This is a genomic window from Caulobacter sp. UC70_42, from assembly GCF_044056025.1.
GTDB lineage: Bacteria > Pseudomonadota > Alphaproteobacteria > Caulobacterales > Caulobacteraceae > Caulobacter.
The window spans coordinates 844,125-898,819 of the sequence record NZ_CP171994.1 but is presented as its reverse complement, the minus strand read 5'-3'; the positions used below and the strand labels follow the sequence as shown (position 1 = coordinate 898,819).

Below are 54,695 nucleotides of genomic sequence, written 5' to 3'. Positions count from 1 at the left end.
GCTTGACCTGCTTGGACCACGACTGGAAGTCCGACAGCTCGGCCTTCGGCTTCTGGGTGAACAGGTTGTAGCTGATCCGCAGGGTCAGCTGGTCGTCGGCGTGCAGCTTCTCGATGATCTCGTAGTCGTCGGGGTAGTTCTGGAAGCCGCCGCCGGCGTCGATCACCCCGGTCACGCCCAGGCGGTTCATCTCGCGCATGAAGTGGCGGGTCGAGTTCAGCTGGTAGTCGGGCGGCAGCTCGGGGCCCTTGGCCAGGGTGGCGTAGAGGATCGTGGCGTTGGGCTGGGCCAGCAGCAGGCCGGTGGGCTCGCCCGAGGCGTCGCGCTGGATCTCGCCGCCCGGCGGGTTGGGCGTGTCCTTGGTGTAGCCGACGGCGCGCAGGGCGGCGCGGTTCAAGAGGGCGCGGTCGTAGAGGTGGAGGATGAACACCGGCGTCTCGGGCGCGGCGGCGTTGATCTCGTCCAGGGTCGGCAGGCGCTTCTCGACGAACTGGTGCTCGGTGAAGCCGCCGACCACGCGCACCCACTGGGGCGGCGGGGTGTTGGCGGCCTGCTTCTTCAGCATGGCCATGGCGTCGGCCAGGGTGGGCACGCCGTCCCAGCGCAGCTCCATATTGTAGTTCAGCCCGCCGCGGATGATGTGCATGTGGCTGTCGATCAGGCCCGGGATCACGCGGCGGCCCGCAAGATCGATGATCGTCGGGTTCGGGCCGGCGGCGGCGCGAACCTCGCCCTCCTCGCCGACGGCGGCGAACCTGCCGTCGCGGACCAGCGCCGCGTCGGCGCGCGGGTTGCTCCGATCCAGGGTGGTGAACTTGCCGTTGATCAGCAGCAGGTCGCTTGCGGCCATAGGGGCGCTCCAAGTCGGGGTTGCAAAGGCGGAAACCAGGGCCGCGGCCATGACCGAGCGGCGCGAGGGCGTCATGTCTGCGACCTCTCGTGCGCGCTCTTGATGGCGGCGGCCTTGGCCTGGGCGAGCGTCGCGCCATCCGGCAGCTTGCCGAACACGTGATGGGTCGCGCCGATGTGGAGGTAGGCGGCCAGCGATCGGCCGGCGATGGCCTCGCGCGCCAGCGGCGCCAGCTGTTCGCCGACCAGCATGCCCAGCAGCCCGACCAGAGCCACGACCGGCGGAGCCGGCGAGCGCACATGCAGCAATCCGTAGATCGCGCCCACCAGCAGGCCGACGCCCAGGGCGACAACATACATCTTCATCGGAACTCTCCCGCGCGGATGGAATGGGAACACGCGCGCGGCCAGCAGGCCGCGCGCCATCGCGGTCAGTGGGCTTCGGAGGCGTTGAACATGGTCCTGGCGTAGATGATGCCCAGGCCGTAACCGCCGCCGTACTTCTTGGCGATGCCGGTGGTCAGGTCGTAGGTCTCGCTGCGGGCCCAGTCCCGCTGAAGCTCCAGCATGTACCTGCAGCGCGGTCATCGGCCGGGCGCCAGCCTGGATCATGCGCTGGACGGCGCGCTCGTGCGCCTCGGCGGAGACGTCGCCGCAGGCGTCGGAGATGAAATAGACTTCATAGCCTTGGGCCAGCGCCGAGAGGGCGGGGCCGACGATGCAGACGCCGGTCCACAGGCCCGCCAGCACGATCCGGTCCTTGCCGATGGCGTTGATCCGGTCGATGACGGCGGCGTCCTCCCAGGTGTTCATCGAGGTGCGGTCCAGCAGCTTCTCGCCTGGGAACGGATCGGTGACTTCCGAGAACATCGGGCCGGAGAAGCTCTTCTCGGCCACGGTGGTCAAAATCGTTGAAACGCCGAAGCCGGCGGCGGCGCTGGCCACCAGGGCGGCGTTGTTGCGCAGGCTGACAGGATCGATCGAGTTGGTCGCAAACGCCATCTGCGACTGGAAATCGATCATGATCAGCGTGTGATCCTTGGGCGAGATCAGTTGAGCGCCCGGCGTGGGGGTGGCCTTGATCGGCATCGGCGGTTCCTTGCTGCGGAAAGAATGGTCCGTCGATACTGTCGCCGAGGCGTTGGGGGGTCTTGTTCCAGTCCACGGCGATTTGGTCTGACTTGATCCGACCGTGACCGTGAACCGCCCGGCTACAGAGGGCCGAGGAATGTTTCCAAGGCTTCCTGGATGGCCTCGGGCGCGCAGGGCTTTTCAAGCACGCGACGCGTAACGCCGGCTTGCTCGTGCACACCCGCATCGGGGAAGGCCGTGATCAGGATGATCGGCAGGCTGGGATGGCTCTCGAACAGCCGGCGGGCCAGGTCCAGGCCCGACATTTGCGGCATGTGGACGTCGGAGATCAGACAGTCCCACTGCGAGGGGTCAAGCTCGAGGAAGGCGATGGCCGAATCGAACGCGCGAACCGACAGCCCGAACGATCGCAACAAGCTCGTCATGCTCGAACGCACCAAGGCGTCGTCGTCGATGAGCGCGATGGCGCGCCGCTGGGTCATGAGCGATCTCGGTATGCGCTCGCCGTGAGCGCAAGAGCTTCACGCCTTAGACCCTGTCGAAACCGGTTCAAACCCCTACACAAGTTTAGGGTGAACTGTGATTTTTTATGCAAACTCCCGGCTCGGCGGGCGTTGGCCGCCGGCTCCAGGGCAGCGCCTCGGCGCCGCAAAGGGCCGCTCGCCGGCAGCCTTCAGGGGCGCGCGCAAACCGTTGTGGAGCCCGCCGGAGGCGGTCGTATCGCGTTTGCGCGCGCCGACAAGACTTCCTGATACTCGCCGCGCCCTCGGCCAGCCTGCAAAATATTGCAATTGGACAATCAGGCCAAATCCGTCCGACGGCGCGCCGCTATGCGAACACCCCCAGAAGCACGGTCACGGTCGCGATCGAGACGATGGTCGAAAGCAGAACCCCGTTGGCGACGATCGCGCCATCCCGCTGATAGAGGTCTGCGACCATGTAGGGACCTGTTCCCGTGGGAAGGGCCGCCAGGATGACCGCGATCGCCAGGTCGCCGGGCGGGAGCGGCAGGAGGTAGCGTCCTAGAAGCCAGGTCGCCGCCGGCTGCCCGATCAGCTTGGCCGCCACGAGCGGCGTGACCACCGGCCAGGCGATCTTGCCGGGCGAACCGGCCAGGAACAGGCCCAGGGAGACCAGCGCGGCGGGGCTGGCGGCCGAGGCCAGCAAGGTCAGGAACCGATCGATCCCGGCCGGAAGCGTCCAGCCCGAAGCCAACATCAGGCCGCCGGCGATCGGCGCGATGACGATGGGATTCTTGCCCAGGGCAAGCGTGACCTTGGCCGTAATGCTCAAAGCGCTGCCCTTGGCGGCGGAACCTGCCTCAACCACGACCAGGGCGACAGCGAAGAGCAGGCAGACGGTGATGATCGAGGCGATGCTGGCCGGCACCATGCTGGTCGGGCCGAACGCCGCTCCAAGAAGCGGGAAGCCGATGAAGCCGACATTGGCGTAGCCGGCCGTAAGTCCGTCGACCGAGGCATCCGCTGCGGCGGCGCCGCTCGCCATCCTGAACGCGGTGGTCGCGCAGAAGACCAAAAGACAGCCCAGGCCGAAGACCGCGATGAACCCGGGTCGGTAGAGCTCACTCCACTGGGCCTTGGCGATGATGTCGAACATCAAGGCCGGCAGAGCGAGCCAGACGACGAAGCGGTTGAGCTCGCGCGCGGCGGTCGGTCCCAACCAGTTCAGGCGGCGCGCACCCCAGCCCGCGACGATCAGCGCGAAGATCGGCAGGACGATGGTCGCCAGGGCGGTCACGCGGTCGCGCCAAGTTCGGTGGCGATGTCGAATCCCGACTTGAGCGCCAGGGTCACGGGCGTGCGTTCGACGATATCGCGCAAGCGCGACAGCGCCGGCTCGTCGAGCGCGCCGACGACCACGACCTTGCGATCGATCAAGGGTCGTTCGCCGCGCAGGTCCAAGGCCAGTTCGACGCGGATTTCGACCGGCGCCCACCCCTTGTGCTCGGCGTACATGCGCAAGGTCGTGCCGGTGCAAGCCACCAGGCCCGCCAAGACCAAGCCAAAGGGGGAAGGCCCCGCGTCGGTTCCGCCCAGGGCGTGGGGCTCATCGGCGACAAGCCTGTGGCCGCCGACGTCGATCATCACCTGGAAGGGCGTGGGGGAGGTCGAGCCTTGGGCGCGAGAGGCCATGATTATTCTCCTTCTCCCCCGCCGTCTTGCGCCCGCGCCGTCGGCGCGTCGTGTCGGCTTTGGCGGTGATTTGGCTGGAATTGGCGCGATGTTCTCGCCTGTCCGCGGGGCCCCATACCAAGGTTGGGGGCTTCACCCCGAAGATTAGGGCCCTGGATTGCCTCGCCTTCTTCCGGCGCCGCGGTCTCTGGCCTGCGGCGGCGCACGCCAAGCCTAGACCCTTGGTATGGATGTCGAGCCAAGGTTCGTCTGGCTAGCCTTGCGGTGTGATCGTCATCGTGGAGAAGCCCGTGACCGAGGCCGAGAACACGTCCTCGCCAGCGCCCGACGCGCCGGCGCTCGAGCCATCCTGGCCCGCGTCGCAGCCGAGCAGGCCCACGCGTCGCGCGGTCCTTGCCGCCGGTGTTGGACCCCTCGCGGTCGGAGGCATGGCCGGCATGGTCAGCGGGTGCGCGCCTTCGGCGGCGCCGCAGCTCGATGACCGAGAGCCACAGTTTTTCACGCGCGCGGAATGGCGTTTCGTCAATGCGTGGGTCGACCGCCTTATTCCGCCTGACGCGACCGGACCCGGCGCGATCGAGGCAGGTGTTCCGGGCTTCATCGACCTGCAACTGGCCGGTCCTTACGGCGCGGGCGCTTACTGGTACATGAGCGGCCCCTTCCACCCGGACGCGCCGGCCACGCTCGGCTATCAGCATCCCCATACGCCGCGCGCGCTGTATCGCCAGGCGATCGCGGGCCTGGACGCTGATGTCCGCCGGCGTCACGGCAAAGCCTTCGCCGCGCTCTCCCCGGATGCGCGCGACGCCTACCTGAAACTCGTCGAAGCCGACGGCGTGGGTCTCGAGGGCGTCTCGGCCTCCGCATTCTTCGACCTGGCCTGGCGCAACACCCGGGAAGGGTACTTTTCCGACCCGATCCACGGCGGCAATCGCGGCATGGCCGCCTGGCGCATGGTCGGGTTTCCGGGCGCGCGGGCCGACTTTACCGACTGGATGGACAAGCCCGGCGCGCCCTATCCGCTGGGCCCGGTCTCGATCGGCGGGCGCAAGTTCGGATGAGCCCACGTCCCAAACCCGTCGACGCGGTGATCATCGGCTATGGCTGGACCGGCGCGATCATGGCCAAGACCCTGACCGATGCGGGTCTTTCCGTCGTGGCCCTCGAGCGCGGACCCATGCGCGACACAAGCCCCGACTTTTCCTATCCCCAGGTGGCTGACGAACTTCGACACGGGATCCGGGGCGAGTACTGGCAACCGCTGGCCCGGGAGACCGTGACCATCCGCCATCGCCTCGATCAGGAGGCCGTTCCCTATCGCCAATACGGCAGCTTCGTGCTCGGCAACGGGGTCGGCGGAGCGGGGACGCATTGGAACGGCCAGCAATGGCGCGCTTCGCCCGAGGATCTGCGATTTCGCAGCCACGTTCTGGAGCGCTACGGCGCCCAGGCCATCGGGCCGGACATGACCATCCAGGACTATCCCGTCACGTTCGAGGAGCTGGAGCCGCACTTCGACCACTTCGAGAAGGTGGCGGGCGTCTCGGGGCGCGCGGGCAATCTGCGCGGAACCCTGATGCCGGGCGGCAACCCCTTCGAGGGTCCGCGCAGCGATGCGTTTCCAAATCCGCCTGTCGCCGACATCGAAAGCTCGATCCGCTTCGCAAGGGCGGCGCGAGAGCTTGGCTACAACGCCTTTCCGATGCCCGCGGCCAACGCCTCGCGCGCCTATACCAATCCCTATGGGGTGCGCATGGGGCCCTGTAACCTCTGCGGCTTTTGTGAACGGTTCGGCTGCTTCCTCTATTCCAAGGCCTCGCCGCAGACGACCATCCTGCCGATCCTGAAGCACCGCACGAACCTGGAGGTGCGCCCCAACGCCCAGGTCACCCGCATCCTGCTGGACAGCGACGGCAAGCGCGCCGTCGGCGCGGCCTATGTCGACGAGAAGGGCGATCTGATCGAGCAGCGCGCCGATCTGGTGATCCTCTCGGCCTTCCAGATGCACAACGTGCGTCTCCTGCTGCTGTCGGGGATCGGCGAGCCCTATGATCCGGCCACCGGCAAGGGCGTGGTGGGCAAGAACTACGCCTACCAGATGGTCTCGTCGGTCTCGGCCTATTTCGACAAGGACGTCCACCTGAACCCCTTTATCGGGGCTGGAGCTGGCGGCCAGCAGGTGATCGACGACTTCAATTCCGACCACTTCGATCACACCGGCCTCGGCTTCATCGGCGGCTCGTTGATCTTCGCCGGCGCCACGGGCGCGCGACCTATCGAGCAGATGAACCTGCCGCCGGATGCGCCCCGCTGGGGGGCTGGCTGGAAGGCGGCCGCGGCCGCACACTATGGCCACAGCATGAGCGTGGCGACGATGGGCGCGGTGATGTCCTACCGCGACGCCTATCTCGACCTGGATCCCACCTATCGCGACGCACTCGGCCAGCCGCTGCTGCGCATGACCTTCAACTGGCATGAAAACGAGTACCGGCTGGCGGCCCACGCCAACGCCAAGGCCAGGTCCATCGTCGAGGCCATGAAGCCCAAGTCGATCGGCGTCAACTTGATCAAGCCCGGCGAGAACTACGACGTGCGCCGCTATCAGTCGACCCACACCACGGGCGGCGCGATCATGGGCGCCGATCCCGCGACCAGCGTCATCAATCGCTACTCCCAGTCCTGGGACGTGCCAAACCTCTTCGTGATGGGCGCCAGCGCCTTCCCGCAGAACCTCGGCTACAATCCGACCGGCCTCTTGGCGGGTCTGGCCTATTTCTCGGCCGCCGAGATCCGCGATCGCTATCTGAAGGCCCCCGGTCCGCTGGTGGACGCATGACGCCGATCGCCAAAAAGGCTTGGCTGGTCGGCGGGGCCGCCGCCGTGCTGGGGGGAGCGGTGTTGACCGCGACGGCGCTGTCGGATCGAGCGGCGGGCGACCGCCGCGAGACGCTGTCGCAGCCGGTCACCCCGGCTTTGGTGGCCCGCGGCGCCTATGTCGCCCGGCTCGCCGATTGCGCGGCTTGCCACAGCGTCCCGGACCGTCCCGACTATTCCGGGGGGCTGGCCATGGCGCTGCCCATCGGCAAGGTCATGACCAGCAACATCACCCCCGACAAGACCTACGGCATCGGCGGGTGGAGCTTCGGCGACTTCGATCGCGCCGTCCGCTATGGCGTCAATCGGCGCGATCAGTCGCTTTACCCGGCCATGCCCTACGTCGCTTACGCGCGCATGAGCCGCGCCGACACCGAGGCGCTCTACGCCTATTTCTCCGCCGGCGTGGCGCCCGCCGCCACGCCGGCGCCCAGGAACGAGATCCTCTTTCCGCTCTCGATGCGCTTCCCGCTCACCCTGTGGCGCTGGCTGTTCGCCAAGGCCCCGGAAGCCATCGCCCCGCCGAGCGCTGCCGACCCGGCCGTCGCGCGGGCGCCTACATCGTCGAAGGGCCCGGCCATTGTGGCGATTGCCACACCCCGAGGGGGGCGCCCTGCAGGTCAAGGCGCGCTCGGCCGCCGAAGGACCCGCCTTCCTCGCCGGCGCCAGCATCGATGGCTGGTCCGCGCCGAGCCTGCGGGCAGGCGGGCAAGGCGGCCTTGGCGACTGGACGTCACAGGACATCGCCGACTTCCTGCGTCACGGCGGCAACGCTCGCGGCGCCGCCTTCGGGGCGATGGCGCCGGCCATCGAGCATGGGACAGCCCGCCTGACGCCGGGCGACGCCGAGGCGATCGGTCGCTTCCTGAAATCCCTGCCCAAGCCCCCTGGTCGCGCCTTCGCTTACGATGCGGCCGAGGCGCGCCGCTTGAAGGTCGGTGAGCTGTCCTCGCCGGGAGCGCAGGCCTATCTCGACAATTGCGCGGCCTGCCACCGATCGGACGGCCGCGGCTATAGCGGAGTCTTTCCGCCGCTGGCCGGCAATCCCGCCGTGGTCGACGAGCGCGCCGAGTCGATCGTGCGCATCGCGCTGTTCGGGGGCCAGACACCCTTGACGCCCAGCTCGCCCGCCCAGTTCTCGATGCCGGGGTTTGCCGATCGCCTGGACGATCGCGAAATGGCCCAGCTCCTGACCTATGTTCGCACGAGTTGGGGCAACCAGGCGCGCCCCGTCAGCCGCGGCGAGGTGGCCAGGGTCCGGCGCGCCTCGGCCGGCCGGTAGGCCTTAGCCGCCCTGGACGATCGGGTTGCGCAGGACGCCCACCCGCTCGATCTCGACGGTGCAGATATCGCCCGGCTGCATCCAAAGCGGCGGCTTGCGGGCAAAGCCCACGCCGGCGGGGCTAGCGCCCGACGTTGGAGACCGGCGACCAGATGAAGGTCTTGCCGACCTGGCTGACGCGGCCGACGCCGGGGAAGGCGATATGCGAGGCGGCGACCAGCGCATGATTCCCGCCGGCCTGTTCGTAGAGCGCCTTGCGGGTGGCCGCGGCCTGGGTCGGATCGGTGTCGAAATGGATGGTCACCGCCGGATCGGGGAACTGAACTGCCGCGACGTGAACGATGTCGCCCCAGAAGACGATCGTCTGGCCCTTGCTGACCAGGCGATAGGAGGCGTGCCCGGGAGTGTGACCGGGTGTCGACAGCGCCGTCAGGCCGGGGGACAGGGCTTGGCCGGGCTCGAAAGGCTTGAACCTTCCCGCTGCGATATAGGGGCGAGCGAGGCGGCTGCGCCGTCGAACGCGCCCTTGACGCTTGCATCGGCGCTGGCCTGATGCGCCTTGTCGAGCCAGTAGTCGGCGTCTGCCTTGGCTACGCGCACGGTCGCATTGGGAAAGACGGCTCCGCCGTCGGCCGTCAGTCCGCCGACGTGGTCGGGGTGAAGATGCGTGATCAAGATCTCGTCGATCTGGTCGGGAGCGTAGCCCGCAGCCTTGAGGGAGGCGGCGAGACCCCCCAGGCTTGGACCCAGCAGCGCGCCGGAACCGGTGTCGACGAGAATGCGGCGTCCGCCGACCTCGATGAGGAAAGCGTTGACCGTGGTCTCCGGCGCCGCCGGAAGACCCGCCTTTTGGAGCAACGGCTCGACCACTCCGGGGCGGTCCGCGATCAGAAGTTGGTCGGCGGGGAGAGGAAAGACGCCGTCGCTGAGCGCGACGATGCTGGCCTCGCCGACCTTCAGGCGGAACGTGGCGACCGTGGGCGACGGCTCGGCGGCGGCGCAGAGCGCCGGGACGGCCATCGGCGCCAGGAAGGCGGCGGCGCCGATCAAGAGCGGCAAAATGCGCATGGCGGAAACCTCCATAGGGAAATGCTGAAGCTAATTGGTCTCACGCGGGCGCCCGGCTGGCTTGCTTGTATGAGCGGAGGTTTGGTCCCGCGTGCTGAAAAGCAGCGAGGCGCGGCGGGGAGCGACGGTCTCACGGCCGTCACTTACCGCGCTCGGCGGGCGGCCTGGCCGCCACAGAGGCGGTCCCGGACGCATGTTCACTTCTCTTTGAAAGCGCAACTTCCGCTTCGACCGCCGACGGCCGGACGCGGACCTAGGGCAGCGCCCGACCTTGAGCGTCGAAGCGTGTGATCGCGACCGTTCCGGCGGCATCGAGCGTGATGTTCAGTCGGCGGACGCCCTGGCTGTCGATCAGCACCACGCCCGAAGCCCCCTCGTTGTTCAGAAAGAGGTAGCTCGACGCCCCGCCCTCACGGTCGAACTTCACGTGGGCCCCCTTGTCGTCGACCTCCAGCGCCGCCTTCGGGCCGGTCGCCAGGGGGTTGGCCAGGCTTATGCTGGCGCGCCCGGCGCCATCGAGCGTGATGGCCAGGCCGTCATGGCCGTCGGGACGCATCATCTTGATCTGGGGCGCGCCTCCAGCAGCTGACATAACGATACGGTCGTGGCCCTCCGGATCGATGATTCTGAGCTCCTGTGTGACCACAGGCGGCGGCGCGGCTTGCATGGGGCGTCCTCGTTCGAAGGTCCGTCCGGCAATCCTCGATCGAGGGCCGGCGCCGTACACTGGGGAATTGCCGCAGGGCTGGCTTGTACCAATATCGCGCGAAATGGGGGGCTCGCGGCGTTCAGGAACCATGCGGGGCGCGGACGCCCTCGGCGATCGGGTCGCTGATCGACGGCGGAAAGCCGTCGGGCAGGGCGCTCAGCATCCCGTCCAGAGCCGGCGGGCCGGTCTCTCCCGCCGGCGTTCGGACCGGGAGAGGGATGAGCGCTACATCTTCTTCTTCAGCGGCAGCAGGTCCGGATAGACCGGGTCCCGCTTCTGCGCCTTGGCCGTGAAGGCCTCGGCCATGTGGGGACCAGAGAACATCCCCGTCTGCCAGGTGGCGATGTAGTCCAGGCTGTCGGCGATCGAGTGATCGCGGGCGTAGTTGATCATCACCTTGCTGCCGGCCACGGCGAGCGGCGACTTGCCGGCGATTTCCCGAGCCGTGGCCAGGGCGTGAGCGACGACCTCCTCGTGGGTGTCGAGCACCTCGTTGACGAGGCCGATGTCGCGGGCGCGCTGGGCGGGCAGGCGGCGGCCGGTATAGGCCAGCTCCCGCACCCAGCCCTCGGGAATCAGCTTGCACAGACGCGGGAAGGTGCCGACGTCGGCGGTCATGCCGATGTTGATTTCCTGGATCTGGAAGAAGGCGTCGGCGCTGGCGTAGCGGATGTCGCAGGCGCTGACGAAATCGACCGCCCCGCCGATGCAGCCGCCCTGGATGGCGATGATCACCGGCATCCGGGCCTTGTCCAGGCAGCTGAAGCTGTCCTGCAGCACGTGGACGAAGCGCCGGAAGCTCTCGGCGGCCACCCAGCGGTCGGCGTCCTGGCGGGCGGTGACGCCCTCGTCGTCCGTGAACACCGAAAGGTCCATGCCGGCGCTGAAGTGCTTGCCCGTCGAGGAGATGACGATGCAGCGGGCGCGCGCGTTGTCATCAATATCTTTTACAATCGCGGGAAGCTCGTTCCAGAAGGGCCGTGTCATGGTGTTCATGGCTTCGGGACGCTTCAACTGGATGTGCGCGACGCCGGCCTCGATCTCGACCTTGAAACAGCTATACTCGTTCTGATCGTGGCCACTCATGCCTGGCTCTCCCCCATGGATAGGTTTGATGATCGTTGATCACGGACTATCAACCGGGGCGAGGGCGACCACAACACTGACCTGACGGAAGAGGAACGCCGCCATGACCACCCGCAAGATTTCCGCCGCCCTGGCGATCGCCGTGACGGCCTCCAGCCTGGCCGCCGCACCCGTTCCGGCCCTGGCCCAATCGCGCGGCCTTAGCGGCCTGTTCGCCTGCGAAGGCTCGGGCGGCAAGCAGGAAGGCGGCGCCCTGATCGGCGCGGCGGCCGGCGCCCTGCTGGGCAACAAGATCGGCGGCAAGAACAAGACCCTGGGCACGCTGGTCGGCGCCGCCGCCGGCGCGGCCGCGGGCGGCTATATCGGCTGCCGCATGCAGTCGACCGACGCGGCCCTGGCCGAGCAGGCCACCAAGAAGGCGCTGGAGACCGGCGTCGCCCAGACCTGGTCCAACAGTCGCACGGGCAATTCGGGCCGCATCGCGGTGGTCTCGTCCAGCTACGGCCCGCCGATCGACGGCCGCGACCTGCGCTATTCGGCCGGCGTTCAGAGCCTGCCCAGCTTTGAAGCCGCCGGCGGCGCCTATGTCGCCAGTTCCACGGCCAACCTGCGCGCGGGCCCGTCGACCAAGGCCAAGGTGGTCGGCAAGATCGCGGCGGGCGAGAGCTTCGACGCCCTGGGCGTGGTCCCGACGGGCGGCTGGGTGCTGGTCGGTCGCGGCGGCTACGGCGTCGGCTACGCCGCCGCATCGCTGGTGCGCCCGTACGGCCAGCAGGTCGCCAGCTGCCGCGTGATCGACGCCTCGGTGTCAGGCGGCGGTCAGCGCGCCACCAGCCAGCGCTACAGCGCCTGCAAGGACGCGCGCGGCGAGTGGCAGGTGACCCAGGCCTAAGGGGCGTTCAGAGGTCGATGACCTCGCATTTCAGCGTCTGACGGATCCGGTCGGCGACGATCTGCCGGTGGCAGCAGTTCGGATCGTCCTCGTAGCAGAGCAGGGCGATCCGCCTGGTCTTGGCCAGGTCGGTCGCCTGGGCCAGGGCCAACTGGGCCTCGGGCTCTTCGAGATGGGCGTTGAAGATGGCGCGCATCTCGTCGGTGCGCCCGGCCCGCGCCGCATCCCGGCCCGCCTTCGGCGTGCCCAGCGGCCGCAGGTGCAGATAGTCGACGCCCTGGTCCTTGAGGCTGTTTCCCAGCAGGGTCTTTGAGAAGCCGGCCTTGCGCGAACTGGCCACGGCGCGGACGTCGACGACCAGCTCGACCTCGGCCGCCTTCAGCCGCGCGATCATGCCGCCCTGCGTGTCGGTTTCGTAGCCGATGGTGGCGAGCTTATTCATATCGCGAGGCTCCATGGACGCGGGGTCTCCGCCAGCCTACCTTAACGCCCATCAGTCCCAAGGGAGCCAAGTCGATGGACGCGGCCGTCTTTCGCGAACCTCGCAAGCGCTCCGTGGCCGTGCCCGGCGGCGAGATCGCGGCCCTGGAGTTCGGCCCCCAGGACCGGCCGATCGACGTGGTCTTCGTCCACGCCAACGGTTTCAACGCCCAGACCTATCGCGTGCTGCTGTCGCCGCTGGGCGCGGGCCTGCGGATCCTGGCCATCGACCAGCGCGGCCATGGCGACACCACCCTGCCCGCCAATCCCGAGGGCCGCCGGTCCTGGCGCGACCTGCGCGACGACCTGACCGGACTGCTCGACGTCCTGGACGGCCCGCCGTTGGTGCTGGCCGGCCACTCGATGGGCGGCACGGTCAGCCTGCTGGCCGCCGCCGAGCGTCCGGACCGGGTCAAGGGCCTGGTCCTGCTGGACCCGGTGATCATGCCGTGGCTGGCCACCCTCTACGCCAAGGCGCCGTGGACCTCGGGCCGTCTCTGGAAGCACATGCCCCTGGTCCAGTCGGCCCTCCGCCGCCGGGCCGTGTTCGACGACCGCGAGCAGGTGTTCGCCGGCTACAAGGGTCGCGGGGCCTTCAAGACCTGGCCGGAGACCATGCTGGCCGACTATGTCGCCGGCGGCTTCGTCGCCCGCGACGACGGCAAGGTCGAGCTGGCCTGCGCGCCGGCGTGGGAGGCCTCGAACTACGCGGCCCAGGCGCATGATCCCTGGCGGGCGGTGAAGCGGGTCAAGGCGCCCGTGCGCATCCTCAAGGCCGAGAAGCACTCGACCTGCATGGCCGGCGACGGTTTCGCGCGGCGGGGCCGGGACGTGAAGATCGAGACGATCGCGGGAACCAGCCACTTCCTGCCCATGGAACGGCCGGACGTGGTGCGCGACGCGCTGTTCGACATGGCGACACAATAGGAACTGTCATCCCGGCCAAGCGCGTAGCGCGCCGAGCCGGGACCCAGGGGCCAATGGCCGGGCGGTGACTCCTGGGTCCCGGACAGCCTCTGCGAGGCTTTCGGGATGACAAGAATGGGGCTTAGAGGCTGAGCCCCTCCACCTCATGCGCCGCAAGGGCCGCTCGCGCCGCGTCCGTCACCGGCACCACCTTGCGCGCATCGAGGTCGAAGGTGATCGCTACGGCTTCCGAGGTTCCCCACGGCTGCCCCGTCGCCGGGTCCAGCATCCAGTGGGCCATGCGCATGGTGCGGGCGTCCGTGCCGATCAGGCCGGAGCGGAGCTCGACGCGGTCGCCGGGCCGGGGCCATGCCAGGTAGACGATCCGGTACTCCAGGACCGCGCCCCCGTACCGCGAGGGCCTGGAGTCCGCGTGGTCGACCACGACGTCGCGGAACGGGTGGATGAACGCGCCGATGCCGTCCGAGACCCGGCCGATGAACTGCTCGGCGCGCATCCTTCCGTACACGTCGCAATCGGATGGCAGCAGGCCGCCCAGGCCGATCCGGGTGAGGCTCAGGGCGTCGGCGCGCTCCAGGCTGGCGGTCGGGGCGAACGGCGACAGGTCGATGCTGCGCGCGCGGGCCTTCTCGGGGATCGTGACCTTCAGCGCCTCGGCGCGCTGATGGGCGATCCTGGGCCAGGGGAACGGCTGGCCTTCGCGCGGGGTGGCGTGGACCACGGTGGTCTGGAAGGTCGCGGCCAGTTCGCCCGAGGCCGGGTGGATCAGCAGCTGGAGGAGCCTGGCCTCGGTCTCGCCCATCTCGATCACCCCGCCCAGCATGGTCAGCGGCGCGCCGGCGTGAGCTTCGCGCAGGAAGCGGATGTGGTGTTCCTTGACCAGCAGCGTGGCGTTGGCGTGGGGCGAGAAGGCCTGGGGCATGCCCAGTTCGGCGGCCAGGCCGATCAGGCCCTCCTGGGCGCGGACCACGTAGTGGCGCACGTTCATGTGCCCCATCTCGTCGCAGTCCCAGGTGTTGACGCCTCCCCGCCAGATCTCGACGCCGGGGAGGGTCTCAGCGGTCGTCATGGCGTCTCTCGCACGGTGTTGAACAGCCGTTCGAGCCTAGCGGTGTTCGACGAAGCTTGGCTAGCTTAACGCTTGCCCGAGTTCTTGAAGGTGTCGCCGACTTCCTTGGCGTCGCCGCCGTCGGGCCCGGCGCGCTTGCGCGATTCCTCGCCGGTCTTCTCGACCGCCTTCTTGCCGCCGAGCGCGGTGAAGTCGCCCAGCGGTTCGGCCTCGTTGGCCTCGCGGCCATCGGTATTGGGTTGGTCGGCCATGACGATCTCCTCGCGGTTCGAGGAGACAACCGGGCTGGGCGTGACCTAGTTCCGGCAGTCCGCGCAGAGGCCGTGGGCCTCGATGGTCACGGCGGTCAGGGCGTAGCCGGCCGCGGCGCCGGCGGCGATGATCTCGGCGCTGGCCTTGGGCTCGATCTCGCGGGTCGCGCCGCAGCAGTCGCAGATCAGGAACGCGGCGGCGTGACCGTCGGCCTCCTTGCGGCAGGCGACATAGGCGTTGAGGCTCTCGATCCTGTGAGCGAACCCCTGCTTCTCCAGGAAGTCGAGGGCGCGGTAGACGGTCGGCGGCTTGGCCGGCGGGCCGTCGCCCCCGAAGGTCGAGATCAGGTCATAGGCCTTCACCGGCTGGCCGGCTTCCAGCAGCAGCTCCAGCACCCGGCGACGCGGGGCCGTCAGGCGTTGTTCGGCGGCCGCGCACCGGGCCTCGGCCGCCTCGAGCTCGGCCGCGAGGCTCGCGCCGGCGACGCCGTGATTATGGTGATCGTGTCCGCAAGGAGAGCCGTGGGCCATGGCCAACAGGTAGAGGCCACGGCTCTCCAGCGCAACCTTCGCCTAGTACGGGGACTTGGCCACCAGCGCGCTCTCGGCGTCGCACTGGGCTGGGGCGGTCGCGGCCTTGCGGGCTTCCGCGATCTCCTCGCGCACGCCGTCGACGTCGTCGCGGAAGGCCTTGGAGCCGTGCAGGGCCGCGACCAGCGCCGCGCCGTTGGTGCGGCCAGCCTCGACCGCGCTGTTGTTGTGCACGCCGCAGACAAGGCGGCTTTCCCCGAAGGCGCGGGCCCGGGCCAGGATCGGCGTGGCGTGGGCCGGATCGGCCTCGGCCAGGATCAGGCCGACAGTCCAGCCCCAGGTGGTGTGCCCCGACGGATAGTCCGGACTCTGGGCCAGGCCGTCCGTCTTGTCGACGCAGATCGGGCCCTCGTCGATCAGGTAGGGGCGCTTGCGCTGGTAGAGGTCCTTGGGCTTGTTGACCGCGTCGATCACGTCGAAGCGCAGCTTCATCAGCAGGGCGGTGGTCTTTGGCAGCTTTTGCGGGTCGGGCGTGAAGCCCAGGGCGCAGGCGAAGTCGCCGATGATCTTGCGCTCGTCGACATCGTTCTGGGCCAGGGTCCAGCGCGGGGTGTCCTTCAGGCCCCGCGTGGCCAGGAAGATCTTGCGGTCGTTCTCGTAGCGCGCCTCGCCTTCCTTGGGCGCCGGCGGCAGGATCTTGGAGGTGTCCAGCGCGCCCGGCGGCAGGTAGCCCTTCTGCGCGGGGGTCTCCTGGCGGGCGAAGGCCATGCCCGAGACCGCGAGGCCCGAGGCGGCGATGGCTAGGGCGGCGCCGGCGGCGAGAGCGAGCTTGAAGCGCATGAAGACAGGTCCCGAACAATGATGCGGCGGACCCTGACTCCCAAGCGTGACACTCGCAAGGCCGCGACTAGAGCAGCGGCGCGCTCAGCAGGTTGGCCTCGGCGGTGCAGCGGGCCGGATCGGGCGGCGAGGCCTGGGCGCGGGTGGCGTCCAGCTCGGCCCGCACGCCGGCCAGGTCGTTCTTGAAGGCCTCCGAGCCCCACAAGGCGGCGAACAGGGTCTCGGCGTTCTTGCGGCCGGCCTCGACCGAGCTGGCGTTATGAACGCCGCAGATCACCCGGCTCTCGCCGAAGGCCCGGGCGCGGGCCAGGATGACCTCGGAGCGGTCCGGCGCGACCTCGGCCAGCAGCAGGCCCACGGTCCAGCCCCAGGTGGCGTGGCCTGATGGGTAGTCCGGCGACAGCGAGAAGCCGAGGCCGGGCTTGATGCACAACGGCCCGCCCTGCGACCGGAAGGGGCGGGCGCGAAGGTACTTCATCTTCGGGCCCGACACTGCCGGGCGCACGTCGCGGCTCATCCGCAGCAGCATGGCGGCCAGCTTGGGGTTCTTCTCGCGGGTCGGCGTGTAGCCCAGCGCGCAGGTGAAGGCGGCGAGGACGTTCTCCTCCTCGTCGTCGGCCTTTGCGATCGTCCAGCGCGGCGTGCCTTCCAGCTTGCGGGTGGCCAGGAAGATCTGGCGGTCCTTCTCGGCCTCCGGCGAGCCCTTGGCCGGCGGCGGGGCCAGATGATCGCGCGCGTCGAACTGGGCCTTGGTCAGGTAGCGGCCCGCCGGGGCGGTGTCGCCGCCGAGCGTGGCGCAGCCCGTGAGGGCGACAAGGGCGGCCAAGGCCAGAATACGCATATGAAAAAGGGCCCCCGGAGCAATTCCGGGGACCCTGCATTTTCACTGGAGTCGGATCAAGCTTACTTGCCGAACAGCTTGTTCCAGCGCGGCTTCTCGCGGCCCTTCCAGGCTTCGCGGTGATAGGCGTCGCTGGCGATCAGCGGCACCACCGTGGTGGCTTCGGCGAAGACCATCTGTTCGTAGGTGGTCGAGACCTTGCCCCACGAGGCGGCTTCCTTCAGCGTCGACGACGAGCAGGCGCCGTCGCGGACGTCGGCCACAGTGATCTGGACGGCGTACTTGTGCATGTCGGCCTCGACGCCGAGGATCTCGGCGCAGACGACGGTGTCCTGGGCGAAGTTCTTCGGCACGCCGCCGCCGACCATGAACAGGCCCGTGGTGCCGGCCGCGATCTTGATGTCGGTCAGTTCGCGGAAGTCCGCGACCGCGTCGATCATCAGATAGGGCTGCTTGGCGGCGATCTTTTCCTTCTGGTGCTTGACCAGGCCGAAGCCGGCCGAGCTGTCGACGAAGGCCGGGCAGAAGATCGGCACGCCTTCTTCATAGGCGGTCTGGATCAGCGAGCCGGGCTTCTTGGCGTTGCCTTCGCTCAGCCACTTGCCCATTTCCCAGATGAACTCGCGCGAGGAATAGGCGCGCGGCTCCAGGCGGTTGCAGATCTCCAGGATCGTGTGATCGCAGTTCTGCAGCTCTTCTTCGTCGATATAGGTGTCGTAGATGCGGTCGATGTAGTTGTCGCGCAGCACGTTGTCGTCGACCGGGCCGGCGGCCTGATAGTGCTTGAAGCCCAGGGCTTCGAAGAAGTCCATGTCGACGATCGAGGCGCCGGTGGCGACCACGGCGTCGATCATGCCGTTCTTCACCATGTCGCGGTAGACGTGCATGCAGCCGCCGGCCGAGGTCGAACCGGCCAGGATCAGCCAGGGCGAGCAGCCCTTGTCGGCCAGGGCCATGTTGAAGATGTCGGCGGCGCGCGCGGTGTCGCGGCTCGAGAACGACATCTTGCGCATGGAGTCGATGATCGGACGGGCGTCGAACGACGTGATGTCGATGTGCTCGACGACGGTCTGCAGCAGTTCGGCCTTGGTGTTGTTCGGAACGGGAGCGTTCATGACAGAGGATCCTCTGAAGGTGAGCGCCCGTCGTGTCCCGCGAGCACGCCGGGACGGAGCGACCGGCGAGGGGATTGGTTGCAAGGGCGCGCTATATAGAAGGTTTGCGACGATTATCGAGTCCCAATCGCGGTTTCCGTCTTTTCCCGCCGCGCGCGTCGCCGACGCGTCACGGCCGGCGCGGCCAGCAGGGCGGCGACGACCAGCAGCGCGGCCAGGGTCACGGCGTTGCTGGCGCGCTCCACCGGCGTCGCGGCCTGGCGGATGCGGTAGACGTGACGGCCGGCCTGGGCCTGGAACGACACGAAGCGCGTCGCGCCGATCGGCTGGGCCTGGAGCGGCGTCTTCTGGCGGCCGTCGACGCGCTCGGCGCGCCAGCTGGGGAAGTAGAAGCGCTTGACCGTCACCGTGGTCGGGGCCGGCAGGTCGAGATCCATGGCCACGCTGCCGTCCGGGAAGCCGCTGGCGGCCAGCACCTTGCCGCCGGCCTCGCCCAGCGCCACCAGCGGCTGGCCGGGGAAGGCGTTCAGCAGGTCGTGGTCGTCGAAGGCGGGATAGACGGGATAGCCGGCGGGCAGGTGCTCGTTCGGCGCGCGGCCGGCGGCGATCAGGGCCTCGCCGCCCGGGTCGACGGGGATGGTGGTTACCGCGCGCAGGCCGGGCCAGGCCAGGACCAGCAGCCAGCCCGCGAGCACCGCCGGGACCACCATCAGCGCCGCCAGGCGACGGGGGGCGGCCGGACACGGCGGCCAGACAGACGGCGGCCACGGCGGCGGCCTCGCTGACCACGATGATGCGATAGGCGAACTGCACCTGCGACAGCGGCTGGACCTTCCACACCCAGGGCAGGGCGTGCAGGACGGTGGCCAGCACCGCCACCGCGCCGAACAGCATCGCTGGAACGGCCGTGCGGCGCCGCGGGGCGTCGATCGCGGCCAGCAGGGCGGCCAGGCCGGCCGCGCCGGCGCACCAGCTGGACAGGGCGATCTTGGTCATGAAACCGCCGGCCGGCCAGCGGCTGAAGGCCAGCAGGCTCCAGCCGTCGGTGTCGCCGCCCCACAGCCAGACCAGTTGGGCGTCCTTCTGCATCAGCAGGGCCGGACCCAGATAGACGGCCGCCAGGGCCAGGCCCAGCACGCCGCCGGCCAGGCAGCGCGCGGCGACGGCGATCCGGTCGGCCGGGGCGGCGGTCCACACCCGCCAGCCGACGACCGCCGGAATGATGATCAGCGTGACCAGCAGGGCGCTGGGCAGGTGCGACAGGATCAGGGCCGCGTAGCTCAGGGCCAGGAGCGCGATCCCCCCGGCTCTGCGAGGCGGCGCGCTCCAGCCCCAGCAGCAACCAGGGCAGGACGGCGTAGGCGGTGACCTCGGCGAAGGCGCCCCGGAAGTAGAAGTCGATCGTGTGATAGGGCGCCAGCATGTAGGCGACCGCGCCGATCAGGGCCCAGCGGTCGCCGGCGCGGCCGCGCAGCCAGGCGAACATGCCGCCGCCCGAGGCCAGCAGCAGCAGGAAGTTCGCCCAGGCCGTCACCTGCAGGGCGTTCAGCTTGTGCAGGGTGACGAAGTCGACCACGGCGGCCACGTAGAAGGCCATCGGCGGGTAGTAGTAGAACGACGGCGCGCCCAGGCCCTGGAAGGCTCCGGGCAGCCAGCGCGGCGGCAGCTCGCCCCGGCGCAGGGCCTCGATGAACTCGTGAACCCAGACGGTGTTGTAGACCACGCTGTCGCTGGGACCCGCGCCCCGGACCAGGGTCGAGCCCACCAGCAGCAGAGCGGTCAGCAGCAGGGTGGCCAGGACGATGACCGGACGCGGCTGGCGGCCCGATGGAGCGTCGGTCGCGTGCTCGGATTCCGAGATCGTGGTCATGCCTGCTCCGCCGGATTCGAGCGGTTCGTGTGTCGGACGCGCGTGGAAAAGTCCAGCCGCAATCTCAGGCTGAAAAGTCGGGCCGAAACGAAAGAGGCCAGGGACAGGCCCTGGCCTCCGGATCGTTGCGGCGTCCGCGTCTAGCGGCGCCGCTTGCGCTTGCCGGCCGCGCCCTTGGGTCGCGAGAAGCGGACGATCTTGCGCTCCTCGTTCTCCTGGCGGACCGCCGGGATCGAGCGCTTGGCCAGGCCGTACATCGAGGCCATCGGCGCGTCCTGCACCTCGGCGGTCTCGTTGTCGCCGAAGCCGTTGAAGCGGGTCGACATGGCCACGCCATAGGCGCCCAGCATGCCGATCTCGATATAGTCGCCCTCGTCGACGCTTTCCGGCAGGTAGAACGGGCCGGGCATGTGATCGACGCTGTCGCAGGTCGGGCCGTAGAAGCGGAAGGGCTTGAGACCCTCTTCGACCACTTCTCCGTTCTTGCGGTACAGCTTGACCGGGAAGGGCCACTTCATGTGCGCGGCGTCGAACAGCGAGCCGTACGACCCGTCGTTCAGATACAGCGCGTCGCCCTTCTTCAGCTCGACCTTGACCAGCAGCGACGAGGCCTCGGCCACCAGGGCGCGGCCCGGCTCGCACCACAGTTCGGTGGTCTCGTGGACCATCATCTCGGCGAAGCCGCGGTCGATGGCCGCCAGGTACTCGGAGAGATCCGGCGGGACCATGCCCGGATAGATCGACGGGAAGCCGCCGCCGACATCGACGACATCGGCCAGCACGCCGGCGCGAACCAGGGCGCGCGAGGCCTGGGCCATCGCGGCCTGATAGGCCGTCGGGCGCATGCACTGGCTGCCGACGTGGAAGCTGAGCCCCATCAGGTCCTGGGTGGCGCGGCGCGCGGCCAGCAGCAGGCCCGGGGCGTTGTGCGGCTCGACGCCGAACTTGCCCGACAGGCTGTAGGCCGCGCCCTCGGCCTGCACGCCCATGCGGACGATCAGGTTGAGGTCCTTGGCCTGGCCGGTGGCGTCCAGGATCTTGGCCAGCTCTTCGTGGGTGTCGAACGAGAAGGTCTTCACGCCGTGGTCGAAATAGGCGGCCGAGATGGCCACCCGGCTCTTGACCGGATGCATGAAGGCCATGCGCGAGCCCGGGGCCTCGTTGGCCACGAGTTCGATCTCGTTCAGCGACGCGACGTCGAACGACCGCACGCCGGCCTGCGCCAGCTCGCGGATCACCCACGGCGAAGGATTGGCCTTCACCGCGTAGAAGACGTCGCCTTTAAATTCGGACTGGAACCAGCGCGCCGCTACCGACACCGCGTCCGGTCGCACGAGTGCGACAGGACGTTCCGGTGACCGCTCACGGACCAGGTCCAGGGGAGTATGGTACGTGTGCAATTCACGTAGACCCCTGCAGAAGTTAAACCCAGGCCGGCGTTAGCAGCGCTTATGAGGACTTCGGGTCCGCCGGAGCGAGCGAGATAGGGGCAATGGTCGGGGATGTAAAGTCCCTTTTGCGGCCCCGTTTGAGACCAAACGATCCAGGGGCGCGCGTCAGGCGAAAGTATGGGCGGTTTCGCCGCGGAACGCGCTCCAGACAAGAAAAACGGGGCCCATTGTCCGTCCCGGATGGCTTGATCCGAACCCGATAAGAGGCTCGGGCCGTCACAAATCCATTGCTTACCTGGCCCAAACCGGAGAACGCATTTCCCAAGCACCGAAACCACGTTAAGGATTCGCCCCGACCATGACGTCGGACCCTGTTCTCTCGATCCGCGCCGCCTCCAAGACCTTCGGGTCTCGCCGTGCGCTGGACACCGTCTCCCTCGACGTCAATCGAGGCGAGATGATCGCGCTCATCGGGCCTTCGGGCTCGGGGAAATCCACGCTCCTTCGCTCCATCGACGGCCTGCAGACCATCGATGCCCCAAGAGAAGGCGAAGAGGGCGGCCACATCGAGGCCTTCGGCGGTCCGGTGCAGGCCAAGGGCCGGGTGTCGGGCGAGGTGCGCAAGGCGCGCATCCGCATCGGCTTCATCGCCCAGCAGTTCAACCTGGTCGGCCGCCTGTCGCTGTTCAGCAACGTGGCCCTGGGCTCACTGGGCCGGATCCCGTTCGTCCGGGGCCTGTTCGGCCAGTGGCCGAAGGAAACGCGGGAAGCGGCCATGGCGGCCCTGGCTCGGGTCGGCGTCGCCGACTATGCCGGCCAGCGCGCCAACACCCTGTCGGGCGGCCAGCAGCAGCGCGGCGCCATCGCCCGGGCCCTGGTCCAGAAGGCCAAGATCATCCTCGCCGACGAGCCGGTCGCCTCGCTCGACCCCGTCTCGGCGCGCAAGGTCATGGAGATCCTGCGTGATCTCAATCAAAGCGACGGCCTGACCGTTGTCGTCACCCTGCACCAGGTGGACTACGCCCTGCGCTACTGCGACCGGGTCGTGGCCCTGAAGGCCGGCAAGAAGGTCTATGACGGCCCGGCCTCCGGCCTGAAGCGTGAAAAACTCATCGATATCTACGGCCCGGAATTCGAAGACGTGTTCTGGGAAGGAGCTCCCCAATGATCAGCCGCCGCTCGGCCCTCGTATTCGCCGCCGGCCTGTCGGCCCTGGCCCTGGCCTCGTGCGGCCAGAAGTCCGACGCCCCGGCCGCCAAGGACACGGTCACCTTCTCGATCCTGTCGACCGAGTCCGCCCAGAACATGGAAGGTTACTGGAAGCCGATCCTGGCCGACATGGAGAAGCAGACCGGCCTGAAGGTGAAGCCGTTCTTCTCGTCCAACTACTCGTCGCTGATCGTGGCCATGGGCGCCAAGCAGACGGATTTGGGCTGGTTCTCGAACCAATCGGGCCTGGAAGCCGTGCGCCGCTCGAACGGCGAGGTCTTCGCCCGCACGTTCGATCCGTCGGGCACCGACGGCTACAAGTCGGTGATCATCGTCCCGGCCGCCAGCAAGGTCCAGACGATCCAGGACCTGCTGAAGTGCGACAAGTCGCTGAACTTCGGCATCGGCGACAAGAAGTCGACCTCGGGCACCCTGGCCCCGATGACCTATGTGTTCATCCCGGCCAACAAGAAACCCGAAGAGTGCTTCAAGACCGTGATCAGCGCCAACCACCAGGCCAACCTGTTCGCGGTGGCCAACGGCAAGCTGGACGCGGCGACCAACAACTCGACCGCCATCAATCTCTCCAGGGCGCGCGGCGAGGGCGTCACCGACCGTATCCGGGTGATCTGGGAGTCGCCGACCCTGCCGGAGGACCCGATCGTCTGGCGCAAGGATCTCGACCCGGTGGTGAAGGAAAAGCTGCGCCAGTTCTTCCTGACCTACGCCCAGGGCGACACGCCGGCGGCGCAGCAGCAGCGCGGCTATCTGAAGAAGCTGTCGATCGGCGGCTTCAAGCCGGCGGATGACACCCACCTGCTGGTGGTGCGCGAAATGGAAGCCACCGAGCAGCTGGGCCTGGCTCGCGAGTCCGGCGACCAGGCCAAGATCGCCGCGGCCCAGAAGACGCTGGAGGGCGTCAAGGCCGAACGCGTCGCCGCCGAGGGCAAGGCGGGCGTCGCCGCGACGCCGGCCAACTGAGGTCCTCGATGAGCGACGCCGCCAAAAGTGATGGGGCCATCCCGGCGCCGCCCAAGCGCTCGGCCTCGGCCCTGGCCTTCGACGTCCTGCTCTGGGGCGGGGTGATCCTGCTGCTGATCGTCAGCTTCAGGCCGGCCGAGATCGACAAGTTCCCGCAGCTGTTCACCGACACCGAGCGGACCAGCGGCTTCGCCAAGCTGTTCTTCAAGCCGTTCACCGATCCCAAGCTCTTCATGTCGATGGAGTGGGGCCTGTTCATCGGCAAGATGTGGCAGACCATCCAGATGGCGTTGTGGGGCACGGCGCTGGCGATCATCGCGGCCATCCCGCTGGGTCTGCTGGGCGCGCGCAACATCGCGCCGGTGTGGATTCAGCAGCCGGTTCGCCGCCTGCTGGACCTGATCCGCTCGATCCCCGACCTGGTCGTGGCCCTGATCTTCATCACCGCCGTGGGCCTGGGGCCGTTCGCCGGGGTGATGTCGATCATGTTCAACACCGGCGGCGTGCTGGCCAAGCTGTTCGCCGAGGCCGTCGAGTCGATCGACAAGGCCCCGGTCGAAGGCGTGCGCGCCACGGGCGCGGTGAAGCTGCAGGAGATCGTCTGGGGCGTGATCCCGCAGGTGGCGCCACTGTGGACCAGCTACGCGCTCTACCGCTTCGAATCGAGCGCCCGCGCCGCCACCGTGCTGGGCATCATTGGCGCGGGCGGCATCGGCCAGATCCTGTTCGACTCGATCAACGCCTTCCAGTTCGACCAGACCGGCTGCATCGTGCTGGTCATCGTCGTGGCGGTGTCGATCATCGACCTGCTGTCGCAAGTGATCCGTACGCGGCTGCTCTAGCCGCCGATCCTTCGTTCCGGCCCGATCAAAAAACCCGGGCGCGCCAGCCAAACGCTGGCGCGCCCGTCGCGTTTCCGACGTTCCGCGCGGAGCCGGAGCGTGGCGCCTTTTGGGCTTCGATCCTCAGTATTGGGTGGAATATTCATCGAGATCATACAGCTGTTTCATGTATCGAAATGAAACAGATAACGCCGATATCTCATTTCTGAAACTTGTCCAGATCAAGACGTTTTGTTTCTGTGTCGTAACGTTTTGTGTCTGGGTTCGCGCGGCGGGCGAATGCGTTCGGATATTCTGAGTTGAGCCGGCGTGGCGCAAAATTATCACGTCTTAAAACATACACGGTGGCGTCACTGAACCATCACTGCATGCGGACTATCCCCCCGGCCAACCAAACAGGGGTACCTCCAAATGCGTAACTATTTCGGTGGGGCGGCGCTCGTCGCTCTGATGGTCGCCACGGCTTCGACCGCCTACGCCGCCGATCCCGCGCCCGATGCGGATGGCACGGCGCTGGAGCAGGTCGTCATCACGGCCACCAAGCGTGAAACCAACCTGCAAACCACGCCGATCGCGGTGTCGGTGCTGAGCGCCACGGCCATGGCCGACCGCCACGCCGAGAGCCTGATCAGCCTGATGGACGGCGCCATCCCCTCGCTGCGCGTCGCCACCTTCGAAGCCCGCCAGTCGGCCCTGACTGTCGGCATCCGCGGCATCGTCCCGTTCGACGCCAACCAGACCGCCCGCGACCAGGGCGTCGGCGTCTATATCGACGGCGTCTATCTGGGCCGTCAGCAAGGCCTGAACGTCGCCCTGCTGGACCTGGAGCGCGTCGAAGTGCTGCGCGGCCCGCAAGGCACGCTGTTCGGCCGTAACACCGAAGGCGGCGCTGTCAGCATCGTCTCGAAGGGGCCGTCGGGCGTGGCCGGCGGCCGCATCGTCGCCGGCGTCGGCAACTACGGCGCCTACACCGCCGAGCTGCACCAGGACTTCCAGGAGTTCAACGGCCTGTCGATCAAGGTCGACGGCCTGCTGCAACACCAGGATCCGACCGTGAAGAACCCGATGTCGGGTCAAGCCGGCTGGAACCAGTACGACCGCAAGGGCGGCCGCATCCAGGCCCTGTATCGCCCGAACGACAAGTTCAGCGCCCTGGTCGCCGTCGACTACGCGAAGGACGAGAACACCCCGTTCTTCAGCCAGCTGATCAACTACAACCCCTATGGCAAGCGCGTCCGCACCCTGGCTGAAGTCCAGGCCACGGCCAGCGCTCCGGCCGGCACGATCAACCCGCTGGCCTCGCTGGTGAAGGTCCACACCGACCGCCAGAAGGTCTCGGACATCGGCACCGTCCAGCAGCCCAGCGTCGACGAGACCGGCGGCGCGATGATGACGCTGAAGTACAACGTCTCGCCGAACCTGCAGCTGCGCTCGATCACGGCGGCCCGCGCCGTCGCGACGAACCAGTGGGACAACTCGGGCATCGAAGCCCGCAACGTCTTCGCCCCGAACGCCAACTTCGGCCGCTACAGCCTCTCGGACCTGTATCAGAACCAGTACAGCCAGGAATTCCAGGCGGTCGGCGACTTCGGTGACACCTTCCAGTACGTCGCCGGCCTGTACTACTTCAAGGAACACGCCAAGGAATCGGCCGCCACGCCGTTCACCAACCAGTGGAACGCCGACGGCACCGCCTACACCATCCGCTCGTCGGCGGGCACGTCGAAGGCCGCGGCCGGCACCGCCGGCTGGGAGCGCGGCACGCGCTTCCTGACCCGCGCCTCGGAAGCCGACGCCGAGAGCTACGCCATCTACGGCCAGGGCACCTACACCCCGGCCACGATGGAGAAGCTGCACCTGACGGTCGGCGGTCGCTACACCAAGGACAAGCGCGACGGCACGCTCTACATCGTCAACGGCAAGGCCACGAACTTCACGTTCACCTACGACAAGGGTCGCTTCGACCCGCTGGTCAACCTGGCCTACGACGCGGCTGAAGGCGTGAACCTGTACGCCAAGTTCTCGACCGGCTATCGCGCCGGCGGCGCCAACGACCGTTCGCAGACCTTCCAGGCGTTCGACGCCGAAAAGGTCAAGGCGTACGAGATCGGCGCCAAGATGGACTTCCTCGACAACCGCGTCCGTCTGAACCTGGCCGCCTACGCCATGAACCGCGACGGCACCCAGATCGACTTCGACAACGTCGACACCACCCCCGGCAGCCCGACGCAAGGCGCGCACACCGAGGAGACCCGCAATGCGCCGGGCACCTCGAAGATCCGCGGCTTCGAAGCTGACCTGACCGCCCAGGTCACCAGCCAGATCCAGGTCGGCGTCTCGTACGCCTACACGGACGTCAAGGTGCCGGCCGCGCCGTTCCCGTTCACCGGCAACGCCGACGTCCCGCAGGGCACGCCGTTCCCGGTCAACGTGGTCTACACGCCGCCGAACGCCGCCTCGGCCTATATCGACTTCAAGCAGCCGGTGGGTTCGATGACGTTCAAGGCGCACCTGGACGCCAACTACGCCGACGCCCAGTACTCGTTCCAGACCGAGTTCGCCGACGTTTCGCCGACCGGCAAGCTGGTCCAGAACGTCGCCGTGAAGGGCGACAGCAGCTTCATCGTCAACGGCAACCTGACCCTGGCCGACATCACGATGGGCGACGCCGGTTCGGCCAGCCTGTCGCTGTGGTCGCGCAACCTGCTGAACGAGTCGCACATCTACCGCATCTCGGCCGCCAACCGCGGCACGATCGGCGACTACGCCAACTTCAACCCGCCGCGCACCTACGGCATTGAACTGCGCGTGAAATACTAGGCCCGACGTGACGAAGGGCGGCTCGGCGACGGGCCGCCCTTCCGACATCCGGGAGGGGGAGGGATACGGGTTTCCGGTCTCTATCCCCCGCCCCGGAGACCGGATCTTCTGCTTTATTCCCGTGATTTTCCCATGTTGCCGCCGTGACACAGTTTAGCCGGCGAACAACAGTTGTTGCGCGGCTGTCACAAATCATTGGCGGAACCGTCATGGCCCCCCGGTAAGCCCGCGACTGTCCTGATCCCGTCCTTCATCGGGCGAGAGAGGCAGGGGCACTTCAAGGGGAAACTTCACAATGAGCATCAAGACCTCGCTGGTCGCCGGTTCGGCGCTGGGCGTCGCGTTTGCTCTGAGCCTGGGCGTCGCGGCCCAAGCCCAGGACATGGCCTACAAGTGGAGCGGCGCGCCGCAGTTCTCGAACGACGACACGATGTTCAAGTTTCGGGGTCGTATCCTGGTCGACTACGTCAATCAGGACGTGAGCCGGGATGGCCCCGGCGGCGACTACAAGACCAGCAACTGGCGCGGTCGCCAGGTGTTCCTGGGCGTCGAAGGCAAGCTGAACAACTACTTCGCCTACAAGGCCGAAGGCGGCTGGGTGAACGGCGGCTCGGCCTCGTGGGACGACGTCGTCATCGAGTACAAGCCGAACGAACAAGTTTCGCTGCTGTTCGGGAACATCAAGGCCGCCGGCCTTGAGAACCTGACCTCGACCCGCTTCACCACCTTCATGGACCGTGGTCCCTACGGTGACTTCGGCGTCGACAGCTACCTGCTCAGCGCGGTCGCCAAGTACCAGGGCTTCAACTACTCGGCCACGTTCGCCGTCCAAGGCAACAGCATCAACTCCGCCGACGTCGCCAACGCCGGCGCCGACAGCAAGGAGCGCTTCGGCCTGACGGCGCGCGGTCACTTCGCCCCGATCAACACCGATACCGACAAGCTGCACGTCGCCCTGTCGTATCGCTACCGCAACCGCGGCGACGAGAACGCCTTCGCCTATACCGGCCGCACGACGACCGCCTACAGCAACGGCACCACGTTCTACACCACGGGCGGCATCGGCAACCGGGACAAGACCCTGGCCGTCGAAGGCGCCTATGTCCACGGCCCGTTCTCGATCCAGGGCGAGTACTCGAACATCGACGTCACCCGCCAGAACCCGGCCGTCGTCGGCGACGATCCGAAGGTGAAGGTCGGCTACGCGTTCGTGTCGTTCTGGCCGACCGGCGAGATGCGCAACTACGACGCCGCCGCCGGTGAGTTCAAGCGTCCGAAGATCCTGAACCCGGTCACGGCCGGCGGCATGGGCGGCCTGGAACTGGCGGTTCGCTACGACTACGCCGACCTGAGCGACGCCTACGACACCCTGAAGGTCAAGCCGGCCACCTCGCAAGCCGGCAAGTACACGGGCTGGACCCTGGGCGTGAACTACTACCCGACCTCGTACGTCCGCTTCCAGGCCAACTACACCGACGGCAAGTCGGACAATGTCGGCCTGAACCAGGACTACGACATCAAGCAGTTCCAGCTGCGCGCTCAGCTGGACTTCTAAGACACCCAGTTTTCGGGCGGACCCTCGGGTCCGTCCGACCTCCTTTGCTTCATTCCCTTAGGAAATGACCATGAAGAAGCTCCTGTCCTGCGCGGCCGCCGCCGTCGCCCTGTCGGGCCTGGCCGCCGCTCCCGCCCACGCCGCCCGCGACTATGTGTGGGCCGCCGGTTCGTCGACCGTGTTCCCGTTCGCCACCCGCACGGCCGAGAACTTCGCCAAGAAGTCGGGCAAGAAGGCTCCGAAGATCGAAAGCCTCGGCACCGGCGGCGGCATCAAGCTGTTCTGCTCGGGTAACGGCGAAGGCTTCCCGGACATCGCCAACGCCTCGCGTCCGATGAAGAAGTCCGAGTTCGACGCCTGCGCCGCCAAGGGCGTCAAGGACATCATCGCGATCAAGATCGGCTTCGACGGCATCGTCGTCGCCACCGACAAGGACGGCGCCGACTACAACTTCAAGACCGAGAACCTCTACATGGGTCTCTCGAAGCTCGTGTATAAGAACGGCCAGTTCATCCCGAACCCGAACAAGAACTGGGACGACGTGGCCGGCGGCCTGCCGGGCAACCGCATCCAGGTCTACGGCCCGCCGCCGACCTCGGGCACCCGCGACGCCTTCGTCGAGCTGGCCATCGAGGCCGGCGCCCGCAAGTATCCGACGCTGGACGCCATCCGCTCGGACAACGAAAAGAAGTTCAAGGCCCAGGTCGACCCGCTGCGGAGCGACGGCTGGATCGACGCCGGCGAAAACGACAACGCCATCGTCGGCACCCTGACCAAGACCCCGGGTTCGCTGGGCGTCTTCGGCTGGTCGTACCTCGAAGAGAACATGGACAAGATCAAGGGCGCCTCGGTCAACGGCGTGCGTCCCTCGGCCCAGACCATCTCGGACGGCTCGTACCCGCTGTCGCGCACCCTCTTCATCTACGTGAAGAAGGCCAACATCGGCGTCACCCCGGGCCTGGAAGAGTTCCTGAAGGAGTTCACCTCGGACGCCGCGACGGGCCGTGGCGGCTACCTGCAAGGCCGTGGTCTGATCCCGCTGCCTCCGGGCCAGCACGAAGCCCAGAAGGCGGCCGTGGCCAACAAGACCACGATGGCGCGTCCGGCTTCCTAAGCCGGCGCCGGTCGGGTTAGACCAAGACAGACGCCGTGGTCCTATGGGCCGCGGCGTTTTTCTTTGTATAGTGGGCCGCGCCGGGTCTCCCCATGCCCGCGCCGCGGTCGCCGTCCGGGCCCGCGTCCTTGACCCTGCAGGGCCATGATCCTCGTCGCGCTCGCCGTCGTCTTTCTCCTCGTTCTGTTGAACGGGGTCTTTTCCATGTCCGAACTGGCCGTCGTCTCGGCCCGCAAGGCCCGTCTGCAAGGCTTCGCCGAGCGGGGGGATCGAGGCGCGAAGCTGGCCCTCGACATGGCCGAGCACCCGACGCGGTTCCTGTCGGCCGTCCAGGTCGGCATCACCCTGATCGGCATCTTCGCCGGCGCCTACGGCCAGGCCACCATCGCCAGCGCGCTGGACACATGGGTGGAGACCACCCTCCCGGCCCTGGCCAAATATTCCGAGGCCATCGCCACCACGATCGTGGTCATCGGCCTGACCTATGTCTCGGTGATCCTGGGCGAACTGGTGCCCAAGCGCCTGGCGCTGATGTTCCCCGACGTGATCGCCCGCCGCATGTCGCCGTTCCTGGCGATCGTGGCCACGGTGCTGCGCCCGTTCGTGACCCTGCTGACCGTCTCCACCGCCGCCGTGCTGAAGCTGATGGGCGTGCGCGACGAGCGCAATAGCGGCATCACCTCCGAGGAGGTCGAGACCGTCCTGGCCGAGGGCGCCGACGCCGGCCTGATCGAGCCCGAGGAGCGGGCGATGATCAACGAGGTGCTGCGCCTGGGCGACCGTCCCGTCCGCGTGGCCATGACCCCGCGCCGCGACCTCTTCTGGGTGTCCCTGGCCGACAGCCCCGAGCAGGTGCTGACCGAGATCCGCGCCAGCGCCCACTCGCGCATCCTGGTCGCCACCGACGACGATCTGGACGGCGGGGTCGGCGTGGTGCTGAAGAAGGACCTGCTGGACGCCTGCCTGTCGAACGAGCCCCTGGACCTGAAGGCCCACGTCCAGCAGCCGATCGCCATCCCCGAGACCATGTCGCTGCTCAAGGCCCTGGGGGTGTTCAAGCAGACCAGCCTGCACATGGCCCTGGTCGTCGACGAGTTCGGTTCGCTGCAGGGCGCGATCACGCCCCTGGACCTGCTGGAAATGATCGCCGGCGACTTCCCGGAGGATCACGAGGACGACGAGAAGCGCTTCATCCGTCGCGAGGACGGCAGCTGGCTGATCGACGCCCGCCTCGACATCCAGGAACTGAACGATCACCTGGGCGAGAACTTCGAGGCCGATGGCGGCTATCACACCGTCGCCGGTCTGATCCTGGACCGCCTGGGCCGCATACCCGAGGAGGGGGAGCACGTCGCCATCGGCGCCTTCGACATCGAGATCGTCGACATGGACGGTTCGCGGATCGACAAGGTCATCCTCAAGCCCGGCAAGCCCAGGAAGGGCCCCCTGGAGGGGTAGGGCCATTCCAGCGTCGCGATCTTGAGGCGCCCAGGACCGGTTCTGGATCTCAAGGCGCGTCGCCGCCCTTGCCCAACCGGCTGATCGACCGTTCCTGGAGCACCCGATGCTTTTCCGTCATGTCATGGCTCTGGCCGCCTTGGTCGCTTTCGCCTTTTCAGCGCCGGCCGGCGCCGGCGACTACGGCTTCAAGGACCTCTTGCGCGAGCCTGGCGCGCCGCGCGGGGGGGCGGCGGACGCGGACGTCGTGATCGTGATGTACGCCGACTACAACTGCGGCTACTGCAAACGCATGGAGCCGGTGCTGGCCAACGCGCTGAAGGCGGACCGCCGCCTGGCCGTGGTCCACAAGGAGTGGCCGATCTTCGGCGACGTGTCCGAGTACGCGGCGCGGGTGGCCCTGGCGGCGACCTATCAAGGCCGGTACGACGCGGTGCATCGGGCCTTCATGCTCTCGCCCACGCGGCTGAGCGACAAGGACATGGTCGAGACCGTCGCCAGGCAGGCCGGCGTCGACGGGGCCAGGCTGGCGAGGGACCTGAAGGCCCACGGCCGCGACATCGACGCCATCCTGGCGCGCAACGCCCGCGAGGCCGGCCTCCTGGCGCTGCAAGGCACGCCGGGCCTGGTGATCAACGGCTATCTGATCCGCGGCGCGCTTTCGGAGGACCAGTTGAAGGACCTGATCCCGAAGATCCGCGCGGCGCCGCCGCCGGCCGCCTAGGTGAAGGGGAGTGGGCGCTGCTGAGCCGGGCGTCCGCAAGCGGCCCCGAATCCTCGTCGTCATCCCGCGCTTCATGCGCGGGGCTCATGGTTCAACTTCAACGTAAGAGCCTTCTTCCGCTCCGCACCCGCGGCGGACAGATGGGCCCCGCGCATAAGCGGGGGATGACGGGCTTGTGGCCGGGGGCTGATTTCCCCCTCCCGACCATAGCGACTTTAGAACCCCTCTCTCATAGAGAGAGGAGGGGCCCGCCGCGAAGCGGTGGGAGGGTGAGAGGTTACATCCTGTCCGAACGAAGCACCGCGAGAATGTCATCCGCCGTCCCGCCAGGATCTGTAAGGACCCGCTCATTGCGGACCCTCAGGACGACATAGCCGTATAGCTCCAGCGTCTGAGTGCGGCGCTCGTCATAGTCTTCGCGGCCTTCATGCGAGGCGCCGTCCAATTCGACGATAATCTTCGCCGCCTCGCAGACGAAGTCCGCGAAGTAGCGATCGATCGTGACCTGTCGCAGGAACCGGAACCCACCCAGGCGGCGATTGCGAACGAGGCCCCAGAGCACCTTTTCGGCCAGCGTCTGGTCCCGGCGAAGGCGGCGGGCATTGGAGAGCTTGTCCATAACAAGAGCATGGGCTCAGCCCTCGCGGCCGCTCAACGGAAGGAATCGGGATTTTCCGGTGGGCGATGAAACCTCTCACCCTCCCACCGCCTCCGGCGGCGGGCCCCTCCCTCTCTCTATGAGAGAGGGGTTTGTTTGGGGGGCGATTCCACCCTTGTCCGCCCCTTCAGGCGTCTGCTTGTGGTTAGGATGACCTAGTCGGCCACCACGACGGATGGGTGCAAGTCGAGGACATGAAGACCCGCCTTCCTCACCAGATCAGCGACGGCGACGGTGTTGCTTCTCTCCCGGAAAATGAACCAGTGCGTGAGATCCCAGCCAAAGAGGAGGCGCGCTTCGTACTGATGAAAGTACAGCTCATCCGAGGATTTGTAGCGCAGCCCCCTGCGAACGATATTTCGCCATTTGGAAGAGGTCTCGCTCACCCGCTGAAGCCCATCCGGAAAGCGGATCAAGGAGACTCCGCCCTTCGCCATGCCATCGAGAAGTGTCAGGAACCGGTCTTCCGTCTCAAGGTAGTCGGCGGCGAAACCCTTCTCCCTGGCCTCGCCGTATGAAAGAAACGGGGTCGTGTTGATAAATTCGTCTTCCGTGAGCCAATGGTCGAATACCGACACAGGCATGCCGATCAATCGAAGGGCTTTGGCTTCGTCTGGAATACTGTCTTCGAACTGGTGAAACGTGACCATTCGCGGATGATGCTCGGTCGCGTGAAGTCCGACAACCACCCGTTGCGGAGCCCGGTCGCCCGGTGCGATATCGGAGCGATCAGGAGTCGCCCATGACCCAAGACCCCGTGAAGGGACCGGCGTCCTATTTTCCGTCGATCGAGAAGAAATACGGCCAGCCGATCGCCCATTGGCAGCAGATCGTGCGGGACGGCTATCCCGCCAGGCACATGGACCTGGTCGCGATTCTGAAGGATGAGCACGGCATGGGCCATGGCCACGCCAACGCGGTGGTCGCGCACACCTTGGCGCAGGATGGTCTGAAGTAGCGCCAGGAGGAGCCGAGCATGACGACCGGAACCCTCCTCGCCCCCCTCAGGCTGCTGCTCCCCGCCCTGATCCCGTCGTGGAACTTCTTCGACGTGATCGCGCCGGCGCCGCGCGTGGAGTACGCCCTGCTGGCCTCGCCCGGTGATGCGACCGGCGTCTGGCGCGCGTTCCGGCCCCGGCCAGAGCACGTGTCGCTGGCGACCATGGTCAAGCGCCTCTTCTGGAACCCGCGCTGGAACCAGACCCTGTTCGTGATGAGCTGCGCCGAGCGCCTGGCCGAGGATCGCAACCCGGCCCACAGCGAGGACGAACTCTTCAGGCGCATCGCCTCCGACCTCGTCGCGGATGGGGCCCCCGAGCCCCAGGACCCCGCGCGGCCGTGGCTGTGCTTTCGGCTGGTCTTCGTCAGCCGCGAGGGCGAGGCGCTGACCGAGGAGGTGATGGTCCAGCCCGCGCCTCGGCTGCTGAAGGACATCGCGATCCGATGAGCCTTGAAGCCGCCGTTCGCCTGACCGAGATCCTGCTGGCGCTGGCCCTGGTCCAGCAGAGCCTGGAGCACCTGCGCGGCTTCCGCGACGAGCGGATCCTGTTCGGCGTCCGCGTCGTCCTGTGCGGCCTGGTGATCGCCGGCGTCGCCGCGCCCTGGCCGCTGGTCGGGCTGGCGGGGCTGTCGCTGCTGATCCTTCACCGCTTCCAGGGGCCCTATAACGGCGGCAGCGACCGCATGGGCCTCTTGGCGCTGTGGTGCCTGGTCCTGACCCGGCTGCTGCCGACCCCGGCGCTGAAGGAGCTGTCGTTCGGCTATCTCGGGGCGCAGCTGATGCTCAGCTACTTCATCTCGGGCGGGGTCAAGATCGTCAATCCCGACTGGCGCTCGGGCCGGGCGCTGGCCGACGTCTTTCAGTTTTCCGCCTATCCGGTCTCCCAGAATCTGCGTCGCTTCGCCGAGCGGCCCCAGCTGCTGCGGGTCATGTCCTGGGCGGTGATGGGCTTCGAGCTGGCCTTTCCGCTGACCCTGCTGTGGAAGCCGGCCCTGGTCGCGGGCCTGGCGGTCGCGGCGACCTTCCACCTGGCCAATGCCTGCCTGTTCGGCCTCAACCGGTTCTTCTGGACCTGGCTGGCGACCTATCCGGCCATCCTGTGGCTGCAGGGACGGCTGCTCTAGGCGGCCGTCTTCTTGCGCAGCCGCGCCAGGCGCCGCAGCCGCCGCCAGAAGCGGGTCTTCTCCGGCTCCGGATAGGGCTGCAGGTTGCGGAAGAACTCCTCGGCGCACGAGCGCCACGAGAACTTCTCGGCGAACTTGCGGACCACCGCGCGGTCCAGGTCCAGGCAGGCCAGGCAGGCTTCCTTGAGGCCGTCGGTCTGGCCGGGCGCCAGCACGCCGGCGTTGGAGCCGGGGATGATGTCGACCGGACCCGGGGCCGAGAAGGCCGCCACGGGCACGCCGGCGGCCATGGCCTCCAGGATCACCAGGCCGAAGGTGTCGGTCAGGGACGGGAAGCAGAACACGTCCGCCCCGCCGAAATAGCGGGCCAGCTCGTCGCCGAACTTGGCGCCCAGGAACTTCACCTCGGGATATTTCTCGGCCAGCTCCTCGCGCTGGGGGCCGTCGCCGATGACGACCTTGGTCCCCGGCAGGTCCAGGCTGGCGAAGGCCTCGATGTTCTTCTCGACGGCCACCCGGCCGACATTGAGGAAGATCGGGCGCGGCAGGCCCTCGAACGGGTCGGGATCGCCCTCGAACGCGCGGCTTGAAGATGTCGGTGTCCACCCCGCGCGACCAGGGCGACAGGTTGCGGAAGCCGTGCTTGGCCAGCTCGTCGCGCATGGTCGGGGTGGCCACCATCAGCCGGCCCGACGGCTTGTGGAACCAGCGCATGTAGGTGTAGCCGGCCGCCAGCGGCAGCGGCAGGCGGGCCGAGACATATTCCGGGAACTTGGTGTGGTAGCTGGTCGTGAACGGCAGCTTCCACTCCAGGCAGATGCGGCGCGCGGCCAGGCCGATCGGACCCTCGGTGGCGATGTGGATCGCCTCGGGCTCGAACTGCTTGAAGCGCTCCTGCACCGGCTCGTAGGCGCCGATCGCCAGCTTGATCTCGGGATAGGTCGGCAGCGGGAAGGTCGGGAACTGTTCGGGGCTGACGACATCGACCTCGTGGCCCATGGCGCGCAGTTCCTCGACCACCCGGGTCAGGGTCCGGACCACCCCGTTGACTTGAGGCTCCCAGGCGTCGGTCGCAAGCAGAATTCGCATCAGGCGGCGGCGGGCTCCGGCAACGGCTCGTCGGCGGCGTCAGCGGCTTGCGGCGCGACCGAACGGGCGCGGTCGATCACCGACCACGAGCGCAGCTTGGCCCATTCCAGGATCTCGAGATGGCCGTCGGCGTGCTCGGCCAGGGCCGTGCAGCTTTCCACCCAGTCGCCGTCATTGATGTAGCGGACGCCGTCGATGTCGCGCATCTCGGCCTTGTGGATGTGACCACAGATCACGCCGTCCACCCCCCGACGTCGCGCTTCGTCGGCCACGGCGGCCTCGAAGTTCTCGATGAACTGCAACGCGTTCTTCACCTTGACCTTCAGAAACGCCGACAGACTCCAATAGCCGAACCCCAGGCGACGCCGCAGGCGATTCACCAGAGTGTTCAGCATGAGGATGGTTCTATAGGACCAATCCCCGAGGAAGGCGAGCCACTTGGCGTGCTGGACGATGCCGTCGAACTCGTCGCCGTGGACGACCAGATAGCGCTTGCCGTCGGCCGCCTCGTGGATCACGTCGCGGGCCACGATCACCCCGCCGAAGTGGACGCCGCAGAAGTCGCGGATCCGGTCGTCGTGATTGCCGGGGACGTAGATCACCTCGGTCCCCTTGCGGGCCATCCGCAGGATCTTCTGGACCACGTCGTTGTGGGCCTGGGGCCAGTACCAGCCGCTCCGCAGCTTCCAGCCGTCGATGATGTCGCCGACCAGATAGAGCTTGTCGCACTCGACATGGCGGATGAAGTCCAGCAGCAGCTCGGCCTGGCACCCGCGCGTGCCCAGGTGCAGATCGCTGATGAAGATGGAGCGGTAGCGGCGAACGGCGACGTCGGCGCTCATGGTCGAACCCCCGTGTGGCGCCGCGAGATCGTTCCGTCCCCGGATCGGAAGATGGCGGCCAACGGCAGGCGATTAAGCTGATTGCATGTCGCTTTAATGAAACGGGGCCCCGGCCGATCCGCCGGCCGGCCCGGCGCCGCTTCCCGCGCTTCGGCCCGGCTCTGCCCGCGAAACGCGCAGTTTCGACGTGATTGTCAAAATTCTGGACCGATAAGCAATCCCTTTCGCCGCTTGGGGTTGCTCGAGGGCGGCAAGCCTGTTGCGGTGCAGCATCGCGGCGACTAGATCACCGGCATGGACGCCGCCCGCCTCGCCAAGGACACGCCGAAATCCCAGAAGACCCGCGCGCGGATTCTGGACCAGGCGATGCGCCTGTTCGCCGAGATCGGCTACCACGCCGCCACCAACCCGGTGATCGCCGACGCCGCCGGCCTGACGCGCGGGGCGATGCTCTATCACTTCCCGACCCGCGAGGCCCTGGTCGAGGCCGCCGTGGCCCATATCCAGGCCGAGCGCTCGACCCTGTTCCGCGCCGCCGCCGAGAACCTGCCCGCCGGCGCCGACGTCACCGAGCACGCGATCGACAGCTACTGGGACCTGCTGCACAGCGTGCCGTTCCTGGCCTTCGGCGAGCTGGAGGACGCCGGCCGCACCGACCCGGCCATCCACGCCCTGCTGGCGCCCGCCCAGGCCGAGTTCGACCGCGCCCAGGCCGGCGACCACTTCCTGAAGATCCTCCACGCCGGCGCCGGCCCCCGCTTCCAGGCCAGCCGCGACCTGGCGCGCTTCATGCTGGAAGGCCTGGCCCGCACGACCCTGACCTACGACAAGGACGGCCGGAAAGAGCGCCTGCTGATGCTGATCAAGCGGGCCACGCACATGCTGAACCGCAAGGGCGACGTGCAGGATTTGTGGCCGGAGTAGGGGGGGGAAATCCTAGAGTTCAGAGGCCGGTTAGAAGCGAATGTGCCGGCTGTGCACATTCGCCTCATAACTCACCAGATGAGCGATAATTTCCTTTCGATTGGATCGATATCTAGAACGCTGACCTCAATCTCCATGCCCGGCTCTAGCTTAATGTGCTTAGGCATCTTCGAGCTGTGCAATAGCCCTGATACGCCGTGTAAGCTAATGAACGCTCCAAAATTTTTTACTGCCTCGACCGTTCCTGAGTGGCGGCTTCCCTGTGTAATTTTTGAAGCGATGCCGACCCAGGCTCCGCTGACGACAGAACGCTCATAGCGATCTACCGCTCGCTCCGCTGCGCTAAGGTCAAGCAACTCTTGAAGCCTGTTGTCGCTGAAGGTGGCTTGATATGCTGCTGTCTGAGTATCGAGCGAACTTTTTAATTCTCTCAACACATCTAAAGCATTATAAAGAACGACCCTGTTGGAGTAGTGTTCTCGCGGATTCTTAATCCGGTCGGCTATAGCTTCGGCCACTGCTGCTTGCGAGAACCATGTGTCTTCGGCGATCGCGGCTAGATAATGTTGATTATCCTTGATTTGAAGATGGACGCGCCCGGCCGGGGCGATCGAAACAAGATCCTCATCGGTCAAGCTGCTTGTTCTGAAATCCTCAGAGGTTATGCAGTAGCCTCGTGCGAGCGCCTCAAGTTCTCTTCTGAAAACTTGCTCATCAACGCCAAACCTGGATAGTTCGGCTCGCAGCAGGGAGATCGAGGCATAGCCCTCGAGTCGCCTAGGCCCAAATACCGTTGCGCGCTCACTTAGCCACGAGAGGATCAAAATTCTGGCGAAATGATTAGGGCGATCATCAAGCTCAACAGCAGAGTATATATTTTTCAGATACGCTCTATCAGAGTCATAATATCTGAGATTGCTTCTGAGCAATACTGTCGTGACTAGGGAAAGCGGTAGGACATATTGCCCACGACTCTGGACCATTTTTAAGATGTGATCTTCGGTAATGTGCCCGCTGGTGCAGAACTCTAGGAATATTTCCATTGCACGCCGCATATTTCTGCCGGCGAGTCCAACGATAAGTCGGCGAACATGCATGTCATGCTCAAACACAGACCTTAGTATAGATGATAGGTAGTGACCTTGATCGGATGCGGGGTACTCGACTTGCATTCCATTCGGAAGGTCGTATCGAAACGTCTTGGCCCCACTCGTGCCGATCGCGTTTAGGGCGAGTTGTATTCTGCTTTGAAGTATTTTTTGGAATAATGGCGGCTCAATGCGAAATACCAAATCCTTAAGCGCTGTATCTAGAGGGGGCTCTCCTTGATGATTGTCATAAGTTTCCTCCCTTAGGGGCAGTACAACAAGGGCGCTGAATTCCTTTTGTATCCATTGGGCAACCTCGAACATTAAAAGCTGTTCGGATAATAATTTCTTGTCTGAATTATCAAATACTACAACAAGTAGCTTTCCGCGATCTCCCACGCAATACCGCACGATATTTTCAGTTAGTGTGGTTGAATCTGCCTGCAATCCTAGTATTATTTCTCCCAATTTTTCATTATAAACTTCTTGATTTCCTTCAAATAGGCGTCCTGCGCCCTTGCGAAATTTGGTCACAGCTGGTGCGAAGACTGCCTTGATGGTGTCAAGGTCGTCGAAGTCGATATCGCTATAATGATCGCAGCATGCCTTAACGATGCGGCGCCTTAGCCAATCATATATTTCATCCCGCGAGACCGGGGCTGGATTCATGTCGAGCCGAAGCCAAACCGTGGCGTCGCGGACGTCACGCGGCAGTGCAACCTCTTGTAGGTAGTCAACAAAGGTTGTCTTTCCTGCGCCAGCGTTGCCTATAATAAGCATAACCTGTCGCTCTAGTGATCTTCCCCGCCTAAATACTTTAATTATCTCATTCGGCTTCGCTGTGTCTTCTATCGCTTGAGACCTACTCTCGGATATGGGGACGGAGGCTCGGATCACTCGATCGATTGGCTCGACATATCGCTCTCGCCGCTTTGAAGATATGTAAGCATTCTTCACGATGAACGCTCGATCCGCGCGCGAGAGTGGGTTGAATATGTGGGAAAAGTCAGCGGATATCGTGGCTCCAAATGAATTTAGGCCAACCTCTTCCCGTTGAAGTGAAATACCCCCAACAAGTTTGCGCGGTTTCCAATACCTATTTGGTCTAATTTTAGAGATAACTCTTGCATACCATTTGCTCAAGGCTTCCGCTGAAAGCGCTTCCTGCAACTTTGAGAACTTTATATTTGTTGCGACAAAATCGGCTAGCTGCATGTCTAGATGAATTGAAGCGCTGTCGCTCCGGCACAAGACCGTTCTGAGGCCGTCGGACGCTAGAACCCATTCAACAGGGTTCAGCCCGCTGGGTGACGCATGATTAATTTCGGACGCATAAAGCCGGCCCTCCCGCAAGGCCTCGTCGAGGCTTTCTCCTGGCCTTTTTGCCTCTATTATGGCGTATGGGATGCCACTTTGTGTAATTATATAGTCCGGAAAATATAGCTTCTGATCGGATCCTTTCCCGATCGTGAATTTTCTAATGTCAGATTTTGTCTGTATTGATGCGTGGTCGTGGCCTAGACCAAGAGGCGTGCTAGACAAAAGCAGTGGATATAGGAATTTCTGCTCCACGTCGCTTTCGGTTATTAGGGAATCGACTAAGGGCACATCAAACATCTGCTCTCCCCCTATTGTTTGCAGCTTAAGCTACAACTTTCTCGGCTGTAGCCAAGGCTTACACACGGAGGCGGGGTTGAGTGTGAGGGTGGCTCGCTATGTCGGATAAGTGGCGCAGCGTGCGGCTTGATGAGGCGATGGCGTCGGGCTCATCGGCATGCCGAGTGGCAGATGTTTGCAAGTAGGTGGATGGGTAGCCCGACGCCCCGCGCCGGCGCCCACCTTAAATCTCTTGGAGGCTGCAGCGTGCAGGGCTGTCCAGGTCAGTCAAGGACGGCTTCGCCGCCGCGCGCGGCCGCTCGGAGAGCGGTCCTTGAGTGACCTGGACAGCCCTGCGATCGTCTCGCCGTGAGATGTAAGGCGGGCGCTCTTCCGGGGCGGAAGGGCCTTCTCACTGATCCTAACAACATCCCGTCATTCCCGCCCTTGTGGCGGGAACCCCTGGTTCAGCTGCCCCGTGAGACGCAAGCGGACTGCTCAGCAGTCCGCCCCTCACGCACCTGCGGCGGACAGAGGGGTTCCCGCCACAAGGGCGGGAATGACGGTTGTTTGTGGGGATTGAGGGCGCTATGTCCCCGGCGTTCGCGGCGCCGAACCCCACGAAATCAACCACTTGTCGATTTTTCGCGCCCCTGAATGATCCGCGTTGAATCCGCCTGCACAATCAAAGCCGTCCCCGTCGCGGGGAGGGCGTTTGGATCCGGCCCAATACGGCGGCGGGGGTAGGTTGAGCGGGGCCGCTGGCGGTTCCTGGAGGCTCGAAAGTCGCCCCGTCCGTACTCTTTAGGCGGATTGGTTGGCGAACGGGCAGTCTCCGGGGCCAAAGCCGACAGCGGATCGACAGGGCGGTGATCGTACAAGCCGCCTATCGTGGATCGTCGGGGTCGAGACGGATGGAGCCGATCGACTTGGTCCGCGCCCGTCCGGGGGCTAGTGGGGTCCCGAGCTGAAAGACGCTCACGCCCCCCATCCTCACGGGCAAGAACAACCTGGCGGAGCGGTCAAGCGAGCCGAAACACAACAAACCTTACGGTCTCCGGGGTCGCCCGGCCGCTCCGTCGCCTCCCCAACACCTTCAGCGGCCACGCCGCGTGAAGCGGCGAAGCCGTGAGCCTAGCTCGGGCAGATCGGCAGGGCCGTCGTGAACTTGATCTGCTCCATGGCGAAGCTGGACGAGACGTCGGTCAGCGGGGCCGTGGCGATCAGGCGCTTGTAGAAGCGGTCATAGGCGGCGATGTCCTTGACCACGACCTTGAGCAGATAGTCGACCTCGCCGCTCATCCGGTAGAACTCGACGACCTCGGGCAGGGAACTGGCGCCGGCCGCGAACTGGGTCAGCCAGGCCTCGTCGTGGCGGCCGGTCTTGACCGCCACGAAGACGGTCAGGGACAGGTCCAGGGCCGCGCGGTCCAGCAGGGCGACGCGGGCGGTGATGACGCCGGCGTCCTGCAGGCGCTTGATCCGCTTCCAGCACGGGGTCTGGCTCAGGCCGACCCGCTCGGCCAGCTCGGCGATGGCGACGGTGGCGTCCTCCTGCAGGATGGCCAGGAGGCGCCGGTCGACTTGATCGAGATCAATCATCTCGCGATCCCCTGTTTTGGAGAATGAAATTCTCCGTATCGCGGAACGGGTAACCTTTCAAACCATGTCTTTCTTCGAATCCTCGCCATCCTAGGGGGCCTCGGCACAGCAACGGGGCTCCCATGGACCTGTCCTTCACGCGTCATCCCAAGTCGGTCGGCGAAAGCTATGGCCAGCATATGGGCGTGGCCTGGAGCTTCGGCTTCACCCTGCTGGGCGCGGGCCTGGCCTGTCTCGTCCACGGTCTGCTGCCGTTCGCCTTCGAGCGCACCGGCAGCCAGACGGTGCGGCGGCTGAACGAGCGGCTGTCCAGCCGCTGCGCCAAGGCCGACGCCCATTTCGCCGCCGCTGCGCCGCTCTCGGGGCAGATCTCCGGCGAGACCGTCCGCGGATGACGACCGCCGCCCTGCGCCTGAGCGCCGGCAGGCTGGGGCCCGGCCTGGTCGCCGGCCTGCTGTTGGCGATCCTGGCCAAGCTGCTGGCCGCGAACCTGCACGCCCCGGCGCCGCTGGTCGCGGTGGTGCTGGGCATGATGCTCGGCGCCCTGGGCCTGCAGGCCCAGCTGGGCGCGGGTCTCGACGTCTTCGCCAAGCCCGGGCTTCGGCTGGGCGTGGCCATGATGGGCGCCCAGATCAGCTGGAGCGAGTTCGCCGCCCTGGGCGGTCCGGCCATCGTCGCCAGCGGCGCGGTGGTGCTGGGCGGGCTGGGCGTCGGGGCGCTGGCGGGGACCGCGCTGGGCCTGCCGTTCGCCGAGGCCCTGATCGCGGCCGCCGCCTGCTCGATCTGCGGCGCCTCCGCCGCCCTGGCCGCGTCCCAGGCCGCGCCGGCCAGTCCGGCCAACCAGCGCACGACGGCGCTGGTGATCGTCGGGGTCAACCTGCTGTCGACCGTGGCCATGCTGGCCTATCCGCCGATCGCCCACGCCCTGGGCCTGAGCGCCCACCAGTCGGGCGTGTTCTTCGGCCTCTCGATCCACGACGTCGCCCAGGTGGCCGGCGCCGGGGCCCTCGGTCTCGCCCGAGACGGCCAGCACCGCCGCCCTGGCCAAGCTGGCCCGCATCGTCTGGCTGGGCCCGGCGGTGGTCCTGATCGGCCTGATGCTGACCCGCACCCAGCAAGGCGGCGTGGTCGGCGGGCTCAAGGCCCCGCCGCTTTTTGTTCTAGGCTTTGCGGCGCTCGCCGCCGCCCGCGGCCTGGGCCTGATCCCGCCGGCCCTGGTCGCGGCCATGGCGGCCTGCTCCGGCTTCCTGCTGCTGGCCGGCGTCGGGGCCATCTCGGCCAAGCTCGGCCCCAAGGCCCTGCTCGAGGTCGAGCCCAGGCTGGCGGTCATGCTGGCGACGGTCACCGTCGCCGTCGCGGTCCTGGCCTACGCCCTGACGAGAATATTCTTCTAAAGATCAGGCCTTGGCGGAGCACGAAACCCGCTCCATGGTCCGCGCCGAGAGCTTGTCCGTGTCGACTGGAATCAGTCGAAACGGATAAACAAGCTCGCCAAGAAGTGCAGAGCATGGCGCGAGCCATGCTCTGGTCGGAGGGACCTGATTTTGAGCATCTGGACGCGTCGCAAGGCGATCGACACCATCACCGCGGGCCACGCGGACAGCCATCAGCTGAAGAAGACCCTGAGCTGGCCGCATCTGGTCGCCCTGGGCGTCGGGGCCATCGTCGGCACCGGCATCTACACCCTGACCGGCGTCGGCGCGGGCCTGGCCGGGCCGGGCGTGATCCTCTCGTTCCTGATCGCCGGGGCGGTCTGCGCCTGCGCCGCCCTGTGCTACGCCGAGCTGTCGACCCTGATGCCGGCGGCGGGCAGCGCCTACACCTACAGCTATGCGGCCATGGGCGAGCCGGTCGCCTGGTTCGTCGGCTGGAGCCTGATCCTCGAATACACCCTGGTCTGCGCGGCCGTGGCCGTCGGCTGGTCGGCCCACGCCCACGGCCTGTTCAAGATGGCGGGCTTTCCTGACTACCTGCTGGCCGGACCGCACGCCGGCGGCCTCGTCAACCTGCCGGCCGTGATCATCTCGATGGCGGTGGCCGGCCTGCTGGCCCTGGGCACCCGCGAGAGCGCCACGGTCAACATGGTCCTGGTCTTCGTGAAGATCATCGCCCTGGTCATCTTCGTCGCCCTGTGCCTGCCGGCCTTCGACGCCAGCCACTTCACCCCGTTCATGCCCAACGGCTTCTCGGCCCATGTGCCGGCCGGCGCCGCGCCGGACGCCGCCAAGATCGGCGTGATGGCGGCCGCCAGCCTGATCTTCTTCGCCTTCTACGGCTTCGACGCGGTCTCGACCGCCGCCGAGGAGACCAAGAACCCCAAGCGCGACCTGACCATCGGCATCGTCGGCTCGATGGCCGCCTGCACGGCCATCTACATGATCGTCGCCGCCGCCTCGATCGGCGCCTCGCGCACCGAGGTGTTCTCCAAGAGCGAGGCCCCGCTGGTCTTCATCCTGGAGAGCCTGCAGCACGGCAAGATGGCCCAGCTGGTGGCCCTGGCCGCCGTCGTCGCCTTGCCGACCGTGATCCTGGCCTTCATGTACGGCCAGAGCCGGATCTTCTTCGTCATGGCCCGCGACGGCCTGCTGCCGCGCGCTCTCTCCAAGGTCAACGCCAAGACCGGCACGCCGGTGCTGATGACCCTGCTGACCGGCGCCCTGTCGGCGGTGCTGTCGGGCTTCCTGTCGCTGAAGGACATCGCCGAGCTGGCCAACGCCGGCACCCTGGCGGCGTTTATCGCCGTGGGTCTGTCGGTGATCGTGCTGCGCCGGCGCGAGCCGAACCGTCCGCGCGTGTTCTCGACCCCGGCCTGGCCGATCGTGGCCCCGGCCGGCATCCTGGGCTGCCTCTATCTGTTCTACAGCCTGCCGGCCAAGACCCAGATCTACTTCCTGTTCGCCCACATCCTCGGGGCGGTGGTCTACTTGGCCTACGGCATGCGCAAGAGCGTGCTGGCCCAGGCGGAAAAGGTGGCGCGCTAGGCTCTTCCAATCGCTCTCTTCCATTCTTGGGGGCCATCGCTACAGTCCGCGTCAAAACAAGTGTTTGATGCCGGGAGAAGCGCATGGCCCTCGATCTGGAAACCCGCGAGCAGCTGATCGAGACGGTGGCCCGCTTCGTGGCCGAGCGTCTGCGGCCGATCGAGGCCAAGGTCGCCGAGGACGACGCGGTGCCCGCCGACATCGTCGAGGAGATGAAGGGCCTCGGACTCTTCGGCCTCTCCATTCCCGAGGAATTCGGCGGCCTGGGCCTCAACATGGAGGAAGAGGCGCTGGTGGCCGTCGAGCTGGGCCGCGCCTCGCCGGCCTTCCGCTCGGTGTTCGGCACCAATGTCGGCATCGGCAGCCAGGGCCTGGTGATGTTCGGAACCGACGACCAGAAGGCCAAGTGGCTGCCGGGCATCGCGTCGGGCGAGATCATCACGTCCTTCGCCCTGACCGAGCCGGAAGCCGGCTCCGACAGCGCCGCGGTGCAGACCCGCGCCACGCTGGACGGCGACTGCTACGTCCTGAACGGCGCCAAACGCTACATCACCAACGCCGGCAAGGCTTCGCTGTTCACGGTGATGGCCCGCACCAACCCCGACGCCAAGGGCGGGTCGGGGGTCTCGGCCTTCCTGGTCCCCCGCGATCTGCCCGGCCTGTCGGTCAGCAAGCCCGAGAAGAAGATGGGCCAGCAGGGCGCCCATATCCACGATGTCACCTTCGACAATGTTCGCGTGCCGGCCTGGAACCGGCTGGGCGAGGAAGGCGAGGGCTTCAAGGTCGCCATGCAGGTGCTGGACCGCGGTCGCCTGCATATCGCCGCCGTCTGCGTCGGCGTGGCCGAGCGGCTGATCGCCGACTGCGTGGCCTATGCCAGCGAGCGCAAGCAGTTCGGCCAGCCGATCGCCAGCTTCCAGCTGATCCAGGCGATGATCGCCGACAGCAAGACCGAGGCCTTGGCGGCCCGGGCCCTGGTGCTCGAAACCGCCCGCAAGCGCGACACCGGCGTTGGCGTCACCCTGGAGGCGGCGGCGTCCAAGCTGTTCGCCTCGGAGATGGTCGGCCGCGTCGCCGACCGGGCGGTGCAGGTGTTCGGCGGGGCCGGCTATGTCGCCGACTATGGAATCGAGCGTCTCTATCGCGACGTGCGGATCTTCCGGATTTACGAGGGCACCAGCCAGATCCAGCAGCTGGTCATCGCCCGCGAGACCTTGAAGCGCGGCGGCTAGGCCGCGGCGAGATGTCGCGTCAGACGCTCGGCGGAGCCGTGGCGTCACGCCGCATGGAGGCGGCTCTCTTCCATGCGCGCAAATGTCTTTAACGCGTCGTTACTCAAAGGAATATCCGCGACCCTTGAGTGTATGCGTCATCCTGTCGCCCGCGTGCGGAGAATATTTAAGCTGGCGTTAAGTATGCCAGACGAGGTTGTCCCAGGATTTTAGAACGAGGACGGCCATGAGCCAGGATCACGCGATCAGTGAACGAGTGGCTTTCATGGGTCTGGACGACAAGGCGCGAGCGGCCCTCCGCGCGCTTCAGCCCGTCGTCCGCGCCAATGTCGGCCCCGCCCTGGATGCTTTCTACGCCAAGGTCCGCGCCACGCCCGAGACCCGCAAGTTCTTCGCCGACGACAAGCACATGCAGTCCGCCTCGAGCCGCCAGCAGGCCCATTGGGACCTGATCTCGCGCGCCGAGTTCGACGACACCTACGTCAAGGCCGTGCGCGCCATCGGCCAGACCCACGCCCGCATCGGCCTGGAGCCGCGCTGGTACATCGGCGGCTACGCGGTGGTCAGCGAGCACCTGATCCGCGCCACGATCGACCATGAGTGGCCCAAGGGCTTCATGGCCAAGGGCGACGCGGCGAAGGCCGGCGACGCGGTGAGCGCGCTGATGAAGGCGGTCATGCTGGACATGGACTTCGCCATCTCGATCTATCTGGAAACCATCGAGGCCGAACGCCAGCGCCTGGAGGCGGTGCGCCTGGCCAACGAGGCCAGCCAGAACGCGGTGGTCCAGGCTCTGGGGGACGCACTGGACCGCCTGGCCCAGGGCGATCTGGTTGGCCGCCTGTCGGCCGAAGTGACGCCGGAGTTCCAGAAGCTGAAGGACGACTTCAACAACGCCGTCGGCATCCTGGAGCAGGCGATGAGCCGTGTGGCCGAGGCCACCGACGGGATCCGCTCGGGCGCCGACGAGATCGGCGAGGCCGCCGACGACCTGTCGCGCCGCACCGAACAGCAGGCCGCCAGCCTGGAAGAGACGGCGGCGGCTCTGGACGAGATCACCTCGACCGTCCGCCGTTCGGCGGCCGGCGCCAAGCAGGCGCAGGACGTGGTGATCGGCGCCAAGGCCGAGGCCGAGAAGTCCGGCATCGTCGTCGACCAGGCCGTGGCCGCCATGGGCGAGATCGAAACCAGCTCGCGCTCGATCGGCAATATCATTGGGGTGATCGACGAGATCGCCTTCCAGACCAACCTGCTGGCCCTCAACGCCGGGGTCGAGGCGGCGCGCGCGGGGGAGGCCGGTCGCGGCTTCGCCGTCGTGGCGCAGGAAGTCCGCGCCCTGGCCCAGCGATCGGCCGACGCGGCCAAGGAGATCAAGACCTTGATCGCCAGCTCGACCGCCCAGGTCGATCGCGGCGTGGGTCTGGTCGGCCAGACGGGCGAGGCCCTTCGCGGCATCGTCGACAAGGTGGCCGAAATCGACGCCCTGATCGTGGAGATCGCCAGCTCGGCCCAGGAGCAGGCCCAGGGGCTCAACGAGGTGAACACGGCCGTCAATCAGATGGACCAGGTCACTCAGCAGAACGCCGCCATGGTGGAGCAGACGACGGCCGCGACCCATTCCCTCAAGGGTCAGACGTTGGAACTGGTCAAGCAGGTGGCGACATTCTCGATCTCGGCGCGCCAGAAGGCCGCCGCGCCGGCGACGCCCACGCCGACGCGCGCGCCGCCTGTCGCCCGCTCCATCAGCCGCCCCGGCGGCTCCGCTCCAGCGACGCGAGGCAATGCGGCCGCGGCGTTCAAGGAAGAGTGGGAAGAGTTCTGAGTAAAGGCGCGGGGCAGACGCGAATCTTGACCTGCGAATAGCAGAACGCCCCCCGCCGACGGTGTCGGCGAGGGCGTTATGTGTTCCCCGGAAGGGATTGACGCTTACGCGCCGCCCGGGAAGCGGAACGGGACCTTCACAGTGCCGGTCTTGGCACCCATGGGGAGCTTTTCGGCGATGCACATGGCGGCCTTGTCGAAGCCCTTGCCCGCGGCGCTGTTGTCGACGACCTTGCAGTCCGACAGCTTGCCGGCGTCGGCGGTGCATTCCAGCATCACCTGGGCGGCGTCGCGGGTGTTCGCGAACTGCTGCAGGCAACGGCCCATTTGGTCTTCAAAACCGCCGGCGGCCGAAGCGGCCTGAGCGACGAAAAAGCTGCCAGCGATTCCCGCGGCAATAGCGATCGGATATTTCATCCCGCTGCTCCCAAGTAAAAGTGTCACGTCCTGTGGACGACGCGCCAATCGGACGCAGGGGCTTTCTCGCAGAAGCGAGTTAAGAGAGTTCGAGTCGCCAAATAATATTGTAGTTTACTGCCGAGTAACCATCGCCTCGCCTTCGCGGGACTCGCGCTATGGGAGCCCCTCCTTATAGACGCCGCGCCCGTGGCCTGCGGCCAAATGACCGTCTGGAGGCCGCAAGTGAAGGTTATATCGAATTCCCTTTAACCAAGTCAGAGGTTGTTAGGAATCTATCGGGATTATCCGGCTTCAGTTTAGCGATCCGTGGGCACGGAGCGCTGGTTGGAGGGGACCTCGCGATGAAACGGATCCGTCTTGTCGATCTGCCGTTGATCATCAAAATCGGCTTTGCGCCGGCTTTCGCGCTGCTCATGCTGGCTCTCATGGCCGGCGGCGCCATCGTCGTTCAGAAAAGCCAGTCGGCGGCCATGAAGCAGGTCGTTGAAAGGGACATGCGCGAGAACCTGGAAATCCAGAAGATTTCCAAGCGCATTTCGAACGTCAACGGTGAGCTCTACACCGTCATGACCCACAAGGCCGGTAACATCGACGTCGCCAAGAATGACGCTCGCATGGCCGCCGTGCTGACCGAGACCGACTCGATCAAGAAGGAGCTGGCCGCGCTCAAGGCCAAGCTGCCGGCGGCTGAACAACCCAAGATCGTCGAACTGATCAAGCAGCTCGATGAGTGCCGCAGCGCCATCGACACGGTCAGCGGCATGATCGGCGTCGACTTCAACATGGCCGTGGGCTTCATCGCGCCGTTCGAAGAACAGTACGCCAAGATGACCGGCACGCTCGACCAGGTCGTCAACGCCGCCAACAAGCGCATCGAAGCCGAGAGCGCCAAGCGTCAGGCCGAAGCGACCGCCGCGATGAGCGTTACGATCGTGATGTCGCTAATCACCCTCGCCGCTGTCGGCGGTCTGGCCTGGTTCACCGTCATGACGACCCGCAAGTCGATCAACGACATCGCCGGCGCCACCGACAAGCTGTCGAAGGGCGACAACACCATCGACCTGGAGAAGTTGACGCGCGGCGACGAGCTGGGCGCCATCGTCACGGCGTTGAAGGTCTTCCGCGACAACCAACTGCACCTCGACACGCTGCGCGCCGAGCAGGAAAAGTCCGCCGCCCTCACGGCCGACGAACGCCGCGCCAAGGAAGCCGCCGCCGCCGCCGCCGCTCAGGAAGCCTCGACCGTCGTCAGCAACCTGGCCCAGGGCCTGGAAAAGCTGGCCTCGGGCGACCTGACCTTCCGCGTGACCGCCGACTTCCCCGGCGAGTACCGCAAGCTGAAGGACGACTTCAACGGCGCCATGGGTTCGCTGCAGGAGACGATGAAGGTCATCGCCGCCTCGACCGACGGCCTGCGCACCGGCGCCGACGAGATCGCCCACGCGTCGGACGACCTGTCGCGCCGCACCGAACAGCAGGCCGCCAGCCTGGAAGAAACCGCCGCCGCCCTGGACGAGCTGACCGCCACCGTGCGCCGCACGGCCTCGGGCGCCCGCCAGGCTTCGGACGTGGTCTCGACGACGCGTGGCGAAGCGACGCATAGCGGCCAGGTCGTTCATCAGGCAGTGTCGGCGATGGGGGAGATCGAAAACTCGTCCAAGCAGATCAGCCAGATCATCGGGGTGATCGACGAGATCGCTTTCCAGACGAACCTTCTGGCCCTGAACGCCGGCGTCGAGGCCGCGCGCGCGGGCGAAGCCGGCCGCGGCTTCGCGGTCGTCGCCCAGGAAGTTCGGGCCCTGGCTCAGCGCTCGGCCGAAGCGGCCAAGGAGATCAAGGCTCTGATCTCCAGCTCGACCCAGCAGGTCAGCCAAGGCGTCAGCCTGGTCGGCCAGACGGGCGAGGCGCTGCAACGGATCGTGGCGAAGGTCGGTGAGATCGACGCTCTGGTCACCGAGATCGCGGCTTCGGCCGCGGAGCAGGCGACCGGTCTGAATGAAGTCAACACGGCCGTGAACCAGATGGATCAGGTCACGCAGCAGAACGCCGCCATGGTCGAGCAATCGACCGCCGCGACGCACTCGCTGAAAGGCGAGACCGGTGAACTGGTGCGCCTGATGGCCCGCTTCCAAGTTGGGAACGGCGCTTCAAATTACACCCGCCCGGCGATGGCCGACGCGGCGCAGCACGCTCCGGCGCGCAACCCGGTGGCCGAGCAGCAGGCCCGCCTGAACACCTTCGCCCGTCCGGGCCGGAGCAGTGGTTCGGCGGCTGTCGCTCAGGCCCCCGCCACGGATGGTTGGGAGGAATTCTGATGGCCGCCGCGATCGCGCTGCCCGAAACCCTGGATCTGAAGGCCGCGGCCCCTCTCAAGGCCGCCTTCCTCGAACGCCGCGGCGCGGCGATCACCGTGGAAGCCGATCAGGTCCGTCGCCTCGGCGGCCTGTGCCTGCAGGTTCTGCTGGCCGCCCGCAAGGCGTGGGACCAGGACGGGCAAGCCTTTTCCATCAAGGGGCCTTCCGAGGCCTTTGTCGAAACCACCCGTCTTTTCGGCGCCGAAGGGGCGCTCCTCTCGGCGGAATTCCAAGGAGCTGAGTCGTGACGCGTACGATTCTCACGGTCGACGATTCCCGCACCATGCGGGACATGCTGCGCATGGCCTTGGCCGGCGCCGGCTTCAACGTGGTCGAAGCGGTCGACGGCGAACATGGCCTGGAGGTTCTCTCCGCCCATCGCCCCGACGTGATCATCACGGACATCAACATGCCCAAGCTGGACGGCTTCGGCTTCATCGAGGCGGTGCGGGTCGATGACGACTATCGCGCCATCCCGATCCTGGTCCTGACCACGGAAAGCGACCCGGCGAAGAAGCAGCGGGCTCGTGAAGCCGGCGCGACGGGCTGGATCGTCAAGCCGTTCAACCCGGAAAAGCTGGTCGACGCCATCCGCCGCGTCGCCGCCTAGGTCCGGGGCCGGCTGATCCAGGCCCAAGTACCGCGTACCGAATTTTGACTACCCGTTGCTAGACGCGAATTAGGACGTACGGGACATGGACGAGCTAGAGGCCATCAAGGTTACTTTCTTCCAGGAATGCGAGGAGCTCCTCGCCGACCTCGAAGGCGGTCTCCTGGCCATGCAGGAAGGGGCCGGCGACAGCGAAACGGTCAACGCCGTGTTCCGCGCCGTCCACTCGATCAAGGGCGGCGCCGGCGCCTTCGGCCTCGAGCCGCTGGTGCGCTTCGCCCACGTGTTCGAGACCCTGCTGGACGCCGTGCGCGCCGGTTCGGTGCCCAATACGGTCGAGCTGGCGGCTGTCCTGCTGCGCGCTTCCGACATTCTGGCCGACCACGTCAGCGCCGCGCGCGGCCTGGGCGATGTCGACATGGCCGCCTCGGCCGCCATGGCCGCCGAGCTGGAAACCTGGACCGACCCGAACGCCGCGCCCGCTCCGGCGGCCGCCGCTCCGGTCATCGAGAACGCCGCTCCGGCTCCGACCACGATTGCTTCCGACGCGGCCGCCGACGAAGCGATGGATGATGACGATCTCGGCTTCGTCTTCGTGCCCCAGACCATCTCGGTCGAGGCGCAGGCCGCCGACGCCGACCTGATCCCCGCCAATGTCTGGACGGTGTCGATCCGTCCGAAGTCGGACCTCTACCGCAAGGCCAACGAGACGGCGCTGCTGCTGCGCGAGCTCAACCGCCTGGGTCCGATCAAGGCGACGCTGGACGATCGCGCCCTGCCGGCCCTGGAAGACCTGGATCCCGAAGCCGCCTTCGTGACCTGGAGCGTCCGCCTCGAGACCGAGGAGGACGAGACCGCGATCCGCGAAGTCTTCGAGTTCGTCGACGGTGACTGCGACCTGGAAATCACCCGTGGCGAAGCCGCGGTCGAGGACGCCCTGGCCTCGCTGCTGACCGCCGCCGAGGCCATCCCTGAAACGGCCGTCGAGCCCGCCGCTCCGGCCGTCATCGAAATTCACGCCCCCGAACCGGCTTTGGCGCCCGTCGCCGAGGTCGCGGCCGTCGCGCCGGCCCACGCGCCTGTCGTTGAGGCCGCCAAGCCCGCCGCGCCCGCCGCCCCGACGCCGAAGGCCACGCAGGTCGAGGTCCCAGGTCCCGGGCAGTCGGTCATCCGCGTCGATCCGGAGCGCATCGACCGCCTGATCGATCTCGTCGGCGAACTCGTCATCAACCAGGCCATGCTGGCGCAGCGCGTCGGCGAGTATGGCATCGCCCCGTCCTCCAACCTGGCCATGGGTCTGGATGAGCTGGAACAGCTCACCCGCGAGATCCAGGACAGCGTCATGGCCATCCGCGCTCAGCCGGTGAAGTCGGTTTTCCAGCGCATGCCGCGTCTGGTCCGCGAAGTCGCCAACATGACGGGCAAGCAGGCCCGTCTGGTCATGGACGGCGAAAACACCGAGGTCGACAAGACGGTTATCGAGCGTCTGTCCGACCCGATCACCCATATGCTGCGCAACGCCATCGACCACGGGCTGGAAAGCCCCGAGGAGCGCAAGGCGGCCGGCAAGAATCCCGAAGGCGTGGTCCGTCTGGCGGCCCTGCACCGCAGCGGCCGGATCGTCATCGAGGTCTCGGACGACGGCAAGGGGATCAACCGCGAGCGGGTGCTCTCGATCGCGGTCAAGAAGGGACTGATCTCGCCCGACCTGACCCTGACCGACGAAGAAATCGACAACCTGATCTTCCTTCCGGGCTTCTCGACCGCCGACAAGATCTCGGACGTGTCGGGACGCGGTGTCGGCATGGACGTGGTCAAGCGCTCGGTCCAGGCCCTGGGCGGCCGCATCTCGATCACCTCGCGTCCGGGTCACGGTTCGACCTTCACCCTCAGCCTGCCGCTGACCCTGGCGGTCCTGGACGGCATGGTGGTCGACGTGGCCGGCGAGACCCTGGTCGTGCCGCTGGCCGCCATCGTCGAGAGCCTGCGTCCGAAGCCGGAAGAGGTTCGCCCGCTGGGGCCGGTAGGCTCGGTGCTGGCCGTCCGTGACAGCTTCGTGCCGCTGATCGACGTCGGCCTGACGCTCGGCTACCGCGACCATAGCCCCAACCCGACCGACGGCGTCGTGCTGCTGGTCGAGGGCGAGGACGGCTCTCGCGCGGCCCTGGTGGCCGACGCGATCCATGGCCAGCGCCAGGTCGTCATCAAGTCGCTGGAGCAGAACTACCAGCAGGTCGAAGGCGTCGCCGCCGCGACGATCCTGGGCGATGGCCGCGTGGCCTTGATCCTCGACGTCGATGCGACGATCGCCATGCGTCGCCGCGAAGGCGGCGCGCCTCGCCCCACAGAACCCACCCTCATCGCCGCGGAGTAAGTCATGACCGACCATGCCACCGCCACAGGCATTGACCGCCGGGAACTGATCTCCTTTCGCGTCGGCGACCAGGAGTACTGCGTCGATATCATGGCGGTTCGAGAGATCCGCGGCTGGAGCCCGGCCACGGTGCTTCCGCAGTCGCCCGGTTTCATGCGCGGCGTGATCAATCTGCGCGGCGCGGTGCTGCCGATCATGGATCTGGCCTGCCGTCTGGGCATGCCGGTGATCGAGCCGACCGTCCGGAGCGTCTTCATCGTGGTCAAGGCGGGCGACCGCACCGTCGGCCTGCTGGTCGACGCGGTGTCGGACATCCTGTCGATCAACGACGACATGATGCAGCCCACCCCGGACATGGCCTGCGACACCGTCCGCAACTTCGTGCGCGGCATCATCTCGATCGAGGGCCGCATGATCAGCGAGATCTCCTTGGACCGCATCCTGCCCGAACGGGAGGCCCTGGCCGCCTGATGACGAGTTTCGCTTCCACCTCAGAACGTCGCGAAGCCATCGTCGATGGCGAGTTCGCGTTCACGACCCAGGACTTCAAGCGCATCGCCGCGCTGCTGTACGACCTGGCCGGCATCAGCCTGCCCGACAGCAAGGCGACGCTGGTCTATTCGCGTCTGGCCAAGCGTTTGCGGACCCTGGGTCTGCGGACCTTCACCGAGTACTGCGCCTTTGTCGCCAGCGACAAGGGCCAGGACGAGAGCCAGGAGATGCTCCGGGCGCTGACCACCAACGTCACGCGCTTCTTCCGCGAGCCGCACCACTTCGACGACCTACGCGCCAACGTGCTGGAGCCCGTCGCCGACAAGGTGCGCGCCGGGGGGCGGCTGCGGCTGTGGTCGGCCGCCAGCTCGTCTGGCCAGGAGCCCTACTCGATGGCCTTCACGGTGCTGTCGGTCTGGCCGAACGCGGCCGATCTGGACATCCGGATCCTGGGCACGGACATCG

Annotated in this window: 55 protein-coding genes and 4 pseudogenes (2 of these 59 cut by a window edge); 30 read left to right on the top strand and 29 right to left on the bottom strand. The window is 66.7% G+C overall.

Translation table 11 applies throughout. The features are described from left to right. From ACHMW8_RS04620 to ACHMW8_RS04595, 6 genes are all read right to left on the bottom strand, one after another. Nucleotides 1–850, bottom strand: partial view of an amidohydrolase gene (locus ACHMW8_RS04620; RefSeq protein WP_395444889.1) — the start only. It extends 1,007 nt beyond the left edge of the window; 850 of the gene's 1,857 nt are visible here — the first part of the coding sequence; it begins with the start codon at nt 848–850; its stop codon lies off the left edge, out of view. Nucleotides 851–921: 71 nt separating this feature from the next. Beyond that, nucleotides 922–1,938, bottom strand: coding sequence for a DUF1427 family protein (locus ACHMW8_RS04615; RefSeq protein WP_395444888.1), 1,017 nt, complete (start codon nt 1,936–1,938; stop codon nt 922–924). 122 nt (nt 1,939–2,060) lie between these two features. Then, nucleotides 2,061–2,423, bottom strand: coding sequence for a response regulator transcription factor (locus tag ACHMW8_RS04610; protein WP_395444887.1), 363 nt, complete (start codon nt 2,421–2,423; stop codon nt 2,061–2,063). A 346-nt stretch (nt 2,424–2,769) separates the two neighbouring features. After that, nucleotides 2,770–3,699: an AEC family transporter gene (locus ACHMW8_RS04605; protein WP_395444886.1), complete on the bottom strand. Its 930-nt coding sequence runs from the start codon at nt 3,697–3,699 to the stop codon at nt 2,770–2,772. Next, nucleotides 3,696–4,094 carry an OsmC family protein gene (locus tag ACHMW8_RS04600; protein WP_125155174.1) on the bottom strand — a complete coding sequence of 133 codons (399 nt, stop codon included), beginning with the start codon at nt 4,092–4,094 and terminating at the stop codon, nt 3,696–3,698. The genes ACHMW8_RS04605 and ACHMW8_RS04600 overlap by 4 nt, the downstream gene beginning before the upstream one ends. Nucleotides 4,095–4,347: 253 nt before the next feature. Further along, nucleotides 4,348–4,473: a hypothetical protein gene (locus ACHMW8_RS04595; protein ID WP_255414574.1), complete on the bottom strand. Its 126-nt coding sequence runs from the start codon at nt 4,471–4,473 to the stop codon at nt 4,348–4,350. A gap of 49 nt (nt 4,474–4,522) precedes the next feature. On the opposite strand from ACHMW8_RS04595, the gene ACHMW8_RS04590 reads away from it, so the two are divergent. Genes ACHMW8_RS04590 through ACHMW8_RS04575 form a run of 4 tightly spaced genes read left to right on the top strand, consistent with a single transcriptional unit; the run spans nt 4,523 to nt 8,250 of the window. Then, nucleotides 4,523–5,155, top strand: a complete 633-nt coding sequence (locus ACHMW8_RS04590) for a gluconate 2-dehydrogenase subunit 3 family protein (RefSeq protein ID WP_125155175.1) — start codon at nt 4,523–4,525, stop codon at nt 5,153–5,155. Continuing rightward, nucleotides 5,152–6,930, top strand: a complete 1,779-nt coding sequence (locus ACHMW8_RS04585) for a GMC family oxidoreductase (protein WP_125155176.1) — start codon at nt 5,152–5,154, stop codon at nt 6,928–6,930. Before ACHMW8_RS04590 ends, ACHMW8_RS04585 begins: the two co-directional genes overlap by 4 nt. Beyond that, a complete protein-coding gene (locus tag ACHMW8_RS04580) occupies nt 6,927–7,910 on the top strand; it encodes a hypothetical protein (protein WP_395444885.1) in 984 nt (327 codons plus the stop codon). The genes ACHMW8_RS04585 and ACHMW8_RS04580 overlap by 4 nt, the downstream gene beginning before the upstream one ends. Further along, on the top strand, nt 7,897–8,250 hold the full coding sequence (locus tag ACHMW8_RS04575; protein WP_395444884.1) for a c-type cytochrome: 354 nt from the start codon (nt 7,897–7,899) through the stop codon (nt 8,248–8,250). Before ACHMW8_RS04580 ends, ACHMW8_RS04575 begins: the two co-directional genes overlap by 14 nt. A 3-nt stretch (nt 8,251–8,253) precedes the next feature. Here the strand turns inward: ACHMW8_RS04575 and ACHMW8_RS04570 are convergent, their stop codons facing one another. The 5 genes from ACHMW8_RS04570 to ACHMW8_RS04550 form a co-directional block, all read right to left on the bottom strand. Next, entirely contained in the window at nt 8,254–8,361 is a 108-nt protein-coding gene (locus ACHMW8_RS04570; RefSeq protein WP_233586396.1) for a fumarylacetoacetate hydrolase family protein, read from the bottom strand. A gap of 10 nt (nt 8,362–8,371) precedes the next feature. Continuing rightward, complete coding sequence (locus ACHMW8_RS04565) at nt 8,372–8,695, bottom strand: MBL fold metallo-hydrolase (protein ID WP_395445895.1); 324 nt, start codon at nt 8,693–8,695, stop codon at nt 8,372–8,374. Further along, nucleotides 8,680–9,318, bottom strand: coding sequence for an MBL fold metallo-hydrolase (locus tag ACHMW8_RS04560; RefSeq protein ID WP_395444883.1), 639 nt, complete (start codon nt 9,316–9,318; stop codon nt 8,680–8,682). Before ACHMW8_RS04560 ends, ACHMW8_RS04565 begins: the two co-directional genes overlap by 16 nt. Nucleotides 9,319–9,571: 253 nt before the next feature. Next, nucleotides 9,572–9,985: a hypothetical protein gene (locus ACHMW8_RS04555; RefSeq protein WP_395444882.1), complete on the bottom strand. Its 414-nt coding sequence runs from the start codon at nt 9,983–9,985 to the stop codon at nt 9,572–9,574. 267 nt (nt 9,986–10,252) lie between these two features. Beyond that, nucleotides 10,253–11,113: a crotonase/enoyl-CoA hydratase family protein gene (locus ACHMW8_RS04550; protein WP_125155180.1), complete on the bottom strand. Its 861-nt coding sequence runs from the start codon at nt 11,111–11,113 to the stop codon at nt 10,253–10,255. Between the two features lie 103 nt (nt 11,114–11,216). On the opposite strand from ACHMW8_RS04550, the gene ACHMW8_RS04545 reads away from it, so the two are divergent. Then, on the top strand, nt 11,217–12,005 hold the full coding sequence (locus ACHMW8_RS04545; RefSeq protein WP_125155181.1) for an SH3 domain-containing protein: 789 nt from the start codon (nt 11,217–11,219) through the stop codon (nt 12,003–12,005). A gap of 7 nt (nt 12,006–12,012) precedes the next feature. On the opposite strand, the gene ACHMW8_RS04540 is transcribed toward ACHMW8_RS04545, so the two are convergent. After that, entirely contained in the window at nt 12,013–12,447 is a 435-nt protein-coding gene (locus tag ACHMW8_RS04540) for a DUF488 family protein (RefSeq protein ID WP_395444881.1), read from the bottom strand. A 74-nt stretch (nt 12,448–12,521) separates the two neighbouring features. Here ACHMW8_RS04540 and ACHMW8_RS04535 point away from each other — a divergent pair, with 74 nt between their 5' ends. Further along, nucleotides 12,522–13,412 carry an alpha/beta fold hydrolase gene (locus ACHMW8_RS04535; RefSeq protein WP_125155183.1) on the top strand — a complete coding sequence of 297 codons (891 nt, stop codon included), beginning with the start codon at nt 12,522–12,524 and terminating at the stop codon, nt 13,410–13,412. 121 nt (nt 13,413–13,533) lie between these two features. Here ACHMW8_RS04535 and ACHMW8_RS04530 read toward each other — a convergent pair whose 3' ends face one another. The 9 genes from ACHMW8_RS04530 to ACHMW8_RS04490 form a co-directional block, all read right to left on the bottom strand. Next, the gene (locus ACHMW8_RS04530; RefSeq protein WP_395444880.1) at nt 13,534–14,481 is read right to left on the bottom strand and encodes a thioesterase family protein; all 948 of its coding nucleotides are present in this window, start codon (nt 14,479–14,481) and stop codon (nt 13,534–13,536) included. 65 nt (nt 14,482–14,546) lie between these two features. Beyond that, the gene (locus tag ACHMW8_RS04525) at nt 14,547–14,732 is read right to left on the bottom strand and encodes a hypothetical protein (protein ID WP_395444879.1); all 186 of its coding nucleotides are present in this window, start codon (nt 14,730–14,732) and stop codon (nt 14,547–14,549) included. Between the two features lie 45 nt (nt 14,733–14,777). Beyond that, nucleotides 14,778–15,263: a Fur family transcriptional regulator gene (locus ACHMW8_RS04520; RefSeq protein WP_125155822.1), complete on the bottom strand. Its 486-nt coding sequence runs from the start codon at nt 15,261–15,263 to the stop codon at nt 14,778–14,780. A 42-nt stretch (nt 15,264–15,305) separates the two neighbouring features. Beyond that, nucleotides 15,306–16,103, bottom strand: a complete 798-nt coding sequence (locus ACHMW8_RS04515; RefSeq protein ID WP_395444878.1) for a phosphatase PAP2 family protein — start codon at nt 16,101–16,103, stop codon at nt 15,306–15,308. 67 nt (nt 16,104–16,170) lie between these two features. Continuing rightward, complete coding sequence (locus ACHMW8_RS04510) at nt 16,171–16,944, bottom strand: phosphatase PAP2 family protein (protein ID WP_395444877.1); 774 nt, start codon at nt 16,942–16,944, stop codon at nt 16,171–16,173. A 62-nt stretch (nt 16,945–17,006) separates the two neighbouring features. After that, complete coding sequence (locus ACHMW8_RS04505) at nt 17,007–18,059, bottom strand: deoxyhypusine synthase (RefSeq protein ID WP_125155188.1); 1,053 nt, start codon at nt 18,057–18,059, stop codon at nt 17,007–17,009. 113 nt (nt 18,060–18,172) lie between these two features. Next, the gene (locus ACHMW8_RS04500; RefSeq protein WP_395444876.1) at nt 18,173–18,769 is read right to left on the bottom strand and encodes a hypothetical protein; all 597 of its coding nucleotides are present in this window, start codon (nt 18,767–18,769) and stop codon (nt 18,173–18,175) included. Next, complete coding sequence (locus ACHMW8_RS04495) at nt 18,769–19,929, bottom strand: 6-pyruvoyl-tetrahydropterin synthase-related protein (protein ID WP_395444875.1); 1,161 nt, start codon at nt 19,927–19,929, stop codon at nt 18,769–18,771. Before ACHMW8_RS04495 ends, ACHMW8_RS04500 begins: the two co-directional genes overlap by 1 nt. A 140-nt stretch (nt 19,930–20,069) precedes the next feature. Then, the gene (locus tag ACHMW8_RS04490; protein WP_395444874.1) at nt 20,070–21,329 is read right to left on the bottom strand and encodes a type III PLP-dependent enzyme; all 1,260 of its coding nucleotides are present in this window, start codon (nt 21,327–21,329) and stop codon (nt 20,070–20,072) included. A 349-nt stretch (nt 21,330–21,678) separates the two neighbouring features. Between ACHMW8_RS04490 and phnC the strand changes: the two genes are divergently transcribed. The 8 genes from phnC to ACHMW8_RS04450 all read left to right on the top strand — a co-directional run bounded on the left by phnC (nt 21,679) and on the right by ACHMW8_RS04450 (nt 32,023). Further along, nucleotides 21,679–22,488, top strand: a complete 810-nt coding sequence (gene phnC, locus ACHMW8_RS04485; RefSeq protein WP_395444873.1) for a phosphonate ABC transporter ATP-binding protein — start codon at nt 21,679–21,681, stop codon at nt 22,486–22,488. Beyond that, entirely contained in the window at nt 22,485–23,510 is a 1,026-nt protein-coding gene (gene phnD, locus ACHMW8_RS04480; protein ID WP_125155192.1) for a phosphate/phosphite/phosphonate ABC transporter substrate-binding protein, read from the top strand. Before phnC ends, phnD begins: the two co-directional genes overlap by 4 nt. An 8-nt stretch (nt 23,511–23,518) precedes the next feature. Beyond that, nucleotides 23,519–24,352: a phosphonate ABC transporter, permease protein PhnE gene (gene phnE / locus ACHMW8_RS04475; protein WP_125155193.1), complete on the top strand. Its 834-nt coding sequence runs from the start codon at nt 23,519–23,521 to the stop codon at nt 24,350–24,352. A gap of 411 nt (nt 24,353–24,763) precedes the next feature. Further along, on the top strand, nt 24,764–27,172 hold the full coding sequence (locus ACHMW8_RS04470) for a TonB-dependent receptor (RefSeq protein ID WP_125155194.1): 2,409 nt from the start codon (nt 24,764–24,766) through the stop codon (nt 27,170–27,172). 295 nt (nt 27,173–27,467) lie between these two features. Continuing rightward, a complete protein-coding gene (locus ACHMW8_RS04465) occupies nt 27,468–28,727 on the top strand; it encodes an OprO/OprP family phosphate-selective porin (protein WP_125155195.1) in 1,260 nt (419 codons plus the stop codon). Nucleotides 28,728–28,797: 70 nt separating this feature from the next. Next, complete coding sequence (locus ACHMW8_RS04460; protein ID WP_125155196.1) at nt 28,798–29,841, top strand: substrate-binding domain-containing protein; 1,044 nt, start codon at nt 28,798–28,800, stop codon at nt 29,839–29,841. A 144-nt stretch (nt 29,842–29,985) separates the two neighbouring features. Continuing rightward, entirely contained in the window at nt 29,986–31,299 is a 1,314-nt protein-coding gene (locus ACHMW8_RS04455; RefSeq protein WP_395444872.1) for a hemolysin family protein, read from the top strand. A gap of 106 nt (nt 31,300–31,405) precedes the next feature. Continuing rightward, complete coding sequence (locus ACHMW8_RS04450; RefSeq protein WP_395444871.1) at nt 31,406–32,023, top strand: DsbA family protein; 618 nt, start codon at nt 31,406–31,408, stop codon at nt 32,021–32,023. Between the two features lie 277 nt (nt 32,024–32,300). On the opposite strand, the gene ACHMW8_RS04445 is transcribed toward ACHMW8_RS04450, so the two are convergent. Further along, complete coding sequence (locus ACHMW8_RS04445) at nt 32,301–32,642, bottom strand: DUF559 domain-containing protein (RefSeq protein WP_395444870.1); 342 nt, start codon at nt 32,640–32,642, stop codon at nt 32,301–32,303. Nucleotides 32,643–32,836: 194 nt separating this feature from the next. Next, nucleotides 32,837–33,331 (bottom strand): hypothetical protein, encoded by a 495-nt coding sequence (locus ACHMW8_RS04440; protein ID WP_395444869.1) that lies wholly within the window; start codon nt 33,329–33,331, stop codon nt 32,837–32,839. A gap of 92 nt (nt 33,332–33,423) precedes the next feature. Here ACHMW8_RS04440 and ACHMW8_RS04435 point away from each other — a divergent pair, with 92 nt between their 5' ends. From ACHMW8_RS04435 to ACHMW8_RS04425, 3 genes are read left to right on the top strand one after another with little or no spacing between them, the layout of a single operon-like run. Next, on the top strand, nt 33,424–33,639 hold the full coding sequence (locus ACHMW8_RS04435; protein WP_395444868.1) for a DUF4287 domain-containing protein: 216 nt from the start codon (nt 33,424–33,426) through the stop codon (nt 33,637–33,639). Nucleotides 33,640–33,657: 18 nt separating this feature from the next. Then, nucleotides 33,658–34,128: a hypothetical protein gene (locus tag ACHMW8_RS04430; RefSeq protein WP_395444867.1), complete on the top strand. Its 471-nt coding sequence runs from the start codon at nt 33,658–33,660 to the stop codon at nt 34,126–34,128. Then, nucleotides 34,125–34,805: an HTTM domain-containing protein gene (locus ACHMW8_RS04425; protein WP_125155206.1), complete on the top strand. Its 681-nt coding sequence runs from the start codon at nt 34,125–34,127 to the stop codon at nt 34,803–34,805. The genes ACHMW8_RS04430 and ACHMW8_RS04425 overlap by 4 nt, the downstream gene beginning before the upstream one ends. Here ACHMW8_RS04425 and ACHMW8_RS04420 read toward each other — a convergent pair. Then, a pseudogene (locus ACHMW8_RS04420) lies at nt 34,802–35,894 on the bottom strand (glycosyltransferase family 4 protein). The gene ACHMW8_RS04425 and the pseudogene ACHMW8_RS04420 overlap by 4 nt on opposite strands. After that, entirely contained in the window at nt 35,894–36,736 is an 843-nt protein-coding gene (locus ACHMW8_RS04415; RefSeq protein ID WP_395444866.1) for a UDP-2,3-diacylglucosamine diphosphatase, read from the bottom strand. The pseudogene ACHMW8_RS04420 and the gene ACHMW8_RS04415 overlap by 1 nt, the downstream one beginning before the upstream one ends. 294 nt (nt 36,737–37,030) lie before the next feature. On the opposite strand from ACHMW8_RS04415, the gene ACHMW8_RS04410 reads away from it, so the two are divergent. Then, nucleotides 37,031–37,660: a TetR/AcrR family transcriptional regulator gene (locus ACHMW8_RS04410; protein ID WP_125155209.1), complete on the top strand. Its 630-nt coding sequence runs from the start codon at nt 37,031–37,033 to the stop codon at nt 37,658–37,660. Between the two features lie 71 nt (nt 37,661–37,731). Here the strand turns inward: ACHMW8_RS04410 and ACHMW8_RS04405 are convergent, their stop codons facing one another. From ACHMW8_RS04405 to ACHMW8_RS04395, 3 genes and pseudogenes are all read right to left on the bottom strand, one after another. Next, the gene (locus tag ACHMW8_RS04405) at nt 37,732–40,365 is read right to left on the bottom strand and encodes a type I restriction endonuclease (RefSeq protein ID WP_395444865.1); all 2,634 of its coding nucleotides are present in this window, start codon (nt 40,363–40,365) and stop codon (nt 37,732–37,734) included. Nucleotides 40,366–40,774: 409 nt separating this feature from the next. Next, a pseudogene (locus ACHMW8_RS04400) lies at nt 40,775–40,910 on the bottom strand (hypothetical protein); the annotation flags it as partial. A gap of 568 nt (nt 40,911–41,478) precedes the next feature. Further along, on the bottom strand, nt 41,479–41,946 hold the full coding sequence (locus ACHMW8_RS04395) for an Lrp/AsnC family transcriptional regulator (RefSeq protein WP_395444864.1): 468 nt from the start codon (nt 41,944–41,946) through the stop codon (nt 41,479–41,481). A gap of 122 nt (nt 41,947–42,068) precedes the next feature. On the opposite strand from ACHMW8_RS04395, the gene ACHMW8_RS04390 reads away from it, so the two are divergent. From ACHMW8_RS04390 to ACHMW8_RS04365, 6 genes and pseudogenes are all read left to right on the top strand, one after another. Then, entirely contained in the window at nt 42,069–42,341 is a 273-nt protein-coding gene (locus tag ACHMW8_RS04390; RefSeq protein ID WP_395444863.1) for a DUF6356 family protein, read from the top strand. Further along, nucleotides 42,338–42,895 (top strand): annotated as a pseudogene (locus tag ACHMW8_RS04385) (putative sulfate exporter family transporter); the annotation flags it as partial. The gene ACHMW8_RS04390 and the pseudogene ACHMW8_RS04385, both read left to right, overlap by 4 nt. 91 nt (nt 42,896–42,986) lie before the next feature. Beyond that, nucleotides 42,987–43,340 carry a putative sulfate exporter family transporter gene (locus tag ACHMW8_RS04380; RefSeq protein WP_395445894.1) on the top strand — a complete coding sequence of 118 codons (354 nt, stop codon included), beginning with the start codon at nt 42,987–42,989 and terminating at the stop codon, nt 43,338–43,340. A gap of 130 nt (nt 43,341–43,470) precedes the next feature. Further along, nucleotides 43,471–44,927, top strand: a pseudogene (locus tag ACHMW8_RS04375) (amino acid permease). Nucleotides 44,928–45,010: 83 nt separating this feature from the next. Beyond that, a complete protein-coding gene (locus ACHMW8_RS04370) occupies nt 45,011–46,159 on the top strand; it encodes an acyl-CoA dehydrogenase family protein (protein ID WP_395444862.1) in 1,149 nt (382 codons plus the stop codon). 226 nt (nt 46,160–46,385) lie between these two features. Continuing rightward, complete coding sequence (locus tag ACHMW8_RS04365; protein ID WP_395444861.1) at nt 46,386–47,981, top strand: methyl-accepting chemotaxis protein; 1,596 nt, start codon at nt 46,386–46,388, stop codon at nt 47,979–47,981. A gap of 104 nt (nt 47,982–48,085) precedes the next feature. Here the strand turns inward: ACHMW8_RS04365 and ACHMW8_RS04360 are convergent, their stop codons facing one another. After that, nucleotides 48,086–48,397, bottom strand: coding sequence for a hypothetical protein (locus ACHMW8_RS04360; RefSeq protein ID WP_099444777.1), 312 nt, complete (start codon nt 48,395–48,397; stop codon nt 48,086–48,088). 344 nt (nt 48,398–48,741) lie between these two features. Between ACHMW8_RS04360 and ACHMW8_RS04355 the strand changes: the two genes are divergently transcribed. The 6 genes from ACHMW8_RS04355 to ACHMW8_RS04330 form a co-directional block, all read left to right on the top strand. Further along, nucleotides 48,742–50,715 carry a methyl-accepting chemotaxis protein gene (locus ACHMW8_RS04355; protein WP_125155217.1) on the top strand — a complete coding sequence of 658 codons (1,974 nt, stop codon included), beginning with the start codon at nt 48,742–48,744 and terminating at the stop codon, nt 50,713–50,715. Further along, on the top strand, nt 50,715–51,002 hold the full coding sequence (locus ACHMW8_RS04350) for an STAS domain-containing protein (RefSeq protein ID WP_125155218.1): 288 nt from the start codon (nt 50,715–50,717) through the stop codon (nt 51,000–51,002). The genes ACHMW8_RS04355 and ACHMW8_RS04350 overlap by 1 nt, the downstream gene beginning before the upstream one ends. Beyond that, nucleotides 50,999–51,364, top strand: a complete 366-nt coding sequence (locus ACHMW8_RS04345) for a response regulator (RefSeq protein ID WP_062095129.1) — start codon at nt 50,999–51,001, stop codon at nt 51,362–51,364. Before ACHMW8_RS04350 ends, ACHMW8_RS04345 begins: the two co-directional genes overlap by 4 nt. An 85-nt stretch (nt 51,365–51,449) precedes the next feature. Beyond that, a complete protein-coding gene (locus tag ACHMW8_RS04340) occupies nt 51,450–53,738 on the top strand; it encodes a chemotaxis protein CheA (protein ID WP_395444860.1) in 2,289 nt (762 codons plus the stop codon). A gap of 3 nt (nt 53,739–53,741) precedes the next feature. Next, nucleotides 53,742–54,209, top strand: coding sequence for a chemotaxis protein CheW (locus ACHMW8_RS04335; protein WP_125155220.1), 468 nt, complete (start codon nt 53,742–53,744; stop codon nt 54,207–54,209). Then, nucleotides 54,209–54,695, top strand: the 5' portion of a protein-coding gene (locus ACHMW8_RS04330; protein ID WP_125155221.1) for a protein-glutamate O-methyltransferase CheR. Its footprint extends 392 nt past the window's final position; the window shows 487 of its 879 coding nt (coding positions 1–487); the start codon lies at nt 54,209–54,211; its stop codon lies off the right edge, out of view. The genes ACHMW8_RS04335 and ACHMW8_RS04330 overlap by 1 nt, the downstream gene beginning before the upstream one ends.

Coding starts and splice junctions, on each gene's coding strand:
- ACHMW8_RS04410 (WP_125155209.1), top strand. CDS start 37,031: ATGGACGCCGCCCGCCTCGCCAAGGACACGCCGAAATCCCAGAAGACC.
- ACHMW8_RS04430 (WP_395444867.1), top strand. CDS start 33,658: ATGACGACCGGAACCCTCCTCGCCCCCCTCAGGCTGCTGCTCCCCGCC.
- ACHMW8_RS04440 (WP_395444869.1), bottom strand. CDS start 33,331: ATGGTCACGTTTCACCAGTTCGAAGACAGTATTCCAGACGAAGCCAAA.
- ACHMW8_RS04530 (WP_395444880.1), bottom strand. CDS start 14,481: ATGACGACCGCTGAGACCCTCCCCGGCGTCGAGATCTGGCGGGGAGGC.
- phnC (WP_395444873.1), top strand. CDS start 21,679: ATGACGTCGGACCCTGTTCTCTCGATCCGCGCCGCCTCCAAGACCTTC.
- ACHMW8_RS04525 (WP_395444879.1), bottom strand. CDS start 14,732: ATGGCCGACCAACCCAATACCGATGGCCGCGAGGCCAACGAGGCCGAA.
- ACHMW8_RS04550 (WP_125155180.1), bottom strand. CDS start 11,113: ATGAGTGGCCACGATCAGAACGAGTATAGCTGTTTCAAGGTCGAGATC.
- ACHMW8_RS04355 (WP_125155217.1), top strand. CDS start 48,742: ATGAAACGGATCCGTCTTGTCGATCTGCCGTTGATCATCAAAATCGGC.
- ACHMW8_RS04500 (WP_395444876.1), bottom strand. CDS start 18,769: ATGGTGGTCCCGGCGGTGCTCGCGGGCTGGCTGCTGGTCCTGGCCTGG.
- ACHMW8_RS04510 (WP_395444877.1), bottom strand. CDS start 16,944: ATGCGTATTCTGGCCTTGGCCGCCCTTGTCGCCCTCACGGGCTGCGCC.
- ACHMW8_RS04340 (WP_395444860.1), top strand. CDS start 51,450: ATGGACGAGCTAGAGGCCATCAAGGTTACTTTCTTCCAGGAATGCGAG.
- ACHMW8_RS04610 (WP_395444887.1), bottom strand. CDS start 2,423: ATGACCCAGCGGCGCGCCATCGCGCTCATCGACGACGACGCCTTGGTG.
- ACHMW8_RS04580 (WP_395444885.1), top strand. CDS start 6,927: ATGACGCCGATCGCCAAAAAGGCTTGGCTGGTCGGCGGGGCCGCCGCC.
- ACHMW8_RS04470 (WP_125155194.1), top strand. CDS start 24,764: ATGCGTAACTATTTCGGTGGGGCGGCGCTCGTCGCTCTGATGGTCGCC.
- phnE (WP_125155193.1), top strand. CDS start 23,519: ATGAGCGACGCCGCCAAAAGTGATGGGGCCATCCCGGCGCCGCCCAAG.
- ACHMW8_RS04615 (WP_395444888.1), bottom strand. CDS start 1,938: ATGCCGATCAAGGCCACCCCCACGCCGGGCGCTCAACTGATCTCGCCC.
- ACHMW8_RS04560 (WP_395444883.1), bottom strand. CDS start 9,318: ATGCGCATTTTGCCGCTCTTGATCGGCGCCGCCGCCTTCCTGGCGCCG.
- ACHMW8_RS04370 (WP_395444862.1), top strand. CDS start 45,011: ATGGCCCTCGATCTGGAAACCCGCGAGCAGCTGATCGAGACGGTGGCC.
- ACHMW8_RS04450 (WP_395444871.1), top strand. CDS start 31,406: ATGCTTTTCCGTCATGTCATGGCTCTGGCCGCCTTGGTCGCTTTCGCC.
- ACHMW8_RS04390 (WP_395444863.1), top strand. CDS start 42,069: ATGGACCTGTCCTTCACGCGTCATCCCAAGTCGGTCGGCGAAAGCTAT.
- ACHMW8_RS04585 (WP_125155176.1), top strand. CDS start 5,152: ATGAGCCCACGTCCCAAACCCGTCGACGCGGTGATCATCGGCTATGGC.
- ACHMW8_RS04495 (WP_395444875.1), bottom strand. CDS start 19,929: ATGACCACGATCTCGGAATCCGAGCACGCGACCGACGCTCCATCGGGC.
- ACHMW8_RS04425 (WP_125155206.1), top strand. CDS start 34,125: ATGAGCCTTGAAGCCGCCGTTCGCCTGACCGAGATCCTGCTGGCGCTG.
- ACHMW8_RS04535 (WP_125155183.1), top strand. CDS start 12,522: ATGGACGCGGCCGTCTTTCGCGAACCTCGCAAGCGCTCCGTGGCCGTG.
- ACHMW8_RS04350 (WP_125155218.1), top strand. CDS start 50,715: ATGGCCGCCGCGATCGCGCTGCCCGAAACCCTGGATCTGAAGGCCGCG.
- ACHMW8_RS04600 (WP_125155174.1), bottom strand. CDS start 4,094: ATGGCCTCTCGCGCCCAAGGCTCGACCTCCCCCACGCCCTTCCAGGTG.
- ACHMW8_RS04505 (WP_125155188.1), bottom strand. CDS start 18,059: ATGAACGCTCCCGTTCCGAACAACACCAAGGCCGAACTGCTGCAGACC.
- ACHMW8_RS04515 (WP_395444878.1), bottom strand. CDS start 16,103: ATGCGCTTCAAGCTCGCTCTCGCCGCCGGCGCCGCCCTAGCCATCGCC.
- ACHMW8_RS04415 (WP_395444866.1), bottom strand. CDS start 36,736: ATGAGCGCCGACGTCGCCGTTCGCCGCTACCGCTCCATCTTCATCAGC.
- ACHMW8_RS04360 (WP_099444777.1), bottom strand. CDS start 48,397: ATGAAATATCCGATCGCTATTGCCGCGGGAATCGCTGGCAGCTTTTTC.
- ACHMW8_RS04590 (WP_125155175.1), top strand. CDS start 4,523: ATGGCCGGCATGGTCAGCGGGTGCGCGCCTTCGGCGGCGCCGCAGCTC.
- ACHMW8_RS04465 (WP_125155195.1), top strand. CDS start 27,468: ATGAGCATCAAGACCTCGCTGGTCGCCGGTTCGGCGCTGGGCGTCGCG.
- ACHMW8_RS04445 (WP_395444870.1), bottom strand. CDS start 32,642: ATGGACAAGCTCTCCAATGCCCGCCGCCTTCGCCGGGACCAGACGCTG.
- ACHMW8_RS04405 (WP_395444865.1), bottom strand. CDS start 40,365: ATGTTTGATGTGCCCTTAGTCGATTCCCTAATAACCGAAAGCGACGTG.
- ACHMW8_RS04335 (WP_125155220.1), top strand. CDS start 53,742: ATGACCGACCATGCCACCGCCACAGGCATTGACCGCCGGGAACTGATC.
- ACHMW8_RS04520 (WP_125155822.1), bottom strand. CDS start 15,263: ATGGCCCACGGCTCTCCTTGCGGACACGATCACCATAATCACGGCGTC.
- phnD (WP_125155192.1), top strand. CDS start 22,485: ATGATCAGCCGCCGCTCGGCCCTCGTATTCGCCGCCGGCCTGTCGGCC.
- ACHMW8_RS04545 (WP_125155181.1), top strand. CDS start 11,217: ATGACCACCCGCAAGATTTCCGCCGCCCTGGCGATCGCCGTGACGGCC.
- ACHMW8_RS04435 (WP_395444868.1), top strand. CDS start 33,424: ATGACCCAAGACCCCGTGAAGGGACCGGCGTCCTATTTTCCGTCGATC.
- ACHMW8_RS04455 (WP_395444872.1), top strand. CDS start 29,986: ATGATCCTCGTCGCGCTCGCCGTCGTCTTTCTCCTCGTTCTGTTGAAC.
- ACHMW8_RS04540 (WP_395444881.1), bottom strand. CDS start 12,447: ATGAATAAGCTCGCCACCATCGGCTACGAAACCGACACGCAGGGCGGC.
- ACHMW8_RS04460 (WP_125155196.1), top strand. CDS start 28,798: ATGAAGAAGCTCCTGTCCTGCGCGGCCGCCGCCGTCGCCCTGTCGGGC.
- ACHMW8_RS04395 (WP_395444864.1), bottom strand. CDS start 41,946: ATGATTGATCTCGATCAAGTCGACCGGCGCCTCCTGGCCATCCTGCAG.
- ACHMW8_RS04365 (WP_395444861.1), top strand. CDS start 46,386: ATGAGCCAGGATCACGCGATCAGTGAACGAGTGGCTTTCATGGGTCTG.
- ACHMW8_RS04555 (WP_395444882.1), bottom strand. CDS start 9,985: ATGCAAGCCGCGCCGCCGCCTGTGGTCACACAGGAGCTCAGAATCATC.